The organism is Escherichia sp. WS1450 (assembly GCF_046487395.1).
Classification (GTDB): Bacteria; Pseudomonadota; Gammaproteobacteria; order Enterobacterales; family Enterobacteriaceae; genus Escherichia; species Escherichia coli.
Map to the genome: position 1 here is coordinate 1 of NZ_JBJQJO010000031.1, position 44,714 is coordinate 44,714.

Annotated in this window: 58 protein-coding genes and 1 pseudogene; 14 read left to right on the forward strand and 45 right to left on the reverse strand. The window is 46.3% G+C overall.

Annotated features, from left to right (window positions below; translation table 11 throughout):
• The first annotated feature begins 228 nt into the window (after nt 1–228).
• From ACJHYR_RS23955 to ACJHYR_RS23975, 5 genes are read left to right on the forward strand one after another with little or no spacing between them, the layout of a single operon-like run.
• Nucleotides 229–1,164, forward strand: a complete 936-nt coding sequence (locus ACJHYR_RS23955; RefSeq protein WP_369538625.1) for a type IV secretion system DNA-binding domain-containing protein — start codon at nt 229–231, stop codon at nt 1,162–1,164.
• On the forward strand, nt 1,164–2,273 hold the full coding sequence (locus ACJHYR_RS23960; RefSeq protein ID WP_046788496.1) for a hypothetical protein: 1,110 nt from the start codon (nt 1,164–1,166) through the stop codon (nt 2,271–2,273). Before ACJHYR_RS23955 ends, ACJHYR_RS23960 begins: the two co-directional genes overlap by 1 nt.
• Entirely contained in the window at nt 2,260–2,922 is a 663-nt protein-coding gene (locus ACJHYR_RS23965) for a DUF4400 domain-containing protein (protein ID WP_000718549.1), read from the forward strand. The genes ACJHYR_RS23960 and ACJHYR_RS23965 overlap by 14 nt, the downstream gene beginning before the upstream one ends.
• A gap of 10 nt (nt 2,923–2,932) precedes the next feature.
• Entirely contained in the window at nt 2,933–4,114 is a 1,182-nt protein-coding gene (locus tag ACJHYR_RS23970; RefSeq protein ID WP_000952983.1) for a S49 family peptidase, read from the forward strand.
• A 1-nt stretch (nt 4,115) separates the two neighbouring features.
• Nucleotides 4,116–4,847 (forward strand): nuclease-related domain-containing protein, encoded by a 732-nt coding sequence (locus tag ACJHYR_RS23975; protein ID WP_000338612.1) that lies wholly within the window; start codon nt 4,116–4,118, stop codon nt 4,845–4,847.
• A gap of 286 nt (nt 4,848–5,133) precedes the next feature.
• Here the strand turns inward: ACJHYR_RS23975 and ACJHYR_RS23980 are convergent, their stop codons facing one another.
• The 11 genes from ACJHYR_RS23980 to ACJHYR_RS24030 form a co-directional block, all read right to left on the reverse strand.
• Nucleotides 5,134–5,487 (reverse strand): hypothetical protein, encoded by a 354-nt coding sequence (locus ACJHYR_RS23980; RefSeq protein WP_000210769.1) that lies wholly within the window; start codon nt 5,485–5,487, stop codon nt 5,134–5,136.
• A gap of 65 nt (nt 5,488–5,552) precedes the next feature.
• On the reverse strand, nt 5,553–5,837 hold the full coding sequence (locus ACJHYR_RS23985) for a hypothetical protein (RefSeq protein WP_410233159.1): 285 nt from the start codon (nt 5,835–5,837) through the stop codon (nt 5,553–5,555).
• A 356-nt stretch (nt 5,838–6,193) separates the two neighbouring features.
• The gene (locus ACJHYR_RS23990) at nt 6,194–6,496 is read right to left on the reverse strand and encodes a hypothetical protein (protein ID WP_071447784.1); all 303 of its coding nucleotides are present in this window, start codon (nt 6,494–6,496) and stop codon (nt 6,194–6,196) included.
• A gap of 432 nt (nt 6,497–6,928) precedes the next feature.
• Nucleotides 6,929–7,297: a hypothetical protein gene (locus tag ACJHYR_RS23995; protein WP_000537761.1), complete on the reverse strand. Its 369-nt coding sequence runs from the start codon at nt 7,295–7,297 to the stop codon at nt 6,929–6,931.
• 164 nt (nt 7,298–7,461) lie between these two features.
• A complete protein-coding gene (locus ACJHYR_RS24000) occupies nt 7,462–7,998 on the reverse strand; it encodes a hypothetical protein (RefSeq protein ID WP_000800252.1) in 537 nt (178 codons plus the stop codon).
• A gap of 67 nt (nt 7,999–8,065) precedes the next feature.
• Nucleotides 8,066–8,503: a hypothetical protein gene (locus ACJHYR_RS24005; RefSeq protein ID WP_000286107.1), complete on the reverse strand. Its 438-nt coding sequence runs from the start codon at nt 8,501–8,503 to the stop codon at nt 8,066–8,068.
• Between the two features lie 44 nt (nt 8,504–8,547).
• On the reverse strand, nt 8,548–8,844 hold the full coding sequence (locus ACJHYR_RS24010; protein ID WP_000744346.1) for a hypothetical protein: 297 nt from the start codon (nt 8,842–8,844) through the stop codon (nt 8,548–8,550).
• A gap of 120 nt (nt 8,845–8,964) precedes the next feature.
• A complete protein-coding gene (locus ACJHYR_RS24015) occupies nt 8,965–9,243 on the reverse strand; it encodes a hypothetical protein (RefSeq protein ID WP_000953953.1) in 279 nt (92 codons plus the stop codon).
• Nucleotides 9,244–9,427: 184 nt separating this feature from the next.
• Entirely contained in the window at nt 9,428–9,709 is a 282-nt protein-coding gene (locus tag ACJHYR_RS24020; protein WP_000710431.1) for a hypothetical protein, read from the reverse strand.
• A gap of 65 nt (nt 9,710–9,774) precedes the next feature.
• On the reverse strand, nt 9,775–10,959 hold the full coding sequence (locus ACJHYR_RS24025) for a hypothetical protein (protein ID WP_001272970.1): 1,185 nt from the start codon (nt 10,957–10,959) through the stop codon (nt 9,775–9,777).
• A 415-nt stretch (nt 10,960–11,374) separates the two neighbouring features.
• Nucleotides 11,375–11,551: a hypothetical protein gene (locus ACJHYR_RS24030; protein WP_001371930.1), complete on the reverse strand. Its 177-nt coding sequence runs from the start codon at nt 11,549–11,551 to the stop codon at nt 11,375–11,377.
• A gap of 509 nt (nt 11,552–12,060) precedes the next feature.
• On the opposite strand from ACJHYR_RS24030, the gene ACJHYR_RS24035 reads away from it, so the two are divergent.
• The 4 genes from ACJHYR_RS24035 to ACJHYR_RS24050 all read left to right on the forward strand — a co-directional run bounded on the left by ACJHYR_RS24035 (nt 12,061) and on the right by ACJHYR_RS24050 (nt 14,363).
• Entirely contained in the window at nt 12,061–13,005 is a 945-nt protein-coding gene (locus tag ACJHYR_RS24035) for a DUF5417 domain-containing protein (RefSeq protein ID WP_000778030.1), read from the forward strand.
• 96 nt (nt 13,006–13,101) lie between these two features.
• Nucleotides 13,102–13,704 carry a hypothetical protein gene (locus ACJHYR_RS24040; RefSeq protein WP_001424602.1) on the forward strand — a complete coding sequence of 201 codons (603 nt, stop codon included), beginning with the start codon at nt 13,102–13,104 and terminating at the stop codon, nt 13,702–13,704.
• 59 nt (nt 13,705–13,763) lie between these two features.
• Nucleotides 13,764–14,114: a hypothetical protein gene (locus ACJHYR_RS24045; protein ID WP_000743060.1), complete on the forward strand. Its 351-nt coding sequence runs from the start codon at nt 13,764–13,766 to the stop codon at nt 14,112–14,114.
• Between the two features lie 45 nt (nt 14,115–14,159).
• The gene (locus ACJHYR_RS24050) at nt 14,160–14,363 is read left to right on the forward strand and encodes a hypothetical protein (protein WP_001015182.1); all 204 of its coding nucleotides are present in this window, start codon (nt 14,160–14,162) and stop codon (nt 14,361–14,363) included.
• A 418-nt stretch (nt 14,364–14,781) separates the two neighbouring features.
• Here the strand turns inward: ACJHYR_RS24050 and ACJHYR_RS24055 are convergent, their stop codons facing one another.
• The 34 genes and pseudogenes from ACJHYR_RS24055 to ACJHYR_RS24220 form a co-directional block, all read right to left on the reverse strand.
• A complete protein-coding gene (locus tag ACJHYR_RS24055) occupies nt 14,782–14,901 on the reverse strand; it encodes a type I toxin-antitoxin system Hok family toxin (RefSeq protein WP_223165953.1) in 120 nt (39 codons plus the stop codon).
• A pseudogene (locus ACJHYR_RS24060) lies at nt 14,849–14,959 on the reverse strand (DUF5431 family protein); the annotation flags it as partial. The gene ACJHYR_RS24055 and the pseudogene ACJHYR_RS24060, both read right to left, overlap by 53 nt.
• Nucleotides 14,960–15,038: 79 nt before the next feature.
• Nucleotides 15,039–16,408 (reverse strand): IS3-like element IS150 family transposase gene (locus tag ACJHYR_RS24065; RefSeq protein WP_087522250.1). Its coding sequence is split into 2 segments (ribosomal slippage): nt 15,039–15,928 and nt 15,928–16,408, totalling 1,371 coding nucleotides; the frame shifts between segments, so codons are not numbered across the junction.
• 332 nt (nt 16,409–16,740) lie between these two features.
• Nucleotides 16,741–17,346 carry a hypothetical protein gene (locus tag ACJHYR_RS24070; RefSeq protein WP_000137793.1) on the reverse strand — a complete coding sequence of 202 codons (606 nt, stop codon included), beginning with the start codon at nt 17,344–17,346 and terminating at the stop codon, nt 16,741–16,743.
• Nucleotides 17,347–17,561: 215 nt separating this feature from the next.
• On the reverse strand, nt 17,562–17,843 hold the full coding sequence (locus ACJHYR_RS24075; RefSeq protein ID WP_000703843.1) for a hypothetical protein: 282 nt from the start codon (nt 17,841–17,843) through the stop codon (nt 17,562–17,564).
• A gap of 374 nt (nt 17,844–18,217) precedes the next feature.
• Nucleotides 18,218–18,529, reverse strand: a complete 312-nt coding sequence (locus ACJHYR_RS24080; protein WP_001424621.1) for a hypothetical protein — start codon at nt 18,527–18,529, stop codon at nt 18,218–18,220.
• A 222-nt stretch (nt 18,530–18,751) separates the two neighbouring features.
• On the reverse strand, nt 18,752–18,952 hold the full coding sequence (locus ACJHYR_RS24085; protein ID WP_000814954.1) for a hypothetical protein: 201 nt from the start codon (nt 18,950–18,952) through the stop codon (nt 18,752–18,754).
• A gap of 39 nt (nt 18,953–18,991) precedes the next feature.
• Nucleotides 18,992–19,216 carry a hypothetical protein gene (locus tag ACJHYR_RS24090; RefSeq protein WP_000551490.1) on the reverse strand — a complete coding sequence of 75 codons (225 nt, stop codon included), beginning with the start codon at nt 19,214–19,216 and terminating at the stop codon, nt 18,992–18,994.
• Nucleotides 19,217–19,270: 54 nt separating this feature from the next.
• A complete protein-coding gene (locus ACJHYR_RS24095) occupies nt 19,271–19,474 on the reverse strand; it encodes a hypothetical protein (protein WP_000781545.1) in 204 nt (67 codons plus the stop codon).
• A 552-nt stretch (nt 19,475–20,026) separates the two neighbouring features.
• The gene (locus tag ACJHYR_RS24100; RefSeq protein WP_001424592.1) at nt 20,027–20,518 is read right to left on the reverse strand and encodes a DUF3085 domain-containing protein; all 492 of its coding nucleotides are present in this window, start codon (nt 20,516–20,518) and stop codon (nt 20,027–20,029) included.
• Between the two features lie 4 nt (nt 20,519–20,522).
• On the reverse strand, nt 20,523–20,834 hold the full coding sequence (locus ACJHYR_RS24105) for a DUF957 domain-containing protein (RefSeq protein ID WP_001165367.1): 312 nt from the start codon (nt 20,832–20,834) through the stop codon (nt 20,523–20,525).
• Between the two features lie 515 nt (nt 20,835–21,349).
• Entirely contained in the window at nt 21,350–21,670 is a 321-nt protein-coding gene (locus ACJHYR_RS24110; RefSeq protein WP_001133831.1) for a hypothetical protein, read from the reverse strand.
• 179 nt (nt 21,671–21,849) lie between these two features.
• Nucleotides 21,850–22,077 carry a hypothetical protein gene (locus ACJHYR_RS24115; protein WP_000276410.1) on the reverse strand — a complete coding sequence of 76 codons (228 nt, stop codon included), beginning with the start codon at nt 22,075–22,077 and terminating at the stop codon, nt 21,850–21,852.
• A 227-nt stretch (nt 22,078–22,304) separates the two neighbouring features.
• Nucleotides 22,305–22,916 (reverse strand): DUF6012 family protein, encoded by a 612-nt coding sequence (locus tag ACJHYR_RS24120; protein ID WP_077248242.1) that lies wholly within the window; start codon nt 22,914–22,916, stop codon nt 22,305–22,307.
• Between the two features lie 111 nt (nt 22,917–23,027).
• On the reverse strand, nt 23,028–23,561 hold the full coding sequence (locus ACJHYR_RS24125; RefSeq protein WP_000241454.1) for an HNH endonuclease: 534 nt from the start codon (nt 23,559–23,561) through the stop codon (nt 23,028–23,030).
• 60 nt (nt 23,562–23,621) lie between these two features.
• Nucleotides 23,622–23,810 (reverse strand): hypothetical protein, encoded by a 189-nt coding sequence (locus ACJHYR_RS24130; RefSeq protein ID WP_000159618.1) that lies wholly within the window; start codon nt 23,808–23,810, stop codon nt 23,622–23,624.
• Nucleotides 23,807–24,118: a hypothetical protein gene (locus tag ACJHYR_RS24135; protein ID WP_000172889.1), complete on the reverse strand. Its 312-nt coding sequence runs from the start codon at nt 24,116–24,118 to the stop codon at nt 23,807–23,809. Before ACJHYR_RS24135 ends, ACJHYR_RS24130 begins: the two co-directional genes overlap by 4 nt.
• A gap of 62 nt (nt 24,119–24,180) precedes the next feature.
• Nucleotides 24,181–24,420 (reverse strand): hypothetical protein, encoded by a 240-nt coding sequence (locus tag ACJHYR_RS24140; protein WP_001180999.1) that lies wholly within the window; start codon nt 24,418–24,420, stop codon nt 24,181–24,183.
• 249 nt (nt 24,421–24,669) lie between these two features.
• Nucleotides 24,670–27,054, reverse strand: a complete 2,385-nt coding sequence (locus ACJHYR_RS24145) for a phosphoadenosine phosphosulfate reductase family protein (RefSeq protein ID WP_172692892.1) — start codon at nt 27,052–27,054, stop codon at nt 24,670–24,672.
• A gap of 172 nt (nt 27,055–27,226) precedes the next feature.
• Nucleotides 27,227–27,676 carry a hypothetical protein gene (locus ACJHYR_RS24150; protein ID WP_000182314.1) on the reverse strand — a complete coding sequence of 150 codons (450 nt, stop codon included), beginning with the start codon at nt 27,674–27,676 and terminating at the stop codon, nt 27,227–27,229.
• A gap of 51 nt (nt 27,677–27,727) precedes the next feature.
• Entirely contained in the window at nt 27,728–28,519 is a 792-nt protein-coding gene (locus tag ACJHYR_RS24155) for a hypothetical protein (RefSeq protein ID WP_046788417.1), read from the reverse strand.
• A 226-nt stretch (nt 28,520–28,745) separates the two neighbouring features.
• A complete protein-coding gene (locus tag ACJHYR_RS24160) occupies nt 28,746–29,003 on the reverse strand; it encodes a hypothetical protein (RefSeq protein ID WP_042634392.1) in 258 nt (85 codons plus the stop codon).
• A gap of 65 nt (nt 29,004–29,068) precedes the next feature.
• The gene (locus ACJHYR_RS24165) at nt 29,069–29,395 is read right to left on the reverse strand and encodes a hypothetical protein (protein ID WP_000556022.1); all 327 of its coding nucleotides are present in this window, start codon (nt 29,393–29,395) and stop codon (nt 29,069–29,071) included.
• A gap of 415 nt (nt 29,396–29,810) precedes the next feature.
• Nucleotides 29,811–29,957, reverse strand: coding sequence for a hypothetical protein (locus tag ACJHYR_RS24170; protein ID WP_001426334.1), 147 nt, complete (start codon nt 29,955–29,957; stop codon nt 29,811–29,813).
• A gap of 280 nt (nt 29,958–30,237) precedes the next feature.
• The gene (locus ACJHYR_RS24175; RefSeq protein WP_000104323.1) at nt 30,238–31,488 is read right to left on the reverse strand and encodes a site-specific DNA-methyltransferase; all 1,251 of its coding nucleotides are present in this window, start codon (nt 31,486–31,488) and stop codon (nt 30,238–30,240) included.
• A gap of 168 nt (nt 31,489–31,656) precedes the next feature.
• Nucleotides 31,657–32,265 (reverse strand): hypothetical protein, encoded by a 609-nt coding sequence (locus ACJHYR_RS24180; RefSeq protein WP_000833773.1) that lies wholly within the window; start codon nt 32,263–32,265, stop codon nt 31,657–31,659.
• 155 nt (nt 32,266–32,420) lie between these two features.
• On the reverse strand, nt 32,421–32,678 hold the full coding sequence (locus ACJHYR_RS24185) for a hypothetical protein (protein ID WP_001290637.1): 258 nt from the start codon (nt 32,676–32,678) through the stop codon (nt 32,421–32,423).
• Nucleotides 32,679–32,742: 64 nt separating this feature from the next.
• Nucleotides 32,743–33,171, reverse strand: coding sequence for a hypothetical protein (locus ACJHYR_RS24190; RefSeq protein WP_001133498.1), 429 nt, complete (start codon nt 33,169–33,171; stop codon nt 32,743–32,745).
• Between the two features lie 94 nt (nt 33,172–33,265).
• Entirely contained in the window at nt 33,266–33,643 is a 378-nt protein-coding gene (locus tag ACJHYR_RS24195; RefSeq protein WP_000853477.1) for a hypothetical protein, read from the reverse strand.
• A 408-nt stretch (nt 33,644–34,051) separates the two neighbouring features.
• A complete protein-coding gene (locus ACJHYR_RS24200; RefSeq protein ID WP_164846946.1) occupies nt 34,052–34,999 on the reverse strand; it encodes a flavin reductase in 948 nt (315 codons plus the stop codon).
• A 242-nt stretch (nt 35,000–35,241) separates the two neighbouring features.
• On the reverse strand, nt 35,242–35,538 hold the full coding sequence (locus tag ACJHYR_RS24205) for a type II toxin-antitoxin system RelE/ParE family toxin (protein WP_000581857.1): 297 nt from the start codon (nt 35,536–35,538) through the stop codon (nt 35,242–35,244).
• Between the two features lie 49 nt (nt 35,539–35,587).
• Nucleotides 35,588–36,058, reverse strand: a complete 471-nt coding sequence (locus tag ACJHYR_RS24210; RefSeq protein WP_000170638.1) for a hypothetical protein — start codon at nt 36,056–36,058, stop codon at nt 35,588–35,590.
• Nucleotides 36,059–36,492: 434 nt separating this feature from the next.
• Complete coding sequence (locus ACJHYR_RS24215) at nt 36,493–38,883, reverse strand: Ig-like domain-containing protein (protein ID WP_000694550.1); 2,391 nt, start codon at nt 38,881–38,883, stop codon at nt 36,493–36,495.
• 72 nt (nt 38,884–38,955) lie between these two features.
• The gene (locus ACJHYR_RS24220; protein WP_000803860.1) at nt 38,956–39,123 is read right to left on the reverse strand and encodes a hypothetical protein; all 168 of its coding nucleotides are present in this window, start codon (nt 39,121–39,123) and stop codon (nt 38,956–38,958) included.
• Between the two features lie 320 nt (nt 39,124–39,443).
• Here ACJHYR_RS24220 and ACJHYR_RS24225 point away from each other — a divergent pair, with 320 nt between their 5' ends.
• The 5 genes from ACJHYR_RS24225 (at nt 39,444) to ACJHYR_RS24245 (ending at nt 44,633) form a co-directional block, all read left to right on the forward strand.
• Nucleotides 39,444–40,208, forward strand: coding sequence for a hypothetical protein (locus ACJHYR_RS24225; protein ID WP_000277497.1), 765 nt, complete (start codon nt 39,444–39,446; stop codon nt 40,206–40,208).
• 80 nt (nt 40,209–40,288) lie between these two features.
• Entirely contained in the window at nt 40,289–41,050 is a 762-nt protein-coding gene (locus ACJHYR_RS24230; protein WP_001167416.1) for a methyltransferase, read from the forward strand.
• A gap of 93 nt (nt 41,051–41,143) precedes the next feature.
• Complete coding sequence (locus tag ACJHYR_RS24235) at nt 41,144–41,407, forward strand: hypothetical protein (protein WP_000149861.1); 264 nt, start codon at nt 41,144–41,146, stop codon at nt 41,405–41,407.
• A 44-nt stretch (nt 41,408–41,451) separates the two neighbouring features.
• Nucleotides 41,452–42,039, forward strand: coding sequence for a hypothetical protein (locus ACJHYR_RS24240; protein WP_000491822.1), 588 nt, complete (start codon nt 41,452–41,454; stop codon nt 42,037–42,039).
• 464 nt (nt 42,040–42,503) lie between these two features.
• Nucleotides 42,504–44,633: an Ig-like domain-containing protein gene (locus tag ACJHYR_RS24245; protein ID WP_410233160.1), complete on the forward strand. Its 2,130-nt coding sequence runs from the start codon at nt 42,504–42,506 to the stop codon at nt 44,631–44,633.
• Nucleotides 44,634–44,714 lie beyond the last annotated feature (81 nt).

Here is a 44,714-nt window from a genome sequence, read left to right on the forward strand (position 1 = left end):
ACCATACGAATCGCCCGCTGACGGACTTCGGGGGAAAAACGAGTATTTTTAGTCATCCTGTTTACCTCTTTCTCAGGGAGTTTAGTCTCCAGGATTTCCGGGGCGGTTCAGTCATGTTACGCGAGATATTATGGTTACGATGTCTGGACCGAAAAAGTTAAGTACGTCGCTAACGAAACCTTGCCGGTACGTTTCAAGCGTCTCGCTGAATGGTTTACGGCTCATTTCATGAATTACGAGGGGTCCGAACAAATAGACTGGTTAGATACTGTTTCCCAGCTTATTGATTACTCAATGTCCGACCCAGAGCATATGGCTAAAATGACCGCAGGTATTATGCCTGTTTTCGATATGCTCATTGAAAAACCTTTAAATGAGCTTTTATCTCCTAACCCGAACTCAGTATCATCAAGAGAAATTGTAACAAGCGAAGGGATGTTCAGCACTGGCGGGGTGCTATACATTTCGCTTGATGGCCTTTCAAACCCCGATACAGCAGCTGCTATTTCTCAATTAATAATGTCAGATCTGACCTCCTGTGCCGGTAGTCGCTACAACGCTCAGGATGGTGATATGTCAGCTAATTCCAGGATAAGTATTTTTGTTGATGAGGCACACTCAGCCATTAACAACCCTATGATTAACCTTCTGGCGCAGGGTCGTGCAGCGAAAATTGCACTGTTTATTTGCACCCAAACCATCTCCGACTTTATTGCTGCGGCAAGTGTTGAAACTGCCAATCGAATTACGGGGCTCTGCAACAATTATATAAGCTTGCGAGTCAACGATACTCCTACTCAGACGCTTGTTGTAGAGAACTTTGGTAAGAGTGCGATAAGCACAAATATGGTCACTTATACGACCGGTTCAGAAACATCTTTGCCGCATAATAACTTCTCAGGTTCAATCTCAGAAAGAAAGCAGACAACTTTAGAAGAGAGTATTCCAAAGGATCTCTTGGGTCAGGTCCCTATGTTTCACATAGTTGCCAGGCTTCAAGATGGCAGGAAGGTTGTAGGCCAAATCCCTATTGCTGTTGCTGAGAAACAAATGAAGCCAAACACAACTCTGTCGGAAATGCTTTTCAAGAAGGCCGGAAAAGTTACTTTGCGTCAAAATCTCGATATCAAAAATCTTAATAAATTTCTAAGGAAGTTTCATTGATGGATGAAAAAATTGTCCTGACGCGCCAGCAAATTTTAAGCTCTGCACTAAAAGTCAGCAAATGTCGCTCGCTCGTAAAAAGGCGCTTTCAGTCTTTGGGTTTAAAGTACGCAGATTCTCAGGAAGTTCGAGATCGGCTAACTAAGATAGAAAAAAACGCGTTTCATCATTTGGGAAAATTTTGTCAGAGCAACGATATCGATTCCCTATTCTCCATGGCAAATACCCTGTCTGAGCTTTTCCTTTTAAAGGGAGAGTTGATCACGACTGATCCCTTTGGGGACCGTGAAACCAGCTACTGGTCGGTACCACAAGGTTCATGCCATGAATGGATTCAATCGCTGACCACCAGCGAAGGTCCTGAACGTAAATTCGTTAGTTTCCGTATTTCTTTCGATAACAATGACGAACGGTGTGATCTTGTAAAGAAGAATGCCCGTATGCTTGGTTGTTATCTTTTGCCTTATTTCGTCGATTTGACACGCACGGTGGGCGCATTCATTAATTTGCCAGGTAGTGTCTCTTTTAAACAAGTACAGCGCATCAAACCCCAGATTCATCCAGAAACAACACATAGTCATATAGTTACTATTGAGGACTCTCCCTTTCTTTCTCGGTTAAAATTTAAAATCATTACTGCCATAGATCGGCTTCCTGACCCTAATGGCCTTTATACAAACACCTTTAACAGCATTATTGACCGTGCACTGCTGACTCATCTCAAAACCGAACAGGAAAAAATAGATAGTCCAAGAGTCTGCAAAAATGTGATTTCGGCTTTTGCCGACTCAACTCTTTCTCTGCCGGTGTTTAACATCGGCCTAAACGAGCAGTACAGATACTGGACGCCGTGGGGCATCAACTTTATAGAATTTTCCCGCCAGGCCGCAAAAGTAAGGACCGCTGTATTTGTTCCTGATGTGGGACAGATCGAGTGGAAAAGCGCAGAGCATAAAGAACTGGCGGAGTTAAGCCTCATCGACCAAATCATACCTAAACAGTACCACTGGCTCCTGGGTATCCCGACGATGTGGCGTAACAACTATTGCAATCACGATCAGAGGCTAGCTCTTTTTCGTGAATGGAGGGAAAGCAATGGCTGCGGATAATACAAGCAGAGCAGCAGTGCTCAGAACAATGCTTTTTTTTGGCATGGTCATTTATTTTGGTTACAGCCTGGCTTTCCAGAATACTGAGGAGCTCAAATATCAGATTACTCAGGAGGTTAATGCAAGCCGGTCCATCATATCAAATGACCGTTGGAAGTCTGTTATTGCAAATAGTGAAGCGACTTTAAATTGGTTGGTACATGACTATAAGTTAATTGACTATCTGAATACTATTCTGATCCCTGACACCAAAAAACCAGCCAGAGGTATTAACATTGTTGCTGAAAAATTTACCTCTATTAATTACACTATGGCCAAAAACATACCCCTCTTACTTTATCAGTCCATTTTCCGGTGGAACTTAATCCTGGGGTGGCTAATCGTTTTTCTGCCCTATCTATTTGCCATGCTAGCAGATGGAATGTACCAGTGGAAATTGAAGAGGTACGTATTTGGTAAGGTTACAGTTCAGTTTTATCGTATTTGGTTTCGAGCATTTTGGGTGATCAGTGCTTTAACGATGGTCTACTTGGTCATGCCGAATATGTCACTATTTAACAATATCGCTCAACTTTTCCCACCAGTCGCTTTATTGATACTGGGAATTGCATTGAATCGCTTGTGGTCTAACTTTCAAAAACTCATGTAAAGGTGGTCAGATGTTAAGCAGTAAAAAAAGGAAGTCCCCTACAAATATCAAAGAATCGCTCAATGATAACGCTGACCGTTTTTATAAGATGTTTCGCATTCATACCACGGCAAAAGTTGCTATGTCGCTAATTGCCATGACCGCTGTAGGGTTTTCTTTCTACAATCTTTACGAACAATGGCAGGACGCTGAAGGGAAGAAAGACCATATAGCTGTAATACGGATTTCTGGCGAGATGGGTACCGGCTCGGAAACGGGCGATGGAACAGTGATCGCAACAGCTCTTGCCAAAGCTTACAATAATCCCCATGCCAAAGCAGTTATTATCGAGGCAGAGTCAGGTGGTGGTGGTCCCTCTGACGCCATCATTATTTACCGCCAGATAAACGCGCTTAAAAACCACCAGCCACAGATTGAACGCGTATCAGATGCCGGTTGCTCTCTTTCATCTGTAGCCGCTGACAAGAGTAACAAAACCGGGAGCACAGAACGTGGCGATGAAGCACGGTCGAAGCAAAACTCCCTCGAAGTACTCTCCAGCGGTACCGGTCGTTTTTTCTCTGATATCGCAGACTCATATAAACCAATCATCGTTAGTGTGAAAGGCATATGCGCATCCGCATGCTATTACGCGGTATCGCCCGCTGATGCAATTTATGCCGACAGTAATGCCCTGATCGGTTCTATCGGTGTGCGTATGGACCACTGGAATCTGTCAGAGATCATGAGCACAGTAGGCGTCAAGAATGAGCCCCTTACGGCCGGTGAGTTCAAAGATGCTCTTGACCCCTTCCACCCATTGTCCGATTCAACGAGGGAGTTCATGCAGAAGGAGATCCTGAACACGATGCATGAAAAATTTATAACTGATGTTGAACTTGGACGGGGTAAAAAGCTTCTCTCGCGTCATGATGCCGATGCTGTTTCTCTCTATTCAGGCCGTGTATGGCCAACACCTCAGGCAGTTAAGTACGGCCTGGTGGATGGAGATCTTACGTCAGTAGAGATCCGTACACGTCTTTCAAAAATGTACTCCACTGACACGTTCAAAAACTACAATGAGCCTCATCGTAATCTCCGTTCTGCACTCGGCATGCTGATGAGCCTGTCTTCAAATATTGAGAGCCTTACCGGTACCACTACCCGCTTGGTAGAATCTGTTAATGCCACCAGCTACCCCTCTGTGAGGTAACATGGATGCTTTCAATCTGCTGTGGAGCATTACGGGGGTAGCTTTCATTATCCTTATTTTCGTCGTGTTGCTGTGTCTGTTGGGTTTTATGACCTCTGCCATAGCGGAACGGCGGACTGCAAAGGCAATTGAATCTGGGCTTCCTGAAGAAGCTCAGGGGCTACTTAGTGATCTCACCTTTCAGTTGTCGGCTCATAGCACTACTCAGGTTGATCACATTCTCGTAGCCCCACATGGTATATACGTCATAGAGCAGAAAAACTACGTAGGCAAGCTCTACGGTACTCTGGAGGAAAGCCACTGGCGGAAATGGACTCAGTCCCGAACCCTCAAGTTGCAGAACCCGTTTAAGCAAAACCAGGGGCACATCAGGGCTATTCAGTCTGCTCTTAAGGCTAGAGAACTGGAATGTATCAATGTCGTCATCATAAACGGACGTTGTAAGTTTGATGGCATCAAGCCGGAATGGTTATGTATGGGGATGGACGATTTTATCCATAAAGTCAAACAACGACGAGGGCTACGGTTGTTCACACCGGAGTCTGTTCAGCACATCTGTTCGGTGTTGAAGTCAACAAGGAAGTCGCCAGGGCTCTATACGGACCTTACTCATATTCACAACATAACGACAAAGTACAAAGCCCCGATGAAATTCGAGCAACGAGTAACATACATTCTGCTCAACTTTATCCATTATCTGTGGGCAAGTCTGTTCACTAAGCAGAAGCCTTAGCGCTCTATCATTGGTAAGGCTGTAAAATGTCTGCAAAAGGCCCCATCGGTAAATTGTTGGGGCTTTTTCTTTGCGTAGTTCTGATACGGTTTATCCTGTGGAGCATTATGGCCACCAGCCAGCTGGTGACTGGCCAACGCTTTGTATGACGTAGCCTACTCAGGGCAGGCTATTTTAGAGGGACCGATTTTTATCCGGGCTAATTTAGAAAGAGATAATTTGAACTTAGGCGGGCTGACCACCAGCAGAGAGGTAAATCACTAGCCGGTGATATTGACAGAAGTCGTCAGGGGTTTAACGCCGGAATATTTTGCCAGGCCTCCTGCAAGGTCTGCAAGACTTCTACAAGTGATAGTGACGGCCACAGGACTGTTTCCGTCATTATCACTCCAGGTGGCTCGCACTCTACTGGTACCAGAATTAAAACAACACGAGTTCCTTTTACCTGGTAGGCAAGGTTTACTGCCGGTTGGCGGTAGGAGGCCAGTACACCCTCACCATATTGAGCAGGGTTACTTGCCCAGTTCCGCACCATTGCATACACCTGAGGCATATACCGACTATCCAGATCCCCTTTGGGCCGTCTGAACGGCACGATTTCTTCTGAGCGGTAGGTGGTCGTTGTTGTATTGGTTGTCATCTTTGTCACCTCCCCTGTTCGTCCATTTAGAGTTTTAAGCTGCTTTACACATCACACTCAACTGATTATTTAAGCTGGTCATCGTCTCTGGCCAGCATAGCCCAACCATTCGACTGGTTTTCGCGGGAGTAAGGATTCATTTCAAAATAATTATCTACCGCGTCGCTGTCCGCAACAGAACTGTTGTTAGCTCTCTTTGAACCCTGAACCACTACAGCATCAACCTCTGCGGCTTTCCCGTTGCGCTGTACCAGGATTTTAACCGTCTTGGGCTTACGTCTTGCGAGCAGTTTGTTGGCGATAAAAAGCACAACAATCCAGGCCAAAAGCACGTATAAAAATTTATTCATAATGCCCTCCTTTGTATGTGATTATTATACCTGCTTCCATTGCAGGCCAAACAGGTTCGGTGTATGAAAAATAGACTTCTCTCCGGCGTATAGCAATCTACTTACTGATCTGTTTTCGTATCAAACTGTATGGCATAACCGAGGGGCGTACGTGGTGAGTCAGAAAGTTACTTTTCCGTAATAGTTAATTTCAGATCCTTCTTCCAGTTACGCTTCAGTATAAAACCGATACCCTCTAATTCAGCATCCTTCACGTTTAATACGCTTCACTTTAAGGCAGGGCTTTTCGGTTGATATGAATTCTTTTTCCGGTTGCTGGACATGGGTTTCATCCTGATAGTTAAAATTGCAGGCTATCAGTCACCACCACCACCTCCTCCTCCTCCTCCTCCACCGCCACCATCACAACCACCAGCTATGCTATTTTCACCATTACAATCACCTCCGAGGGGGTTCAAATGGCTGCTCCCCTGTAGATGGTGTCCTTGCCAGATCGAACCCGAACCAGCGCCTCCTGAGCGTCTTTGCTTGCCCTGAGGCAATTGTGCAGGCTCACCAGCACCGGCGGTCCCAAAAATGTCCCGGGCAATTTTATAAAGAAGGTAAAAAGGTACGCCCAGCATCATAAAAAAGATTCCTGAAAATATTACACGTTCCATTGATGATCTCCTGTCTTGTGAGAGACCAGTTATATCAGGGTGATTCAGTATTTCCGTTTAGAAAAGAGTACTAATTTGGCCCTGTTCGATCTTAATTTGCCATCCGGGAAAAAGTCATAGGGATAGGCCTGCCAGAGTCAATAACTTCCAGTGATCTGGAGGAGACCCCGGCTCTCTGAGCCCTCATGGATGGTACGGCTTTACCCCCTGTAAACAGATTCACGTTCCGCAGGACAAACATCGACTACTGACGTCTCATATTTGCTGACGCTAATCCGACGTCTCATTGCCGTCTGCTTGTTTTCTTTAAAGGGTGTATTAGACGAATATCAAATCGGAATGGTAGGGGATGTGTGGGCACCATGCCCGGCCCTCTTTGAGCATCTGAGAGATTGGAGACCTAGCCGGGTAAGATAGCTACTTTCTTACGGGTTACCCTTCAAATCCAAAGACGAAACGGACGCTGCCGTTCTCCACGTGGAGACGCTTTACTTCTTCGACAAATTCCTGGATCACCTCTCCGGCGTTATCGGGTGGTATGGCTGACAAAATTTCTTCCGAAGTCAGCCATGAGTATGAATGTTCACCGAATAAATCATCATCTTCGGACGGTATATCATCAGGTAATCCGCGTAATGCGTGGATAAAAACTGCTGATGTGCTCGCCCTTTCACGATCTACATCAAATCCGAGCCAGGCAAAGTGGAGATATGATCGGTCCCCTTTATAATTGCTTGATAAATTAATCCATTTACCAGGCTTTTCTTCCCTTTGAAATCGCCAGCAGATATCAACGCCCATTAAGAAACTCCATTACTATCGTTCGTATGAGATAACTATCATTTCAGAATACTATGACTTCTTCCCGTATAGAACTAATCGCTCACGCCAACTGGGCGAAGCCAACCGGTTCCGCCACTTCGCTCATTGGTTTTTAGGCGTAAGCACTGAAGCCAGTCTCCATGCTAACTGGCGAGCCTGCGAAAGTCAGACTCGTTGTTATAAAGCGGCATATCGTAAGCGGTGTCTGAAATGAACATGCGGATCTGCTCAAGCGTCATGCCACAATGAAAACGGTTTACGCTCACATTGGCCCGGGGGAAGTCAGCACAAAACGCATTCAAAACATTTTCATGGACAATGCCAATGTTGATCAACGCAGCTGGCCCGTTGTCACGGAAGGATACGACACGGAATCCCCCATACCAGCCTGAATGGGAGAAAAATGAAAATGCGCCGGATGCCAGACCATTAGACAGGTCATAGCGCAATTTCCCGCACAGAGACTGGCTGTCTTTGCTGTACACGCGATTAATGAAAATACCGGGACCAACTTCTACCGGCTGCTTGTTGCTTGCTAAACACGGAAAGCCCACCAGCGAAACCTCCCTTTCTCCTGACCAGTTTACCTGATACCCGGCAGTGAGAAAGTCCGTCAGTTCTACGCCAGAAAGAGCATTAATGGCCGCGATATCGGTAGTCAAAATATTTACGTTTTTCATATTCATCTCATCTTTATTCTAAAGTGCGTTTTTTGTCTATCAGCCCGAGGATTGAAAATTTGAATATTTAATGTGACAGATAAATACCTGTCACTTTTTCAAAAACAGCCTGTAATTGAATATCGAGAGAGTTCATTTTAAAATCCACCAGCTCAGCTTTATTATCGCAAACCAAATAAAAATAGGAGTCAAATGCGTCTGTATCTTCATCTTTAAAAATACGGAAGGAATTAATTTTATCATGCCCTTCAAATTCGGCATGAATACCATAGCGAACCGAGCCGTCATCGAACTGAACAACCCGTCGTACAGAATTAATCCGGACGTACTGTTTTAAGGCCCTCGCGAAATCGGCATTTAACGCCAACGCTCGTAAGATTGAATCAGCGGTTTCATTCTGCTTTTTACGATCGTATTCAAATATCCCACAGCCGGTGTTACGAAAGACCGGCTGAAGAGCATTAACCAGGTTGAAGGAATCCACGTTTCTGTCGTTTCTGTACATGAGATATCTCCTGCCCCTCCGCTATACGAAGGGGCTTGATAGGGTTACTGCCAGGCTGCGATCACTTCTTCGCACTGGAAATGAGATAAGCACTGCTGGAGTAGAAGAGCCAGCACCGCTGTGTTAGGGACGCGATTGTTACACCACGCGTTGAAAAGCAGCTGCCATGGACCGGCATAATACCCGGCCAGTTTCTTTTTTTGTTTAGCTGTACGGCAGCGGGAAATGGCCTGCTGATAAAGGCTTTCATTCTCATCACCAGCCCGTTTTTGCAGAGTGCGATAAATATACGAATAAAGACTGTCAGAACAGTTTGAAGCGTACGCCAGTTGTTTTTTCATAATACCTCCTGTTTAGAAGTATTATATGTAAACAGCCTCAGCGGCTAATAACCCGTAGCAATATAATTTGCATTTTTTCTATTTCTGAAGACGCTTTTTAAATTAATATTTACTGAGTTATCACAACTTATTATTCTTCCCGTCTGCTGTTTTATTAATCCCCCAGTTAGTAATCACGCCAAGTCGGCGCAATTTTTCACGTTGTTCATAAATAAAAAAATCGCCAAGGCAGTCTTTTAAAACTTCACTATCCTGATATTTTATTTTTTGAAGCATCCTCGCAACTATGGCGCGTTTCAGGAATATGGCTGCATCAGACTCAAGCATTTGTGAGGACTGTCTGACGGTCTCCTGCATGTCGACGATACTGCTGAGCTTTCGTCTGACCACGCTTAGCATAGTGTCCGGGAACCGCTTAGCGGCTGAATGTAACCCGCAACAACGTTACGCATTGTTTTACTCACTGCAATTTTCCATTTAAGTCTGTTTGTTCCACCAGCTGCTAACATCAGCGTTATTCATCCTGAGGTTTCGCCCGCGATTGACAGATCAGAGGCAGCATGGATGAAATTGCCAGAGTAGATCACTGCATACGCGAATAGTGGTTTGTATTCAGTTCTGCGTTTGCCTGCTTTTCCAGTGCTGTCATAACCCGGCGGAGCATCGCCAGAGCCTGAACAGGCGAGCTCCCAAACTGCACTTTCACTTCAGCCGTATCATGATCCTGAATCAGGTCGAGTATATTCACTTCGATCCCTGCCCCGTTTTCATCTTTTGCCGTGCACTGAATACTTACCCGGGTCACCGAATCCGTCAGGACTGGCAGTGGGTTAGTTTTGTCTACGTTGATAACAGCCTTCTTCATTGCCCTGTTTCCCCTTGTCCTGAAAAAGTTACCGACCCGTCCGGATGGAGGGGTCGGTCAGAAAATCATGACTGTCCCTTGTTCATCTTATCAGCATGCTTACGCAGGTACTCTTTCAGGTCAGCATGAGCGTTGATGATATCGTTCATTTCATCATTGGTCAGAACAAGCGTGTAAGTATCAGTACTGACAGATTCACCTTCTTTAAGCTTGGCTTCTTCAGCAATACGTTCAAAAATCGGGATCGCGGTGTCTGCAATGACGGTCACAGTCTTTTTGTTCAGAACGCTGGACATGGAAGGTGCTTTACCTGCCGGGTTCTGTTTAGGAGCGCTGTCCTTTGGAGCTGGAGCCGGTTCCTGTACCGGTGGCGTATCCAGCGTCTCCGTATTGCTTTCATCGTTCAGTTGATCCGGTACCGGGGTGTTATCGGTAGTATCATCTGCCGGTTGCTCAGCACCGATGTTTTCCGGAGTCTGCGGATCTGCCATGCGCTCTTCTACCTTGGCAGCTTTGACGAATTTCAGCGTGTTTTTCGTCGCCTTGCCATAGATGGAGATCGCTTTGTTGATGTTATCTACCGCATCCTCACCGCTGTACATATACTCGTCCAGTGCAACGTACATGCTCACCTGATCGCTCACAAGCATGGTCTGTAGTTCAGAAGGCAGGTCCAGTACGCGAACCATCTGGCGAAGATGCTGCTCTGATTTACCACGTTTTTTTGCCAGTTCCGCAAAGGTCTTAGGCTCTTCTTTATCTTCAACCAGACGCTTAATTGAAAGCGCTTCAGCTACGACAGACAGCGCCAGGTTGGAGTTGCCGGTCAGGGTGAAGAGTTCTGCTTTTGAAGCGCTACCGCGAAACTCTTCGCAGCGAATACGAGTAATGCGTTCACGCCCTTCTGCTTCCAGCTGGCGGTTTGCAATAGCGATGGAACGGATACGGCAAGCCCCCTGACGCAGTACAGGTACGCCATTAACCATCTGAACAACGATAGGCGTCACGCTGAACGGGTCTTCCATGTAGGCATCGGCCAGGCTGTTCAGGTGTTCCACAACGTGAGGCATTGAATAGTAGAGCTCGCCCATACCGGCCGTGCGGGTGTTAAAGCCTTCCTGCTCTACAACAACCGAAGGGTCAATGATAAGGCCGTTGCCTTTACGGGCACCGTTACCAGTGCGTTCCAGGTAACCACGAAGGCTGATTTCGTTGCTGTTGTTTTTTACTTCAGTTTCGATTGCGGACATTTTTGTTCTCTTTTTTGGTTGGTTGTTTAACTGCGCTACAACACAACAATACCAGGTTCGACATTTTTCCTAATAGGTTGCGGAGAAGAAAAAGTAACTTTTTTTAAAAATTTTCCTGAGGCAATACTACTCGATCCGTCCGTTTTAAATCTTCACAACAGTGGGCCGTTTTTACGTTTAAGCAAAATAACTGGTTCAGAAGGTGACTCAGAGAGAAAAGTTACTTTTCCGGTTGTCTGGGCCAGTGATGGGAGAGTGGCAGGACAGGAATGGCTAAACCGGTGCGGGTCTCTTGTAAGTCGCAGGGGATTCAGGAGATATAGAGGTAAACTGGTACGTTCAGTTTTTGGATTGAGCCGGGCTTTTGGCCCGGGCTTAAGGAAGCAGAAATTTGAACGAACTGGCAGGTAATGCTTTATGCCGCCGACAGCTGGCCGTCAGTGCTTTGCTGTTCTGGTTTGACAGTTGGGGGATAACCGGCAGTTAGCCGCTGGCATTCCGCATCACAGAAAGCCCTGAGGTTGCTGAAGACGGACTCCATGAAATCAGCATGAGCATACGAGTCTACAGGACGTGTCTTGTTATCTTTCATCTTGTTCTCCTCAATCATTATTAAAACCAGCGGATTTAGTTTCTGGCGCTCCATCTGCTGACCGGCTTTCCCAGAGAGCAGCGATGTGTCGGGTTCTTTTTCTCATTTTATCGTTTTCATCGGGCCCATCCGGGCGTATAAGAGACCGATTTGGCATGTTTAGGAAACGTACTGGCGTAATTAAAAGCTGAGGTTGGATTTGGAATAAAAGGATGCTTTTCCCGTTTGTCGGGTCTTTCGCCACCGCTGCACGATGATTCTGTCAGGCATTCTGCGCCCTCCCAGGCTGCACATCTGGAAACAAGCGTTGGGATGTTCCCTTCCCCTGCTCACCGTAGAAAGATCGGCAAGTCCCGACGGTCGTTCCGTACGAGCCGGGTCCAAATAATGAATAAATAAAACGCCGCTTCAATTGTATTGACAATAGAAGTCAGGAGGATCATAGTGTCATTCATGGTGCGGCTTTCGCACCACCGCCCCGGCGGTACCGGGCAGAACTGGAGTACCTCATGAAACTTTCCCGTCAGACGACTTCTGATACTTCTGTTGATGGCCGTTCACGCGCATATGCCTGGGGCCGTGTCCATTATTTCATTATCGAACATGCACCAATGGCTGAGCTGGTCGCTATTGACGAGCTGCTGGAAAAAGCTGGCTGGAGCAATGACGGCTGTCCGAACTATGAGAAAGATGACGAGTTTGGTAATGCTGGTTACAGCTGTGGTTACTGGATCGATATTGACAGCGTGGGAAGCTTCAAGGCTGACTACAAACGTCTTAAGGGGGAGATTAGTGCGCATATCGCCTCAAAGGCGGCAGAGGTGGAGATCCGCGTACTGGACTCGATGTCCGACAAAGAATGTAAAGATGTTGCCTCGGTGGCATCTACTGTTCGCCGTGACTTACGTACGCAGTCCGAATCGCTTCATTCACTGCGTACAATCGTAACGGTTGATCATTACAATCCCTATGTGACCACCAGCCGCCCGCTGAGCATTTCCGCCTGGACACTTATCCACGACTGTCTGAAAACAGGCACCATCAATGACGTCTGTTCACGGTTGAGTTCATTAATCCTGCACTCTGAAGCCGCGATTGCCCGTTGTAAGGGAAGCTCCGACTACTCTTCGGAACACGCTCAGCTATCGTTTTTTGCTGGTAACGACTATGTCACCAGACGCACCCTTGTTGATGCAGCTCACGAAGAGGCTCTGCGAATGAACCGCCGCTTTGATGAACGCATTGCAATGAACGCGGATTCTGATGCCAGAAGGCTCCAGTGCGAATTCAACCTTAGCAACCATGTCGTACAGCGTAGGACCGTTGAATCTGCTCATATCCAGGCACTCAATGAAGACGTCACCCGTTCACAGGCGGAACCACGCTGCCCTGGAAAGCTTCTTCTGAATATGACCAGTCATGAGGAAGTGCGGGACTCACTGAGCGCCTGTTAGTCCAGCGACACCCCCTGCGGCTCTACTACCGGGCCGCAGTCTGCTCCTGCCCAGATGGTGCCAGTGGTGTAATGAATTTGTTTAATAAGGCTAAGTATGATGAATAAAGAACAACTAATCGACAAACTGGAACGCGTGGTATGTGGTCAGTACTCCTACGAAATGCAGGAGCTTGCGTATTCGGCCCTCTGCTGCATTAAAGGCACCCCGGACGACTGCGCTAAGTTCCCTGTTACGCGTCCGCTGCCTGACACCTTAGTGGACGTATGGGACGAAATCGGGCAATACCTTGGCACAGGCAAAGCCATTGAAACTCGCAGTTGCGGCGTTTCGCTTCTGCTTCATGGACACTGCTACGATTCAAATCATGTGCTTTACTGGCGCAATGCTGGCGCACTTCCAGCAGCTTGCGATACGCCACTGGCTGGTGGGTCTCGCAAACTGTTCACCTGCTCAGCCTGTGGAGTGGACGGTCTGGATGAACCACCTGAAACCAGTTGCCACTGCTGCACAGAGGGGGCCCACTGGGTTGAGAGCAGGCTCTTCACCTCCGGGCAGGCAGACCCTGAAGAATTTAGACCCGTGGCGGTCGTGAAAGAGTGTGCAGGCTCAACGCCGGATGATCGGCTTATCTGGAGTGTGATTGAACAGCTCAACGGCGAACTGGCGGAAGGCGATAAACTATTTAAGCGACGCTGACAGATCACGGCAGCATTTATAACAGACGAACTCCAGAATAATTTAAAGCAACCATGAACATGAAAAAGCCCAAAGCTGCATTACAGAATGCCATGAAAGAAGATGTGCCAGCTGTGACACAGATTCAGATGCGATCTACGGTTTCCAGAAAGGTTCGCTATGTAAAACAGGCAAATCGAGAGGGTCTGAAATTATCTGAGTGGATGTCGCGGCATCTCGACGCTGTCTGTGATACCGCAGATGAGATTCATAAAGGCAAACGCTCAACTCCGGTTGCGCCTGGGAAGATTCCCCCAGAGGTATACCAGGTGATATACGATCAGTGCGGCGGGTTCGTGGAGTGTGATGCTAATGCCCAGGTTATCTGGGAAGCCTGCCGTAATGCCATTCTTAACGGAGACAAAGGGTAAACGGCAGGTATCGCCTGTCATTTTACCCTTGTGAGGACAATACTGATGAACCATGAGAGCCGAACTGTATACCTGAACACGGCCATTGAGGCCCTGCTGAAAGCTGAGGCGGCTCTGAACGATCTGGCATTAGCCTATGAGCTTAAACCTGATGAAAAGGCAAGCGCATGCCATCCCAGAACCGGCACACTTTCCACTGCGTCCCAGGTAAAAAAACTCCGCCGTGTCCTTGAGAAGCAGAAGGTATGAAGGGCTGCATCAGCCAGGCCCGGATATAAATACATGCTCTGCCAGGTGAGTACCACTGCCCGGTAGCCGAATGATAAGTTTTGATTTCACGGTTGCAATTTCTCCCTCTGGCATCACTGCTCCACGATGCACCCCGATCAGCTTAGCGTCTGAAAATGAAGATGCACCGGACCTGCATGAAGCGGAACGGTGCCCAGCTGAGTGTTTGTGGGCACAATGAACCGCAATTTCATGATGGGAATGAAAGATGGCTGGTGGCCCGCTGATATGAACGCTTACCCTGCATAACGTTACTAACCACAATCTTTTCACTAAAAGAAAAAAGGGTTCCTCCGCTTTAGAGGAACCCTTTCAAAAGGTGCCGATGGCATACTAATCCACACCCTGAAAAGAGGGGGGTTGCCCCCCTCTTTGTCAGCTACTTACCGGATTCGTAGGCCAGGATAGCAAATACCTCCCTTGTTCCGTCTTTCATCCGCAACTCGCAAAGCGAGTTTCGTGTGAGCCAGGTGAATATCAACAGCGTTAAACAAACTATTAATATGCACAAAACAATGGGTTGGTTCGGCATTTTCATGGCCTTCTTCTCCTTGCATTTAAGCAGGCAAGAGGCTACGCTGTGTGTGACTAGCATACAGGGGCCTCGGGTTGTACTGACCCCAGAAAGTTGGACAGTTAAACACGAGGCATATAGGTCTGATTCCGATATTCAATTGGAGTCAGACCTTTTAATTTCAGGCTAATTCTTCTGCTGTTGTAGTATTCAATATATTCCGTAACAGCATCCTTCAGCTCGCTTATATTACTGAACTCATCAAGATAAAAACACTCCGACTTTAAGGTTCCAAAGAAACACTCCACCACAGCATTATCCAGACAATTGCCTTTTCTGGACATGCTTTGTTTAATACCATGTTCTTTAAGGATATTTTGATATCTTCTCATACGATACTGCCATCCCTGGTCAGAGTGCAGAACAGGATGCTCGTGAGGATTAAGCTTTTTGAATGCCTGATCGAGCATATTCTCGACCATGTTCATCACTGGTCTTTCCGAAAGGCTGTAAGAAATAACTTCGTTGTTGAAGAGATCTATTACTGGAGACAAATACAGCTTGCGCCCATTGACTGCAAATTCAGTAACATCGGTAACCCACTTCTCGTTTGGCCGCGTAGCCTTGAAATCTCTTTGGAGAACATTGGGGGCGGTTTGCCCTACCTCTCCTCTGTAAGAGCGGTATCGCTTGACCTTAATCGCTGCCTTCAGTGAGAGGATTCCCATCAGGCGCTGAACAGCTTTATGGTTAATCTGTTTCCCTTCTCGATGAAGAGACAGCGTTACCCTACGGTATCCGTATCGGCCTCTATTCTCATGATAAATCTCACCAATACGCTTTTTAACGTCCGCATACTTGTCAGGCTTGCTGAGAGCCTTTAGATGGTAATAAAACGTACTGCGCGGTATCTCCGCAGCCCTGAGAAGCTCATCAAGAGGATAAAACTGCCTTAGCTCGTTGAGTACTTTCACTTTTTCGTGGGATGAGCTAAGGCTTTCAGCTTTTTTAGATACACAAGCCGCGTTTCAAGAAATCGAACTTGCCTTTCAAGATCCTCAATGCGTCGGTCTTTTGACAGCTCCAATGCTGATGCCGCTTTTTCTGGATCAACTGATATTGCAATGTTTCTTTTGGTGCCAATCTTGAGCGCGCGTAAACCAGCTTCTCCGCGCTCTTCATAAACCTTCAGCCACCTGGCTACAGAACCACTACCAGCAAGCATAAAGTGAGCAGCAGCCTGATTAAGGGACATGTGCTGCTCGATCACCGCTTTCACGACCTTAATACGCAACTCAGGATCAGCACTAACACCTTTAGGTTTGGGAATTAAACCTTTTTCTCCATGTTTTTCATAGAGGGCAACCCATGTCCTGACCTGGGTTCGGGGGACACCAAAACGTGCCGAGATGATCCTGTAACCATCATCAGTAGTGAAGTAGTGATTCACGACTTCAAGGCGCTTTTCAAAAGGGTATTTTGGCTTTGACATATCAGGGGCTATTCCATTTCATCGTCCAACAAAATGGGTGCAGTACAGGTTAATTGAAAAATTACTCGGGGCTTTCTGCTTTTACCACAGTCAAACAGTGTTACCGCTGGCTGGGGCAAAAGCCTCCAGCACCAGCGTCATTATATCACTCTGCCCTGATCAGCCAAACACCCTGCCTGCATAAATCATTGATTTATAATTTATTTGACATGAGTCACTTCCGGTTGTCGGAGACAGTCTTTTTACACTAAAGAAAAGGGTAACGGGCAGCTGCTTGGTCGGAACATACAGTGCAGTTCCTGCCCGTTTAATTTCCGGATGCAATGGTAGGATCAGGAGGCACTGGTTCCGTTGATTAGGGAAAGCTTATGTGCCTGAATACGGCTGTATTCGAGATGGGATGGAATATTACAGATGCGCTCCAGTCGATCATGCAGCCTCGTGTAGGTCAGTCGATGAATACCGGACATTTCATCAAGTAGCCAGCGCTTGATGTAAGGGTTACAGGAAAGCCGGGCAAGATCGTCGTCATCCACTTCGTCAAAGAACCAGTACTGCTCCATCGGGACTACCTGAAATATCCACGGCCGGGGATAGTCCCCTGTGACAACCAAAAACCATGCGAGAAAGCATAGACACAGCTCAACGATCATCAGCATCGAAAATTGCGAATAACTTAGACCAGGCACATAGGGTGAACTATCCGCAACATACCCCCTGAACAATTCCGCCACAAGGTAGCCCAATAGCGACAAGGCCAGCATCAGGGTCAGGATTAATCCCCCATTAAACGCTACCGAAGCCTTTTGAACCCGATCAGGTGCTGTCCGGCTGCGATAGTTGGTCACTACTCTTTCTACAAGTGCCCTTATGGCAGCCTGTTCTTTACTGACATCAGCTCCGGAAAAACCGGACGGGCTTTTATTTAATTCAGTCATACCCCACTCCTGTTATGTGCTCTACTGAACAAACACGTAGATCATACAGAGCTCACGGACGCACTCCTGCCAGATAAAGGAGGGAATTTGGCTGTAAGACGGTTAGCCAACAGTTCAGGTTATGCGTGGGATCCGGCCAGTCAGAAAGGATTCCGTTATTAACAGGCAAGGTTAAAGGCAGATGGACGTTGAAATTGTGGATGCTAAAAGGGGTATTACTCTTTTTCCTGCATAGCGGCTTTTTCAGCCCGGGTGGCCAGGCGAGCATTTCCGAAAGGTTCACGGACAAGCAGGGGCTTCTCCTTCTTCCAGCCCCTGATAGCCGTTTCTCCAAAACGACGTGGTGCATTGCCGTTCCAGCGAGCAATCACATGATTATCATGAATTTCTATAATGACAACGGGGTGGACAATGACCGTTGTAATGGTGGTATTTCCCATTTTGGTACGGGTTACAGACCAAACCTGCATCCCGGATTCCAGCTGGCTGATTTTCATATTATATCCTTAAGCCAACACGAACTGCGCCACAAAAATTAATGTGGCGCAATTTACCATAAACAATAAACATCAGATACCCGTGAAGAGATTTCCCTTTATTTTAAAATTCTTCTGGAGAAAAAATGATATTTCCAGAAGAAGTCAGCGAAATTCAGAAACGGCCATCACAATGGTGCTGCGCTGACGCTGGCGTTCTGCCTTGCGCTGCCTGCGGCGATAGATCTATTTTGCGCTGACGTAAGGGCAGTCCTCACGGGTATACCAGCAGCAGCCGCAAGGTTCGGGCCGGGGTTTTCCGGCAAGTCCAAATGGTTTCATCAAGTCACCTTTTTAATATTTTTAATGGCAAGATACTTCCCTAACACATTGTTTTATCGCATATAACGCTGTTGCATAAACAGATACAGATAACCCTCAGGAGAAAACATGCAAAGGTTATCAGTGATAACCGCATCCAGATACCGAGTGTCAGTCTGTAAACGTTTTATCACCAGAAAATGTGCTGCCGCAGCCTTAATGCCAGAACTACCGTTTACAACATTATGTATACCCGCTTCGAATAACGAACGAGCATGAATTACCTTTTCCCGGGCCGCTTCGATCTCCGCATTAATAACGCATTGCCGCGCCTGGATGACTGCCTCTCCGGTTAAATCGCGGAAATTCATTAGAGATGTGATCATGATTAACTCTCCAGATTATGTGGAATCATTATAACAACTGGCATCCCGCCACAAATAACCTGAGAAAAATTCTTTGAAATATTCCTATATATAAGGAATTACAGTCGGAAAAGAAACGATGAAATAGCGCCGACCGCTTAAAATCGATAAATTAAAATGGACGGCACTGGAATGAAAAACTGAAAGTAGTAAGACCGTAATTATCCTTCACGGATGTAAGCTTTATAAGAGGAGTACTGGCAAAGCTTTGCCAAGTACTTCGGCGGTTGTGTCTACGATTTTACGGATGTCATCGATCTGCGAAGGCTTATTCAACACCACCGTAAAAAGCTCTCCTTCGTTATCAGCCTGCTCGCAGTTTCCGTATCGGCTCCCGTCGTACAGCTGCACAATACGTGACATAGAAGACTTTGTTTGTTTCATGGCTTTGCACCTGCTTTTAGGCAGTTTGGTTACTGGTTATCAGAAGCTGGTTTCATGCGCTTCCGGCTGGGACACGAACTGGTATTTGACGCCGCCAGGCACACCTACTGCTTCGGCAATAGAGTCGCAAAGCCGCGATAAATCATTTAGTGTCATCGGATATTCAATATCTACAGAATATAAAGCACCTGCATTTTCAGCATCTTCGATGTTTTTATACTGGGCACTAAATATAGCAATGGTCTGAATTTCGTGGTTATGCATGAACCGGTCCTTATTAAATTATAAAAGCCACCCGAGAGTGGCCTGAGTTGAAACTTAAATCTGTGAAGTATTTTTGAGAGATTTTTTGCGATCCAGATGCCGGGCAACAATGGTTCCGATAACAAGTAGCATGATGACCGCACTGAAGAAGGTGCTGTCAGGGACGCCCTGGAAAAAATCACTGAAACTGTAAACAATAAAAATCAATGCGCAAAAATAGAAAACGATACGAACATAAGGGGTAAAAAACATTTTCATCGGTTGCCTTCCATTCAGGGAGAATTCTCAGTAATTACATCACACCTGAAGAGAAACTATTTTCGTATAAATGAGCATTTTCGACATATCAGAGGGGGGGTTTACTCATAAATGAGGTAGTAAGGGTCACACTTGAGGTGAAAGTTACTTTCCTGGCTGCGAACGAACTATCTCAAATGTTAGAGGTGTGCGTTCGCCTTGAGAGCCTCATGCCCTGAGGAGCTCAACTTGAGCCGATAGTATAAACCTGGCTCCAGATGGCTTGCTGGCTGGCATAACTCCACGAGGCCGAGCCGGAACAGGACCGGAGAGCTCCTGCACGTCACATCATCAGGATTCCCCATAAACGTACGCCGTTCTCTGGCCCGTCTGAAATTGCCAGAGATATCATAGACCGTGCCGGATGCCATCCGTCGTAACACGTAAATCTGTGCCATTGTAAGCTTCTGGGCGGAACTGCTTAAACCTGACATACCTTCCCCTCCTTATATAAAACAATCCGCCAGCAGCTCGACTGGCGGACAATGTTTGACTGGCAACAGCAAGGACATACTATTTAGTGACAAGTTTGATCTTGGTTTCACTCATTCGAAGTCGAAACTCCTGAAAACCCTGCTCTACCGCTAACTCCAGCCACTCAACGGGAATGGTATAGCTACAATCAGACCCACCCAAAGCGGCATCACAAGCGTAATCCCAGTCCTCATCCAGTTTTGGATTCATCCCCTGGGCGTAAGCCACAGTATCGCGGGATGCGGGAGAGCCCTCAAGCTCAGCATTAGTGATCAGGTATACACCATGACTGTGCGCGAGAAGCACTTTTGGCACCAGATGTGTGCTGGCAATTTTTGAGGATGAGGGAAAGAAAACCCTACCAGCTTTACGCGCCTCTTCTTCAGTCTGTCCCTCAGCGTTAAGGAGGGCTCCCCCCGGATAGCATGCCGGGTCATAGATCTGATCTGCGGTGACCGAAAACGTTTTTGCGGTGCGAATTTCTTCGATCAGTTTATTAATATCCGCCATTTCAAATACGAGAGTGGTCACAGGCTTACTCTCCCTCTTCAGTGGACAACATCAGATACTTTGTTGCCAGCAGAAGCTCTCCCACATCCTTGAGGGACAATTCAGCTTTGCCTTCTACGGCAAGCTGCAAGCGCTGTCGAATTGCATGAACAGAATCTGAAGATAAAGATGCCATTTTGCGCAAAACGGCATTAGCCTTTTCTACAGCAGGATACAGAATTTCTGAGTTGGTATTATCTTCGTCATTATCAAAGATAATTTCAGAATCCATATTGATGTTATCTTCAAGCCAGCTTGAAAGCACTTCAAGTAATGACATCACCTTTTCAATTTGCATATCGCCTCCTCTGTTAATGTGAAACAAATATAACAAAGTGGCTTACCCGGCTAATAACCTGAGCAGAAAGTTTTCGCACTTTGTTTGAAAACAACTTTTCTGCTCAGGTTAATGTTAAAGTCGCTGTGTAAAAGATAAAGGGCACTAAAGATGATTTAAGCATCAAACAGACTAAATCGGATTCCGTCTTTTATATCGCTTTTAAAATAGAATGAATGAAATATAAATTTAGCGTTTATGATTGAACGCTGTAGAGGTTGATTTATCCAGTGATATTCAGTTTGGGGCCTTAAAAAGGTTTTATTTTGGATTCGAATTACAAAGGGAGCACCGACATTTTTCTGGGGGCTCCCGCAGAGAAAAAGCGGTGAGGCTATGAAGACGAAGAGGAGGTATTCGACGAAATACTGTATGGCCACAGGAGAGCTTCAGCACCCATATCCTGCCGTCTCGCTCGCCTGTAATGATTTCAACATGTACAACGTCATACCACGTAGTTGTATTTCTCACTTTGTTTATGCTTCCTGACACCGTGTGAACGCAATCTTCGTCTGGATGCGTTCATAGATGGAAAACTGCCTTTCAATGGAACCGGCATTAGACAGTAATTCATGAAGCTCAGCAGAGTCTGTATCGGGAACGATAGCTACAGAAACTCCATATCTCCGTCCAATTTTGATTAGGTGCGCAAGCTGTTCTTTTTCGGATTCTGTGAGCATTGCCAGATCTCTTCCGGACACCTGCTCTATAAACGAACCAAGGTTTTTGGGAAAAAAGGGTTCGGCATCAGAGTTATGTGCTGGGCGCGTCTGCGGCTTATCGAAGCTATTGGGCATGAATAGAACCTATACAGTTAGAGAACTGGAGAATGGATAAAGACTCTATGAAAATCAGTTGTGCTACACTCGAATGCTAATCAAGCTTTATGATGGCTTTAGTAGGGATGGCCGTCAACTTAAACCGATAAGAAGGGAGCCATTTATCGTTAAAGTAACTTTCCCGGATGATGCTCTTTTTACGAAATAAGTTTCTCACACTCCTGTATAAGAGTCGCCCTGGAACGAGATCGACTGGCTTTGCTTAATGAAGAGCGTAGTTGATGTTCATCAACCCCATCAGCGATAAACTGACCGATTTTTGTTTCAAGCCGCTGCATTGCCTCGTAAAGCTTGGCATCCGCATTATTTTTAAGAAACCTCAGTATATAATCAGCAATAATTTGGACGGGAGTGAACTTATACATTATGTATCCTTAAGACGTTGTGTTAAATGATTCAAAAAAATTTATAACCAGACGTAAATTATTATACATAAGTAAGCACTTTAGCTAACAAGCTGGAGGAGTGAATTTCGGTTAGCAACTATATTTTAGAAGCTGATTGCTGAATAGACAAAGCCCGGCTTACCGGGCATTCATTTAATTAGATGCTAGAAATCTGACCCGTCGTCTGACTTTTATTCCAGGCAGAGTTAGGAACTAATAATGATGGCCTGGTCAGTTTGAGGAAGCCGGTTTCCTCTGATAAATGCAGGGTGGTTTAAACGAGAAGAAGAAATGGTCATCGCCAGAAATGTCTCTTCACGCGAACGCAGAAATTCCCCCCATGAATAGGTTTCCCATACGTCGTGAGAAAGGTCGGATTCCTTTATGTACCGGGATTGCATTGTTGGCTCAAAATCGACAGGGGCTAAACTGTCATAGGATGGATGAACACGGTACCCCAATCCCTCCTCCGTCTGATGGTATGCATGTGCCAAAAGGACATCGTGGGAGACCAGGTCATAGTCGTTGTCCTGAACGAGCGTTTTTACGGTATGACTAATTTCCCCAAAGCCGTCTATTTCCCAGAGCGTTATCATTGTGAACTCAGCTAAAGTTCGTGGGCTCTTTACCAGAAAGCCATTTAATGCTCGTCGCCCCTTCAGCATGCCAACGTGGTAGGTCTTGTTGGGATAGGGTTTCATTGCCACCAGCGAATCAGCTTTAAGCTCAAGTGACAATTCAGGGACAGACACGGACATGAGAGTACACTTGTTTTTCATATGGTGAAGAATACGTGGCACAAGATGCAGATACATCATTTTCTCCTTTTATGGATATAACTGGCAGATCCTCAGCAGCATCAAAATAGTTAATAGACTTTTTTAATTGGTTAACCACTGTTGATTGACTTGTTTTATGTCTCTGAGAAATTATTCGTTTTGTTTCTGTTCGTTATACTGCTCAAACCAGAAGACGACCGGTTTTACTACAATATGAAGCAAACCAAAACGTTCTGCGGTACGGAAATTCACGCTATATGCGCGAGCCCGTTCAACCTGTTTGGTAATTTCATTTCTCATTCCTTCAACACTAAAAGCTCCTTTAAAAAGGTTGCAGGGAGCGCATGATGGAAATAAGTTTTCTATTGCATGCAGTTCAGGGTGCATAACCTTACCCGTACTTCGGGCAACATGAGTTACGCCGCTGCCGACCGGGGCTCTCACCAGTTCAAAGTCGCGTCGAACAGGCTCAACATGATCGGCATGCCACCCTTTTTCAGGAAGCTTGCAACCACAATAGGCACAACGCCCCCCAAATTTCATTCGCAGCTCAGCTCGCTGTATTTTAGAGATCTTATTTTTAGGTTTTGAGAACCTACCATCAGGTGATTCCGCTTTGGATAACTTTGCTGAGGGCTCAGGTAACTCAACTAAATTCCCGTTGATATTTATCACCTTGACCATATCATTTTCCGCCTTTACTAATCTCACGGGCACAGGAGCTGGCTTAAGTAACCGCTGAAGTTAACAGCCACTGACTGCCTCTACCCAGACCTTCTGTTTATACTCAATAGGCCACCCCTCTTTATCTGCCCGGATGACGCAATCATTTACCGTGGTGCGTGACCGGATACGAACATCAAGCGGAAGCGAATCGTTATCCACACGAGCCTGTGCCTCATTTAAAATGCGTAAAAACATCTCTTTGGTCATTCAGATACCCCCTCAACTTTGCGAATTTTGATCAGATGAGGGCGATTCAGTTTACAAAGTTGTTCTGTCGCTTCATCAATCGAATTGAACCGATGAGCCTCTTCGATATTTAAAGTCCAGTATTTCGCTTTCCCTTCTCCCAGATCGGACTCAAAATAATTTCGCTTTACATCCATTTTTTTAGGCCTGCCATTTATCTTGACGACATTATGTCTGTCATCAAAAAGAAATTCGTCCCCCTCAAAAGTGATTAATACAAATGGCCCCTCAGGCTTGGAAGTCCGGGGACTTCCCATTTTCAAAGTCATACTTCAGCCTCTCGATAGAACTCATGAAACCTCAAATTAAAATGGACTCACACCACACTGATTCAGTATTCCTCCTGAACCCCATTAGGCTCTGTTGTGATTTCATATTTAATACCGCCAGGTGCTCCCACAGCGTCCGCGACCGACTCACACAGCAGCGAGAGATCGTTGAGGGTCATTGGGTGTTCAATGTCCAGCGTGAAGAGTTTCCCGGCTTGCTTGGCGGCTGTCTTGTCAGCATGTTCAGCATTAAAAAGGTATACGGTGTGTTTTTCCTGAGCGGGGGTATTTTGATTTTGCATTGATGATCCTTTTGTTTAGTTCCCCGATTCCGGGGGTGAGTGAATTAATTTAAATTTATATTTGTCTGGTTTAATTAGAACGTTTCCAGGCTATGCGTAAACAGGTAATGCAAAGGCTGTATCAACAGGATTAAAGTTACTTTTCTGGATGCAGCAACGCTTGGACATGATGTCCACATTACATCACGATCAAAGCTAAGTTTTTTTTGTATAACCCCTTCATTTTCGTGTGTTTCGCGTTTCAGACGCTTATACGACCTGCCTGACCATCCTCATCAGAAGGCGGTTTAACAGTCCTTTCGCTGTCGGGCGATTGCTATCGACATAGTAAAAACCTGTTTTGGTCGTACCGTGAGCACTGCTCAGCACCCTCAGTTCCCAGATAACGTCACGGATAACGCCGCCATTTTCTGGCTTAAGGCATTCAGATAAATGGCGCATGAAACGAGCTCTTACGGCACGGTAATAGCGGAACTCCTCTGGCTGGTTAGTATTTTCTTTCACCCGGAGTCGCTGGTTACACAGAGTTAGAACTGCATCCATCATTCCCGCCTTCAGCTTCGCCTGGATCGCACCTTGTTGCTGTTCCCTCTCACCTTCGAGTAACGTTAAGATTCTTTCTCCGAGTGCCGTCTTGTTGTGTACGTGCAACTGTACACAGGCAGCTACGCATGCCCAGAATCTGAACTTTTTTATCTGTCCACGCAATTTCCGGGCTACAACCTGACGGTATGCAGTATCGCTGAGTATTTTAAAACGCCGACTGGCAACCAGCTCTGGAAGCGACACTCTTTCGCCTATCCCCAGGCGGGAAAAGGTTTGTCCCCGTTGTGCGAGACGATGATAGACAGCGCCCTTCCCTTTTGAAATTCGGACCGCGTCATAACGAAGAAGATACTGAGCAGCAGTCGTTGGAGTAAACTCACCGTCAGCGATGCTCTGGCGTAACCCGTCGTATTCATGCCAGATAATCCAGGACGCCGTATCTTCTTCAACAGTCAGCTCATCCTCTTCCTCGAATGCCACGACGACAGAACTGCTCTCTCCGGTCTTTAGGCTACGTGAAGCCCTGGGGTCAGCCTGCCCGTCAAAATAGGTCATCAGCGGCAACGTATCAGTCAGTCCATCATAAGCTGTACCGAACCGGCCTCCGGGCAGTTTCATCCAGAGTGGAGCTGGCATTGGTGTACGGGCCACAGGCAGCATGTCAGGCTCATCCTCAAGAAGGTCCAGATCGGCCTCTTCCCAGACTCTGCGATAGATCTCAATTGCCCGAAACGGGCGAGGGTTGAAACAGTGCAACGACCAGAGGAAATCAACGTGGATCACGTTTGCTTCATGTACAAGCCGAAATTGTGGCTCAGCCATACGACGGTTATAAGCCGTATCGTCCACCTCGCCGGAAAGTAGCTTTCTGCGATGCTTTGCCGCACGTCTGGCTTCAACATAATCAAGGCTGCAACAGACATGAAAAAGACGTTCAGTCAGGGACGAAGAAAAGATATTGGGTTGAAGACGCACATACCCGCCTTCGAACACTTTACGACCGATATAATCCCGCAGGCTCCAGTCGTACTGGATCTTAGAAAGAAATCGCTGAAGACGACTTAGGCCTGCCTGATAACCATATTTCTCAGGGTCAGTGCGAAGGAGCGTTTCCATTGAATGGTCAACCCCTACGGCTGTGCAAAGCGAGCACCCATATCTAGCCCCACAAGCTGAGGTTCGCGTGGGTTTCTCCGGCGACCAGATACACTCTCCGGTGGCGTCTTTATAAAGCGTTGCCAGGCTGAAGTTATCCGGCATAAAGCTTGGTAAAGGGAAGCGGGATTCGGAACCACAGGCCATTAGAAAAGACCAGATGTCCTGAGTGCGCCACTCCTTTACTGGATAGAGTTCACCACCGTGCTCAGTCAGGGTTACTTTCCTCGCCTGCCCTCCCATTTTGAGGATATTTCCGGCCCTTCGGGCACTTTCATCATCCCTGGAGCCCAGCATCAGGCATACCCTGCTTCGTACGGATGCCGGGGCGTTTTTTAGATAACGAGCTTTGGCCTTGCGCAGGGGGGCGATTTTGTAGTCGGTTGAGCACTGACGGGTTGAAGAATTAGTCCAGGTCGGAAGTCCACGTCCAGTCAGAATGCGGCCTACCCAGCTCTGCGTAAGAGACGGTTGGGCGACAAGGACTGTGACCGGTAGCTGGTGTTCAGCAATGAACATTCTAAGCTGGTTGAGAACCTGTGAAGCCTGATAGTGCATCTCAGGGTTTTCGATCAGCGTATCGGACATCTGAATGAAATGATGTTCGCTGATATTTGTGCCGTTACGTACTGCCCTGATCAATGCCATCAGAAATAGGTGAAGAAGAGAATGGGAGTCTTTACCGCCACTGTATCCCACGCACATCGTCCATCCGTCCGTAATAGCCTGATAAATAGCAGATGTGGCTGACGTGACCAGAGAAGAAAGACTCACAGTCTCCTTTTCATCGGTATAGTTCAGATCGGCATCGGTTGTCAGGGTCTCCCAAACATCAGCCCATTTATCATGTTTCAAAATGGCAGCATTAGCCGCCTCAGGAAAAATAACTTCTGAGGGTAATTCAAGGAATGAGTCACTTTTTTCAATAAACATATATTTTCCTGAACCACGGCATATGCTGCATCACTGATATTTTTATTAGAACTTTAAAATAACTACAGCGCAACCATTTAGCGAAATTATATTAAATCAAAATCACGCAAATTTAATTCTTAAATAGATTTAAAATAAAAACCCATTGTAATTTAATCTCCCAGCACAGCTATTAGATATAGGTTGGTGGTGTAATAAAAGCCGTGACATTTGTTTTCAACTCAGACAGCGGAATTGAAGGAGTGTTAAGAGTCATGTCATCACCACAATGGCGTGGTAGAGCAGAAAGCTGAAATGAATCTTTCATCACCCTAATAACCGGGCATTCCGTACGTGCTGATGGCATTACTTCCCGCAGCATCGCTTCCTGCCTTGTGCTATCGCTATGCTTATATTCATCCTGGTCTGTTATTTCTTGAATTTCATCTTCACCACAAAATGACCAGTTAGCGTCATAGAAGTAAAACTCAGTTAACTGAAGATCGTTTTTTTTCACGTATGTCGCCAATTTGCGGATACGCTGTTCAAGCATTGTATCTATCCGTAAGGAAACACTTTGCGGAACATCACTTGCAAAGTCATTGATGCAAACAACGGTAGATACTATGAATTTATTGGTCATGGCAGGCTCCAGGCCACCGGGGGAACCGGTGGCTACGGTTATCAGGCAGGCTTATGCGCCGCAAAGGGTGTCAAGGGAAGGAAGAAGCTTGCTCAGCTTGTCGTAATCGAGCGGAGACAGTTCTGTAACGAGTTCGACCGAAAGACTGGTGTTGTCTTCTTCACTCAGAATATAGATTCCGTCTTCTGGCTCTTTTCCGGCACATGCCTTCAGTCGTCTGTTAACGACCTCCTGGGCTGAATCCGCTACGTCGCAGCTCAGGACATAGCTTGCCACATAGCTGCTCTCACCGTGGTAATGCGTCACTTTACACAGAGCATACTGGATACCGGCTTTGTGAGCCTCATTCATGAGACGAGAAAACTGACAGCCATCCTGGTAATAGTGGGTATCCTTTGTGACCAGAATAGTCATACCCCCAAATTCATCTGTCCGGCTTTTACTGCATGTAAATGCAGCAGTAATTGTTACCATTTCCGGGAGGTCGAATACCGACAGCACGGCAGTTGTGAGGCAAATTGCATGGTCAAGATCAATAGTCTCTCCATGAAAAACTGACAGCCCACTGCTGTTAACTTCTGTTGCGAACGACAGTTCATAATTACAGTCTGGGCAGGATGGTTGCCCAAAGCTCGGCTCTGAAGGGTCATACTCAGGGTGGTTCTCAATAATACTGAGAATCAGCTTCTCAGTCAGAGAACAATCTGCCAGTGGCTTATCAATCAAACGCTCACCTTCTGCAATTTCTGCTTCGGTAACGAATGTGATTGCTTCTTGTGCCATTTTAGCCTGCTCCTGAGTGCAGGGAATAATAAACGACGCCAGAGTATAATTATCTGCCACAGTTGACTCCTTGATTATTTAATTAATGTATTTGATGAGAAGATCATAACAAACACACTACTACCAACTAATAACCTGAAGTCGTTTTTTTAGAAAAAATATTAAGAAGAATATGAACACCACCTCATCTTAAATTAATATTGTTCAGGATTAATATTCATTTTTGCAAATAAAAACCGCCAGACGGCGGCTTTTATAAAGAGGGAAATATCATTGGAAGCTGAAATTACTTCACGGCAGGCCGACAAATTACGCGACTGCTGTGAGCTGAAGCGAAACTTGTAGAGGAAACTATAATCACCTTTTCTAAGTCGTCGGCACTGTCGGCAATATGATGCCGAAAAGCCTCCTCTGCATCACCAGGGGAATCGGCTTCGACCGGGTAGGCCTGATCATCATCATCAAACATAATGCGCCCGGAAATGAGATAAAGTCGGCTCAAATCTGGCGTCGCTGCGCTCGTGCTTCGTTCGTTCAGATTCATTTTTTCTCCGTCTGTTGCTCGTAAAAAGAATGACGCCGGTTTAAAAGGCGTCGCCAGGGTTCAGGCTAAAACGCAGGGTTGCCATCGAGGAAGCTCATTGGCTGGCCAATAGCGGATGCCACCCTGAGAATTTCACCTGGTGTGGCATAGCGCAGCATTTCTGAGCGTCCAAATTTCTGATACTCATCTACTGACATCTTTCTCCACTCGGGGTGAGGATCTTTTCCGCACAGTGACCAGTTGCTTTCAGAGGAATCACGACGGAGAACGTACACATCAAGCGAGGCTGTAAGCCCGCTTCCATATCCCCGCTGCGCTACAATACGAACCTGAGAACCATCGTCGCGTTGCAACGTCTGGGTTAATTTCGTGATAGGATCCTGAGAATGCATGCCATTTACCTCGTTTTTAAAAGAATTACCGTAAGTAAATGATACCGAATCGAGAATTCTGGCTAATAGGTCAGAAGAAAAAATATTGCATATTTTTGAAGTGTAGGATAATGATTAGAATAAAATGGCCTGAATAAATCGTTAGCTTTAACTCTGCTTATTTCAGAAAAACTCTGAATTAGTAGTGATGGAAAACGACGCGGTGAAAAGTAACTTTTACACCGCAATTCAGAAAAAAGTTTCAGTTAGTCACATTACGAATAACCCGGCTTACTTTCGCATGTGCGTTCCCCTGCATGTTAAAGTAAAGCCCTCCGGGCAGACTCGTCGCCCACTTAACGCCTCGCTCAGCCATACGCTTCGGTGTTTCCAGCCAACCACGAGGAATATTGCCCGGAACGTTACCGATAACCCGTCAAATGCATGCTGCTACCCGGATGCCGCCGGGAATATCGCATTTGGATTCAACAATATGCATGACCTCAGATAAAGCACCATGCCGCTGGACATGATCGCCAATGTGCAACTCGATAGGAGAAGCCATTTCTGAATCTGACTTCATATCTGTCCACCTTTAATTTAGAAACCGTCTAAATTACCAAATTAGTTAATCCAACAACATCTGTATCACAACCATCAATTTGTTTTTGTTGGGTCTATATCGTAGAAACAAGTGAATAATGAATACACTCGTTAATACAGACAACCGGAAATGAATGACTACCTGATTATCTCAGCGGTATATGCTAAGCCGTTAATATTGCCATTCTCTGGTGGAACCACTGCTAAATGAATAAACCGTTTGTCGCTTCAAACCACTTTATCAAAACCGTTAACTTGCATTAAGTCCGATACAGTTCGGCGAGCTCATCCAGCATGGGGTTACTCTTATATCCCGGTGCGGCCGTAAAAAGGTTTCGGGAAATCGCCAGCCACTCCATGATTTTGTCCGTCGCCAGCCAACGTCTGCCAAGTCGCTCGGCTGCGATGGGGACTTTATGCAAGCCAGCGAAGGGATCTACAACAAGATCTCCCGGCTCTGTCAAAAACTCAATCAGAAACGCTGCAAGCCTGGTAGGAGACGTTGCACCGTGCAGCGGAAAACCGAGCTCGCGGGCAATGGAATGGCAAAATCTCGTATCAGCGCAGCTATTGCCGTAAAACAAAGTATTCTTGGGGATCGTTCCTTCTGTTTTATTTCCAAAGGAACCGCTTTTAAGCTGGTACGCCCCATCACCATAAAAGGTCGTGCGATTTTCACCGCCTGCTGCCTGCAATTTTAGATGCTGGTCTGAATGCGGTTGTAGTACACGTAAGTTGTTTGAACGAACCTTACTCGCATCATTGGTAAACCACAGCACAGGCTCATACGATGAGCAGAGCTGCACCCGTTGCTTACATGCCCAGTGCGTTGGCGATGGGGGCTTACTGCGATTCACCCACTGAAGCCTGTCCATGAGCTCAAGCCCCAGCTTGTCACATAATGCCAGTGTCAGACGCTCCAGATACAGAGAACGTGAAGGCCTACCCCTATTAAAGCTATCTTGAGTGATATTCAATGCCACACTTGCGCCCGGTACAAGCTGTTTCACGATCGGTTCGAGGATACGCAGAAGCCAGTCAATATAAGCCTGCTCGCCACGCCCCCCTCCGTGCCCGTAGTCTCTTGAATTTCGAAGGAGGTAAGGTGGCGAGGTCAGGCAAAGATGAATTTGCTCGGTGATATTGCTGAAGAAGGCATAGGCGTTTCCAAAAACCGATGCCCCAAGAGAAGTTGAGAAACCGACAACACAGAGCTTTTCCCATGACTCATGCAGGTTTGTTTTCGTCTTAGAGGCGTATCTCCAGACGCCCCGTTTTTCTGGAACGCGTTCGATGACCCCGGCCTGACGGAGAGTCTGCTGAAACCAGCGAACCTTATGTTTGACGCCGCTGGTTCTGGTTTTATCTGACCCAAATTCTTTCAGTTCGTGCAATTCGGCATCCGACATGCCAGTTTTACGCTGCACTTCGCGATAAAGCTCGTCGTTGGTCAACGGCGATTCGGAGGCAGCGTAGATATGCGCAATTAAGTCCGTATTAATCGTACTCATCAGCCATCCTAATGGGGATACAGTTATTATATCGGCCTGATGGTTGGAAGTGAGATTACTAAATCAGACCGATCTGGTTTGTTGAAGACTTTGCCAAATCATGCAGCACAGCTGGGCTTGCACAGAGCGAGCCGGGCTCCTTTAGCGGAGACACCTTCGCAAGTTGGATTAATCAGCCTCAAGATTCTGGAACTCAATGAGCTTTTGCTCACACTCCTCCCTGCCCCACGATCCCTGCCAGTCACAGATGTCCCGGTACTTACTTTCCAGCTTATCCATCTGTGCGAGATTAGCTGTTGCGAAGTCTGTCCATATGTCATGCCAGCAAGCGTTGTACGTAACGCCAGCTGGTGGACAATACTCCATTGCATCAGCATTAATAATTTCAACGCGAAGATCGGTTGCAAACGAGGCTGCAACGAGGTTAATAACATCCTGTTCTTTTTCGATTACCGTGACATGGGTTACATCGTCTTTCTGAAGAATGGCGTGGAGCACCATACCAAGACCAAGACCATTAATGAGCACCCGCCCGGTGGCTCGCTCTATAAAATCCTGGCAGGTTCGGATCTCCATCGGGGTATTGGACATCACCACATCCCAGCCGTTGGACAAGCGGCGATATCTACCGGGCGGGATAAACTCATCTGTATTACCAGTACACTCGGCACGAAGGGCGAGGGTCAGCGCCTTATCTGTGGTAATTTCGAAAGTGTCCAGTTTCCAAGTTCCGGACTTGCCGTCTTTAACGGGTAAATCAGAAAAGCAGCTCTTCATCGAGGCAACCAAAATTCCAGTAGTTTTGTTACGCTGAACCTACCACAAACCCGCTCTTAATGAAGGCATCAGGAGCGATAGCGATCTTTGAGGCATCGTTTAAAACAGCGGCATCCTGTAACAGACACCCGATATTTTTTTTAATGCCGCAGGTGTTAAAGGTAGCGTTGCAAAGTTGCAACATCTTCAGGGGCAACCTCCACGCAGCTCCTGACACTGTAGTGATTTTCGCCGTTGTAGTCATAAACCCCACCGTCTTCAAAACTCAGCTGTTCAACCTCGCCAGCACACTCGGAAATCAGTGCCGTCTGGCAAGCATTTTTCTCACAATCGCTGACGAGTATACGAACATAGCTTTTCTCATGGTCGCCGTTACGGTTCTGGATCTTTACGATAAAGTGTTTTTCAGACATTTGTGCCTCCAGCTCAGGTTGAGGTTAATTTAGCGTTGCCCCGGTTCACCGGGGCAAGAATAAATCAACCCTTAATGAAATTGTGCCCCCAGGTGTTAGGCTTAAATGCCTGCTCTTTGATATATGTTTTCATTACCTTGCAGGTTTTTTTCAGGGCTTTGGTATTGGCATCGGTTACTGGGATAAAATGGCGAGAATGACGGTTTTCCCGGTACTGCTTATCAGCGTTTGGGTCAATTGCTTCGCTTTGCAGGAGCCCTTCGTGCCTGCCAATTACTATTACGTAGTTCATTTCACCTGAAACACGATCCGTGAGTAATTGAAGGGAAATATCAGCTGCTCGCGTGGCCTGGCTTGCAGATATTTTTGCATGCAAGAAAGCCCCCTTTCTGAATTTGGCCGGAGTTAGCCCTGTAATATCCTCAACACTAAAATTAAGTGAGGAAAGAATTGAAAATAAGTCGCAGCTAATGACTTCAGTATTATTAGGCATTTTACCCGTCCCCGTCCATATTCATGATACGGTAATGATACCAGGTCGATATCATTACCTAATAACTTGGTGAAAGAAAATCTGTAATTTTTAGTTAACTAAAATTAATAGTCTCAATACTGCTCAAGAATTCTTTTTTTACGTCCGGTGTAAAAGGTATACGTTCAATGTATTTATAAAGTGTCGCAAATGTTTTGGGTTCAATGTTTCGGGAGATAATGTCATCAATCGGATCTTCGAACATATTGATAAAGATATCGACATGCTGCTCTCCGCTTTCTGATGCCTTTGAAAGAAGACTGACCACTTCAATGTAGCGATTATCCTGCTCTGCAATGAACAACCAGTGCCCTTCGTTAAAGGCGGGTGCAGCGCTGTAGCGTTTAACAACAATTTCTGAAAGATTATATCCTGCCTGATTCAGCAGATTATTAAAGTTGAGTTGAGTTGAAATCACGTCTAACGTTTTCATAAAACCTCCTTTTCATCTGTACTTATTATACTGTTACCCAACCCCCAGCTAATAACCTCCCAGCAAATTTTCAGAAAAAAAAACACCGCCTTTTATTTAAGATTGAACACATCCTTTTTAAATACCAACAATGATTATGAAACCACAATGTAAGTGAAGCGCCATTATGGAAAAGTAACTTTTGTGCAGCTCATAAATTTTATTTATTAGTTACGTTCCTTTGTCTTGTGGTCGAAGTTCATCAGGCGAGGCCTAAGAAGAATATGTGTGGTTTCAGCCAATGCGGTGATCGGGCATTATAATTTGGTCGGGCTATTATACGTGGGTAAAGGTAGTGGTAGGGAGAGGATCAGGTTAAATTGCATTTTCCCGGTTGCCTTCCCTGGCCTACCGGTTTCAGGTCAGACGCTAAGACCAGCGGTAATACTTAAAGTAGTCCTCATTTACAGCCAAAAACTCCCTTAAACCGTTCATTAATCCCTTTTCAAACGCTGTAACGATAAACCGGTATCCGTCCAGTGTTTCAATGTAGTAGATCCCGCCCGGTGTTATTCCAACATGCAACACCTCGGCTGTCATCATAAACTGGCCTTCCGGAAAATCATGCGACAGGTATATAAAACCCGTCGTGGCCGGTGCGGGTGTGGCATTCACTAAGACACCGTTAAACTGCTGCCCGTGCCTCGCCGGTACAAGCTCACTTCCCCTGGTTGACTTATCGAGCAGCCCCTTAACATCTTTTTGCTCTTTAGATGAGGTATAGCCCCGCACATCACTCCCATCACCTGGGCGAGAGCCGGTGCCGACATGTGCAAGACGACGGTAAGCGCTGCGCATATTGATGTGGCAGGATGCCCCGGCTCTACCCTGAAGCCTTACGCCAAAATCTTCGCAAAGTAATAAAATCTGACGTAGCTGGTGTTCATACACGGACGCAGAAAGTGAAAGGTTGAAACTGGAAAAGGTCAGTTCTAAAACCTTTTCCCGTTTGTCATTGAAATGTGCTTCCAGCCTGATGATTGGCTTTTCCGACATTGCAAAAGCTTTGTCCGTTGCTCTGTACCGGCATTCATCTCCGAAACATTCTTCAACAACGCTGGCTATAACCGTGTCGTGATCGCCATCTTCCGGAGCTGGCACAAAGATTTCAAATTGTGCCGGTGTCTCCGGCTCCAGCAGAACGGGATATAAACGCGGAGAATTAAGCAATGCGCATTCAGAATTAATGAGCTTAACCCAGGCGCTTTTGTCGTCCGGATCCTTAAGCTGCTGTCCAAGGTTATCGCAAAAGTCTACTATCTGACGGGTATGCTCATCCGTGACTGCACAGATCAGGTTAAGACCATGCGTGGCCATACTCAATTCCCGGGTTCGGGACTGGGAATTGATCGACCAGGGGTTAAGTGAAAGCGAAATAGGGCTTATGGAAGGGACGACCGTCTCATTCTGCAAATCTGTAAGCTGGCAGTTCGCAGTAGGCTTCGGGGAAAGGGTACTAAATATGTAACTTGCCTATTGTTTAGTACTGGCCTGGATATAAAACATCGCGTCCATGCTTGTATCCCGGGATGAAATTGAAAATAGCTTCATTTTTAACCTTAATGGATGAGCGATTTATAGTCATGTGCTGACAAATGGACATTATGTGCGCCATCATTCCATTCAAAGAATAATCGATACTTAGAGTTTACTCGAATGGAGGAATAACGGTTTGACGTCATTCTTAAGCGTTCATAACGCAAGCTGTTGGATAATAACTCCCGCTCACTCTGGACATTATCCAGCGTTTCGAGTCGACACAGAATCGCGTTAATAATTTCAGAAGGAATACCTGCCGTTGTTTTTCCATTACGGAAGAACTTTTCAAGCCGTCTGTCTTTAAATGAATGGATCATAGTTCCTCCGTAATAATTGACCTTAAAATTAAATTAAAAGGGCTTTGAATTAATGAATCCCTAAAATGCGGGCGGCGACTGCCAGCTGCTTATCACTTAACTGACGCTGGTGGGTTAAAGAAGACTTAAGGCTTTCCAGAAAATTATTACTGCTGGATTGCTGGGTGATTGCATCAACCATTTTTTGATGAGATCTGCACCATGCATTGAACGCAGAGTTGTGGGCGTTTTCAGTCCTCAAACGCTCGTTTTGCAAGGATGCTGACACTTTGCGGGCAGCTTGAGCATTAATGCGGTACAGCGCATTCAGCGTGTAAGCAGTGCGGGTCGTTTCGAGGCTGTAACCCGTGGCTTTACAAGCCATACAGCGACTTCTATAAAAATGCTTACGCTCTCCCCGACCATTGCATTTATCGCAAAGAATACGAAAAGTATATTCCGCAGTACCTTTTACAGAATCAACACAGCGGATTTTTGCGCTGGAGATTTCAATTCCACTGCGATCATAATATTTGGTCATAATGTGATTCCTCCGGTTAGTTCTGGAGTAATCATGACAGAATGAATCTACTGGCTAATAACCTGAGAGTAAATATTTTAAAAAAACATTGAGAGAGGGTCTGCAAATTTATACACGAAGGATTCAAATATAATTTTGTTTAAAAAATTAAGAGCATTCTGAAGTAAAAGTGCATCAAAAAGCATTCATGGATAAATCATGTACTGGTGCCAGCCATTTAAACGCGGGCATTGTTCCGGAGTGATTAAACGGTTTAGCATCATAGATTAAAACCAAAAGGAAGGCGTCCTTCCCGTCTCGGGAATATTACTTTCCCGTTTGCAATTTAAGAGCCACTTAATGAGAAAGTAATAATTAAGTCATGCTCAACTCTACATATTACATTGAGGATGGCGTAACAGGGTACGGCATACTACCGCACCCTTCTGAAGAGCTTATGTTTGAGGGAATTCTATAGCAAATGTGGCCGTGCCAGATTGACCACTTACAGCGGGAGTAACGGGATACGTGCGCTCTTCACCATTACCAAGATCCAGTGACAGCGATTTAGTTTCACCAGGCTGGACCGTAACTCCGGCAACCGTAACGCCGAACTGGGCATTTTTCTGAACAGTCAGGGTTCCGTTTAACTGTCCGGTAATGATAGAACCGTCCTGACGCCGCAACACACTGGTTCGGATGATGGCCAGCGGCGTGTTGTCCGTTGCTTTCAGTGCTACGGCTGTGGCCAGCGTCTTGAGATTATCCAGCATAATCAGATTCGCAGGCTGGTAGGTAAAATTAAGCGTTTTAGTGGTCCGGTTACCTGATTCGTCAATAGCCAGTGCCTCCAGATGATACATCTGTCCCGATTCGTCAGTGTTGGGGAAGATTCTGGGGTATTCCGGAATAAAGACATCCTTGGATAACGGCGTGAATGCCAGGGTGACCTTTTCAGAGTTAGGTCCACCAGCGAGCTGAAGCGATGTCAGGGAAGCATCCCCAGAGGCATCAGTAACGCTTATGCGAAGGTTCTCAAGCCCTTTAACCAGTTTTCCTTCTGCGTCTGCGCCATTAAAACTGAACGCGATAACCGGAAGCGTTGAGTCAATTTTCAGCGGTGCATTAAGCGTTTTGGTTCCGGTGTTTCCAACAAGATCCGTGGCAGAGACGCTAACCACCGTATAATCCCCGTCCGGTAGACCAGCGTATGAGAAGGTGGCGTTTTTGGTTTTATAATCGCTTTCACTGACGGTCACAGGCTTCAGCGTGAAAGGTTCCCCCCGGGCATTTTTAAGGGTGGCTTCGAAAACTTTGGTATCCCAGTAGCTGATGTTCCAGGCGTTGACGCGATCATTATCGGTGGCCGTCATAGTGATTGTCTTGGAGGCCTTGTTTACCTGAGCGACATTAACCACCGGTGGGTTGTTATCCCAGATAACCGTAAAATTACCAGCAAGCGCATCGAATATGCTGTCACCATCTTTTCCCGAGTAAAGGTGCAGATACTCAAATCCTTTGTCACTGGTGTAGTTGAAGTTAACCGTCATCTCGCATGAACTTTGTCCGATAGGTATAGTGCAGAACCAGGCTGCATTTTTTACCGTTCTGAACTTTTGCACGTATGGTCGGGGTTCAGCGGTTACCTTTATGCGGCTAATGGTGGCGGTTTTAACGCTGATTGAGGCCTGAGTTAACCACTCACTGGTATCACTCCGGTACATCTCTTTAGCCACTATCTTCGGGGCTATTTCCATCGCCGGGGCTGGAGTGAAGTTGAGGGAGTTATGATGAATTCGTCTTACTCCTCCTGCCAGAGTCTGGAATTCATGATAAGTATCCCCCACATTGGGATATATGTATTTGAAAGTATAAATATTATAAGTGCTATCGGACGTCTGGAAATTCGAGTCCGCCCAGCCATATTTGGAACCGTTAACAGCAGTAAAGTCACTTTTTTTCCTTAATACCCGTACGGAAATAGGGTTCTGGAAGACGGTCATGCCAGACTGATAAGTGACCCATGATCCGGTAGTGGCGTCCTGCACCTGGATGATATCGTCAGGCTTAACCCGATCAATTACGCTTCGGCGGCTTAGTTCGATCCTGTTTCCCGCTTTGTCATAAAGGTAGATCCCCACTTTATATTCAGAGCGGTTTTCCGGTGCCAGGGCATTGCTGCTTGCGTCGGCGACTTGAACGGTTACGCTACCTTCCACTGTATTAATTTCCGCTGGCTTTTTACGCTCCACTCCAGCGGCATCGGTTATGAAATATTCAGCATTAGCAAGCCCGGAACCTTTATCACTCAGTCCATTAAAGACCAGTGCCTGGACGCTGGCGTACTGCATACCGGCTGGTACTGAAGTGAAGATCGCTTCGCTGCCAAAGTTCCACCCGTTTCTCGTATAACTTATGGTACCCGTTGCCGGAGGCGTTCGGTCAATTGCAAGCGGGTAATCCTGCCGGGAGACCTCCTTCCCTTGCAAGTCGGTAATCACCTCTCTGAGGGTGAAGCTATCTTCTCCCATCGCTGGTACGGTCAGAGTCTTGCCGTAATAATCAAAGCCTGTCGAAGATGTGGTACGGTCATCTACGGTAACCAGGCTGCTTTTCGTGCTCCAGATGAGGCTCCCGTCACTTTTCAGCAGACTGAGCGTAATATAACGGTCCAGACCGGAAATAACGGCAACGTCAAAGCTCGTTACCGGATTAATCCATACGGATGCAGGCGATACGGTCTTTTTAACGTTCAGGGTATCTTTAAAGCTGAATTCTGCGATTTCAGCGGAAGCTCCTGCGCTGAAACCTGCAAATGCAATAAGCAGGGCTAGTTTGATTTTCATGGGTTGTCTCCTGATCAGGTTCCCCATGATACTTTTTCAGTGTTCGAGATCTTTTCGGGAAAATAGCTAATTTTAATGTTTTTCTTTTCTGCCCGGCGGGACCTGTTTTGTTCCATTTTTATCAGTGAATGTAATGAGACCGATTCGTCCACTGTTAACAGTGTAAAAGCGAGGTTGAAAGCCAGCTTTGAGAAGGTTTTCAATAGCTGAAAAAAAATCTTTTTTGAGCATTGGTTTCAAGATGGTTTTCCTTTTATGCCCGGTGCCGCCGGGACGGTGGCATTAAATATACGCCATGTAAGTAAATTAATTTTTACCCATTTGATTGTCAATACAAACAAAAAATAAACCATGTTTATTATTTTACCAGCGATGCTATTTTAAAGTCCGTCTAAAATAAAAAACCAAAAAGTTAAATTTGAAGCCATCCTTCCTAAATTCATTTCTTGCGCATATTAGCCCCTGCTTTAAGTATATAATTTTTGAAAAAGTTGTCTGGAGGTTATTAGCTCGTGCATCTGGATTGTTAATATAAAGCCAACACAGAAAAGGAAAACAAAATGTATAAATTAGTATCTCCTCGTGAACTGACTGAGATTATTACCGGTTTACTGCTTAAACCTGAACTCCTTGGTGAGCTGGACTCACCAGAAAAGCATCGGATGTTTATGGCAGATTTAGGCCGGGTGGTGGCAGAACATTGTGGAGGTCTGGTAAACAGCGTCGTCTTGCCAGGAGCTGAAGTTACAGTGCCGGATGGGTTACCGCTTAACGGCCAGCCAGTACGTTATCTCGGAATCAAAGAGAGCATCCCTCACCTCCTTGTAGAGCCTGATGCTTCCTTACCTTCGCTCGCTAAAAACGTCTGGATGTATGCAGATCCTGAAGGCTGGAAAGAACATTTTGGAGCTGAGGAAGACTGCCTTACTCATGAAATGATGCAGCTGTTCCGTAAAGGTATCCAGGCTCTTCAGAAGGAGCATGATACCCCTGAAATTAGCCTCACACTTCAGGACTGGCGCCTGGAGGAGGAAACACTGAGAGAAGAGGACAGTCAGGCCTATCAGGTCAGCGTTACCGGCCAACATAACATCCACTGTGAAGTTGTTAACAAGGAAGGTAACCCCTGTTTTGGTGTCATGTTCGAAATCGATCAGGGTGTGCCTGCCTTACACATCAACACCGGCGGGGATATGTTGCTCCACATTCATTGCGCCCATAACGGACTCGTTCTGACCCCTGATGCAAGCGGTCAGCGATTTGAGAAGGCTCCCGTTGACCGCTTCGCTTATAACAGCCCATCCCTGCTGTTGTCTGCCGACTAACCAAGGCCAAATCTGAATTGTCCTGTTTAAGTAACCAACCCGCTGCCGCCAGGCGGGTAAATCCTCTTAATGGAGTTTTAATGCAAATCTCAACTGAAGTTCTGAACGTCTTATCTCGCTGCCGTGCTGAAGGGAACTTTCTTTTCCTGGCCGACCAGCTCGACCGCAGCATTTATGTTAAGACAAACAAAGTGCTGGAAGCTGCCGGTGGCAAATGGAACCGAAAAGAGCAGGCACATATTTTTACGGCGGATGCAGCTGAGCGTATCGAGCAAATCATTCTGACAGGTTCGGTCGACATCCCACGTGATTTGTTCAATTTCTTCCCTACCCCTGAGAATTTAGTCACAGATATGGTTCTACGCGCTGAACCAGCTGCCGGGGAACGTGTTCTGGAGCCTGAGTTTGGTGATGGCCGCATTCTGAAAGCCTTAAAACTGGCGGCTCCGGATGCATTGATTACCGGGATCGAATTGAACGATGAGCGATTCCTTGCAGTGAAGAACGATAGTGTCCTTAGCACAGGGGCCGAGCTGGTGCATACCGACTTTCTTGGGTACCAGCCCGATGAAACTTTTGATGTTATCGTTATGAATCCACCATTCCTTAAACGCTCTGACGTTAAACATGTCATGCATGCCATCGCAATGCTCGCTAAGCGAGGTCGCTTACAGGCCATTCTGTCAGCTGGGGTATTGTTCCGGGAAGACACACTGACAAAAGCGCTCAGGGAGCGAGTCAAACAACTTGGCGGACAAATTTCGCCTCTTCCGGATGATACATTTAGGGAGTCCGGAACAAAGGTCAAAACAGCCCGCCTTGAAATTGATCTTCGCCGCTAACTGACAAGCAACCGGAAAGAAATCTTAATACGAGTAGCCGGTTAAAGTTACCTGACCGGCTTAACTGACTAAATCAATAAAGAGTGAACAGAAATGACGCATACTGCCGTTTCTCAGGCTAATAGTGCTTTGCAGCTACCCACGCTGGAGCATGTCTACGCACTTCTGAAAGCAAATTGTAAACCTGACCGCTTTGACGGGCGTGACGGACCCGTGTGGGGCCAGGAATACTCGTGGAATCTGGCAAAAGATCGCTTACAGGATCTGGAGAAATACGGTAAGGCATATGTCTCCCGTCATGAAGACCGTATGGGGGAAGGATTTAGTTTTGGTCCTGACCTGTTAATTATTCGCTAACGCTCTTAAGGCCTGATGATATGGTAAGCACAACTGGAAAAAATATGTTTTCAAAGCCTATGACCACTTTCACACCAGAACGTATTGAACAAATTTTGGAATTTTCCGAGGGTAGTAACCCAAGCGAAGCAATGAGTCTTAGAGCTGACGAAGTTGCTGTACTGGCACGTATTGGAAAGGCAGTTATGTCGATTGCGCCTGTTTATCAGTGCGAGTTTTGCCACCATGACGCAACCGGGCAACTTCAGTGGCACTGGGAAGATGTGAACAAAGCTTTTTATGATAAATACGATCCAGACAGACGCGGAAGACGTCGAATCCTCTATACCGCCCCGCCGATGCCTTTAGTTTCGGCTGACCTGCTTAACATGGCTTCATCTGCTATTGAAGACTTGCTCACTAACAAAGACAGAAGTGGTGCGGGAATGTGGAATGACATTCCAGAACAGCTACGACGCGCAGCAGAACTGGTAATGGATAATAGCCGGGCCGCTGAAATAGAAGCGATGCTGATGCGTCTTTATGTAGAATGTGACACCGGTGAGCGCAGAGGCAACGGCAGTCAATCTGGCGTAGCAATGCCTTCGTGGCAAACCGTTGAAGAGGCACGTGTGTTGCTGGGGGTGAAATGATGCAGTTCTCGCCAGGGCAGTTTGTAATTCACAACAAGAAGCGCCTTGCGGAACGAAGGTAGACGTACTGACTGAGGTTCACTCCCCTCTCGACTGGTGGCGTAATACCGCCAGGTTTTGATTCATATATGCCGTCCGTTAACGCATTTATATCTGTCATACCTAATTTATCCTGATTCTTTTTTACACAAAGTAAAAGCATCACTTAATGCGATATGTGGATGCCGATAGTTTCAGGCTAATGTTATAAGTTTTGCAATCGTTGCCAGTTTGGATACCACAGCAATGTCAGATGTAATTCCAAAAAGAAAGATTTACGTCCTGAACGCACAATAAGGTTTGTCGAAAGGCAAATTATAGATTTGTAATTTCGAGCACCATATGGAGAAGTTTTTTATACTTTTACGAACATAGTGACCTTTAGGAAAAGCTTAAAATAACACCAAACCTAAAGGGGAATAAGAATGAAACATCTCGCTTTTATTACTGCTGTAGCCGGACTCGGTATGTCTGTTCAGGCCCCAGCTCAGATATATGAATCGGCCTTTAAGGACACGAACGGTATTGAGATCCACGCCCCGTCTTCTCGTCTTATGCTTAATCCGGCATCACCGGTAACTTTGACACTTATTTCAGGTCTTGATCGTTTCGTTAATGTCAAAGTCACGAAAGACACTGGAACTGTCATTCTTAATACTACGACTACACGGACGGGTGTATCAGACCGACTAACAGCTGCTGACGGTAGTGAGTTCTACGGCAAAAAAGTAACTTTGCCTGCTTTGGGTGAAGGCAAATTTGTCGTTCAGATAAACGTGTTAGATCTCAATCAGAAGCCTGTAGCGACCTATAACTATAACTGGCTAATTGATGTCACCCCTCCAGCGGCAAATGCTCTTACCGCTAATACTGGTTCTGGCTCTACCGCTGGTGACGTGTGGAAGCTTGGATTAGAGGCAACGGGGCAGTATGACTTCACCTCTTCGGGCGTAAGTGATGCAAATGGTATTGATAAGGGCCTAATATATATTTACAGGCAGGACGGTAGCCTCTACAGCACTACACAGATGCAGTATGACGTATCCGGCCAAAAGATGTACCACACTTACTCTAAGAATTCAGTTAAGGGAACCGGAATACCAGACAGCAACCTGGATGAAGACTTTACTGCAAAAGTTGTTATCTTCGATAACGCAGGTAATAGCCGAACGCTGCCAACTCAAAAATTTCGCTACGACAACACGCTGGGTGAGATGACACTGTGGGCCGTTCATGATCCAAATACGTCTTCCAGCGTCGTACCCGGGGTTTCTAATTATCCGGCTTACAAAGCCGGTATGGTCGTTAACGAAAACCCTATTCGATTAGTCTACCGGATCCCAAAATCTAACTACCGTGCTTATTCAGAAGGTGGGCTTCAGTTCATCAATCAATATTCCGCCCCCAAAGAGATAGCTGTAGACAGCACTTATGCTTATGTTGAAATGACTCTTCCCTATGGCTCAATTAATGGGGATATGGCTCGTATGGCGAACTTTGGCCAGTGGGGAGGGTATTATCCGTCATACAGCCTCGTTCTAAACCCATCTGCAAACCAAACGCCTGCATTTGCGGGTACCTGGGTAGATTTCCTCGATGATAAGGGGAACTGGGTTAAGTGGAAGGATTTTGAGAGTGTGGCTTCATCACGACTGCCAATTAAAATTTCCCGACTTCGTTTTAACGTTGAAGCCCGGCCCTTTGCACAGGAGATCGGCGGTAAGGCGACCTGCACCATTCCGGCAGGAAAAACCTCGTGTGAAGCGCCTGAGACGTTTGATATGGCCTTGGGTACCCAGGGCTACAATAGAATCCTTTACTTCGTTCGCAGCATCAGCAATCCCATTTTGCGGTCTGAGCAATGGATTATGACACGCTGGAACAATAAACAACTGCCGGTAATAAACTCGATATCATATGACGAGACTAACAAGCAGCTGGATGTACTGGCGTCACTTGAAGGCGATGGTAACTGGTTCGACTCGGTCTCATTGAGGGAATTTTATCTTTCCGATAAGAACACCGGTACCCGGATGTCACCAACAGGCGTAATCAAATCTCGTATCTCAGGTAACTACACGATTGCTTATGATTTATCCCGTCAGTCTGAAGGAAAATACAACGTTGAGGTCAACATCAGGGACTTCTTCCAGAACCAGACCAATAAAACTTTCGGAGAAATTGCTCTGGATAACACTCCTCCGACAGTGGCCATAACATTCGACGGAAAGCCGGTAAAAGACGATACGGTAGTGTACGGCCTGGAGAACCTCAGGATCGCTCTGGCAGATAATCTGACAACCCCGAGGATAACCCGTCTTCAGCTCGTAGGTGGCCCCACAGCTGATAACGTTGAGCTTACGTGGTCACCGGCAGGCAAAGATACATACATGCCTGAGTATCCGAGGCTGTTCCCAAATTTCGAACCATCTGAAAATTATTCAATTAGCGTAACAGTTGCCGATAGTCAGTCGAATACCAAAACCTATACTCAGAAGTTCAGTTATCTACCGAATAACCTTGTGCTGAACCGCCCCGGAAATCCTGGAGACTAAACTCCCTGAGAAAGAGGTAAACAGGATGACTAAAAATACTCGTTTTTCCCCCGAAGTCCGTCAGCGGGCGATTCGTATGGT

Bases quoted from the DNA above. Each gene is read 5' to 3' on its own strand.
- ACJHYR_RS23955 (WP_369538625.1), top strand. From the start codon at position 229: ATGAATTACGAGGGGTCCGAACAAATAGACTGGTTAGATACTGTTTCC.
- ACJHYR_RS23960 (WP_046788496.1), top strand. From the start codon at position 1,164: ATGGATGAAAAAATTGTCCTGACGCGCCAGCAAATTTTAAGCTCTGCA.
- ACJHYR_RS23965 (WP_000718549.1), top strand. From the start codon at position 2,260: ATGGCTGCGGATAATACAAGCAGAGCAGCAGTGCTCAGAACAATGCTT.
- ACJHYR_RS23970 (WP_000952983.1), top strand. From the start codon at position 2,933: ATGTTAAGCAGTAAAAAAAGGAAGTCCCCTACAAATATCAAAGAATCG.
- ACJHYR_RS23975 (WP_000338612.1), top strand. From the start codon at position 4,116: ATGGATGCTTTCAATCTGCTGTGGAGCATTACGGGGGTAGCTTTCATT.
- ACJHYR_RS23980 (WP_000210769.1), bottom strand. From the start codon at position 5,487: ATGACAACCAATACAACAACGACCACCTACCGCTCAGAAGAAATCGTG.
- ACJHYR_RS23985 (WP_410233159.1), bottom strand. From the start codon at position 5,837: ATGAATAAATTTTTATACGTGCTTTTGGCCTGGATTGTTGTGCTTTTT.
- ACJHYR_RS23990 (WP_071447784.1), bottom strand. From the start codon at position 6,496: ATGGAACGTGTAATATTTTCAGGAATCTTTTTTATGATGCTGGGCGTA.
- ACJHYR_RS23995 (WP_000537761.1), bottom strand. From the start codon at position 7,297: ATGGGCGTTGATATCTGCTGGCGATTTCAAAGGGAAGAAAAGCCTGGT.
- ACJHYR_RS24000 (WP_000800252.1), bottom strand. From the start codon at position 7,998: ATGAAAAACGTAAATATTTTGACTACCGATATCGCGGCCATTAATGCT.
- ACJHYR_RS24005 (WP_000286107.1), bottom strand. From the start codon at position 8,503: ATGTACAGAAACGACAGAAACGTGGATTCCTTCAACCTGGTTAATGCT.
- ACJHYR_RS24010 (WP_000744346.1), bottom strand. From the start codon at position 8,844: ATGAAAAAACAACTGGCGTACGCTTCAAACTGTTCTGACAGTCTTTAT.
- ACJHYR_RS24015 (WP_000953953.1), bottom strand. From the start codon at position 9,243: ATGCTAAGCGTGGTCAGACGAAAGCTCAGCAGTATCGTCGACATGCAG.
- ACJHYR_RS24020 (WP_000710431.1), bottom strand. From the start codon at position 9,709: ATGAAGAAGGCTGTTATCAACGTAGACAAAACTAACCCACTGCCAGTC.
- ACJHYR_RS24025 (WP_001272970.1), bottom strand. From the start codon at position 10,959: ATGTCCGCAATCGAAACTGAAGTAAAAAACAACAGCAACGAAATCAGC.
- ACJHYR_RS24030 (WP_001371930.1), bottom strand. From the start codon at position 11,551: ATGAAAGATAACAAGACACGTCCTGTAGACTCGTATGCTCATGCTGAT.
- ACJHYR_RS24035 (WP_000778030.1), top strand. From the start codon at position 12,061: ATGAAACTTTCCCGTCAGACGACTTCTGATACTTCTGTTGATGGCCGT.
- ACJHYR_RS24040 (WP_001424602.1), top strand. From the start codon at position 13,102: ATGATGAATAAAGAACAACTAATCGACAAACTGGAACGCGTGGTATGT.
- ACJHYR_RS24045 (WP_000743060.1), top strand. From the start codon at position 13,764: ATGAAAAAGCCCAAAGCTGCATTACAGAATGCCATGAAAGAAGATGTG.
- ACJHYR_RS24050 (WP_001015182.1), top strand. From the start codon at position 14,160: ATGAACCATGAGAGCCGAACTGTATACCTGAACACGGCCATTGAGGCC.
- ACJHYR_RS24070 (WP_000137793.1), bottom strand. From the start codon at position 17,346: ATGACTGAATTAAATAAAAGCCCGTCCGGTTTTTCCGGAGCTGATGTC.
- ACJHYR_RS24075 (WP_000703843.1), bottom strand. From the start codon at position 17,843: ATGAAAATCAGCCAGCTGGAATCCGGGATGCAGGTTTGGTCTGTAACC.
- ACJHYR_RS24080 (WP_001424621.1), bottom strand. From the start codon at position 18,529: ATGATCACATCTCTAATGAATTTCCGCGATTTAACCGGAGAGGCAGTC.
- ACJHYR_RS24085 (WP_000814954.1), bottom strand. From the start codon at position 18,952: ATGAAACAAACAAAGTCTTCTATGTCACGTATTGTGCAGCTGTACGAC.
- ACJHYR_RS24090 (WP_000551490.1), bottom strand. From the start codon at position 19,216: ATGCATAACCACGAAATTCAGACCATTGCTATATTTAGTGCCCAGTAT.
- ACJHYR_RS24095 (WP_000781545.1), bottom strand. From the start codon at position 19,474: ATGAAAATGTTTTTTACCCCTTATGTTCGTATCGTTTTCTATTTTTGC.
- ACJHYR_RS24105 (WP_001165367.1), bottom strand. From the start codon at position 20,834: ATGCAAATTGAAAAGGTGATGTCATTACTTGAAGTGCTTTCAAGCTGG.
- ACJHYR_RS24110 (WP_001133831.1), bottom strand. From the start codon at position 21,670: ATGCCCAATAGCTTCGATAAGCCGCAGACGCGCCCAGCACATAACTCT.
- ACJHYR_RS24115 (WP_000276410.1), bottom strand. From the start codon at position 22,077: ATGTATAAGTTCACTCCCGTCCAAATTATTGCTGATTATATACTGAGG.
- ACJHYR_RS24120 (WP_077248242.1), bottom strand. From the start codon at position 22,916: ATGATGTATCTGCATCTTGTGCCACGTATTCTTCACCATATGAAAAAC.
- ACJHYR_RS24125 (WP_000241454.1), bottom strand. From the start codon at position 23,561: ATGGTCAAGGTGATAAATATCAACGGGAATTTAGTTGAGTTACCTGAG.
- ACJHYR_RS24130 (WP_000159618.1), bottom strand. From the start codon at position 23,810: ATGACCAAAGAGATGTTTTTACGCATTTTAAATGAGGCACAGGCTCGT.
- ACJHYR_RS24135 (WP_000172889.1), bottom strand. From the start codon at position 24,118: ATGACTTTGAAAATGGGAAGTCCCCGGACTTCCAAGCCTGAGGGGCCA.
- ACJHYR_RS24140 (WP_001180999.1), bottom strand. From the start codon at position 24,420: ATGCAAAATCAAAATACCCCCGCTCAGGAAAAACACACCGTATACCTT.
- ACJHYR_RS24145 (WP_172692892.1), bottom strand. From the start codon at position 27,054: ATGTTTATTGAAAAAAGTGACTCATTCCTTGAATTACCCTCAGAAGTT.
- ACJHYR_RS24150 (WP_000182314.1), bottom strand. From the start codon at position 27,676: ATGACCAATAAATTCATAGTATCTACCGTTGTTTGCATCAATGACTTT.
- ACJHYR_RS24160 (WP_042634392.1), bottom strand. From the start codon at position 29,003: ATGAATCTGAACGAACGAAGCACGAGCGCAGCGACGCCAGATTTGAGC.
- ACJHYR_RS24165 (WP_000556022.1), bottom strand. From the start codon at position 29,395: ATGCATTCTCAGGATCCTATCACGAAATTAACCCAGACGTTGCAACGC.
- ACJHYR_RS24170 (WP_001426334.1), bottom strand. From the start codon at position 29,957: ATGAAGTCAGATTCAGAAATGGCTTCTCCTATCGAGTTGCACATTGGC.
- ACJHYR_RS24175 (WP_000104323.1), bottom strand. From the start codon at position 31,488: ATGAGTACGATTAATACGGACTTAATTGCGCATATCTACGCTGCCTCC.
- ACJHYR_RS24180 (WP_000833773.1), bottom strand. From the start codon at position 32,265: ATGAAGAGCTGCTTTTCTGATTTACCCGTTAAAGACGGCAAGTCCGGA.
- ACJHYR_RS24185 (WP_001290637.1), bottom strand. From the start codon at position 32,678: ATGTCTGAAAAACACTTTATCGTAAAGATCCAGAACCGTAACGGCGAC.
- ACJHYR_RS24190 (WP_001133498.1), bottom strand. From the start codon at position 33,171: ATGCCTAATAATACTGAAGTCATTAGCTGCGACTTATTTTCAATTCTT.
- ACJHYR_RS24195 (WP_000853477.1), bottom strand. From the start codon at position 33,643: ATGAAAACGTTAGACGTGATTTCAACTCAACTCAACTTTAATAATCTG.
- ACJHYR_RS24200 (WP_164846946.1), bottom strand. From the start codon at position 34,999: ATGGCCACGCATGGTCTTAACCTGATCTGTGCAGTCACGGATGAGCAT.
- ACJHYR_RS24205 (WP_000581857.1), bottom strand. From the start codon at position 35,538: ATGATCCATTCATTTAAAGACAGACGGCTTGAAAAGTTCTTCCGTAAT.
- ACJHYR_RS24210 (WP_000170638.1), bottom strand. From the start codon at position 36,058: ATGACCAAATATTATGATCGCAGTGGAATTGAAATCTCCAGCGCAAAA.
- ACJHYR_RS24215 (WP_000694550.1), bottom strand. From the start codon at position 38,883: ATGAAAATCAAACTAGCCCTGCTTATTGCATTTGCAGGTTTCAGCGCA.
- ACJHYR_RS24225 (WP_000277497.1), top strand. From the start codon at position 39,444: ATGTATAAATTAGTATCTCCTCGTGAACTGACTGAGATTATTACCGGT.
- ACJHYR_RS24230 (WP_001167416.1), top strand. From the start codon at position 40,289: ATGCAAATCTCAACTGAAGTTCTGAACGTCTTATCTCGCTGCCGTGCT.
- ACJHYR_RS24235 (WP_000149861.1), top strand. From the start codon at position 41,144: ATGACGCATACTGCCGTTTCTCAGGCTAATAGTGCTTTGCAGCTACCC.
- ACJHYR_RS24240 (WP_000491822.1), top strand. From the start codon at position 41,452: ATGTTTTCAAAGCCTATGACCACTTTCACACCAGAACGTATTGAACAA.
- ACJHYR_RS24245 (WP_410233160.1), top strand. From the start codon at position 42,504: ATGAAACATCTCGCTTTTATTACTGCTGTAGCCGGACTCGGTATGTCT.